This window comes from Legionella fairfieldensis ATCC 49588, assembly GCF_000621525.1.
In the GTDB taxonomy this organism is placed as follows: domain Bacteria; phylum Pseudomonadota; class Gammaproteobacteria; order Legionellales; family Legionellaceae; genus Tatlockia; species Tatlockia fairfieldensis.
This window is the reverse complement of the sequence record NZ_JHYC01000015.1, coordinates 1-57,671: the sequence shown is the minus strand read 5'-3', so window position 1 is coordinate 57,671 and position 57,671 is coordinate 1. Positions and strand designations below refer to the sequence as shown.

Below are 57,671 nucleotides of genomic sequence, written 5' to 3'. Positions count from 1 at the left end.
GAATTGGGCGCCGCAAGGCCAGACGATGAAATTGATCCTAACTGGATTATGTCTTTAAAAGAAGAAATCATGGATGTGGAACTCACGGTGAGTTCGGCAATGGCCAAAACGAACAGCTCTTTGAGAAAGGTAATGGATTGGCAGGTGGATGAGTTTATCCCCGTAGAAATGAATGAAGTCGTGACGCTGGATATTGAAGGAACGCCAGGTTTTACAGCAACTATCGGCAGCGCGAATGACAAAAGGGCAGTAAAAATAATAAAAAGGATCAGTTACAGGGGGGGAAATGACTAATCAGGCAGAACCAGAAAAAACAACAGCGGCACCACAAAATGCGGTAGCACAGAGTGGTGCACCACAGAATGCTGCACCACAGGAAACTGAAACAGAAAAAATGGAATTAATCCTGGACATTCCAGTAGAAGTAACTGTGGAGATTGGGCGTACAAAAATGACAATTCGTAATCTCTTGCAACTTAATCAAGGGGGTATTATTGCTCTGGATCGTTTAGCTGGTGAACCGTTGGATATCCTGGTCAATGGTACTTTAGTGGCTCATGGGGAAGTGGTCGTGGTCAATGATAAATTTGGTATACGTTTGACTGATATTGTAAGCAAGGCTGAACGGATCAGACGCTTACGATGAAATTTCAACGGGTTGTTTCTATAGTCTGTAGTTTGTTTTCTTTAACTGCAAGTGCAACACCACTTACGACAACGACACATGAGACGGCGGCTTCGTTAGGCAGCGGGGAATTAATACGTGTACTTACTGGCTTGCTGGCTGTTGTGGCAGTGATTGTTTTTTTATCCTGGCTATTGCGTCGTTTGAATGGCGCAAAATTGGCAAATTCCACAGCCTTGCAGGTTATTGCCTGCATGAATTTAGGTGCGCGGGAAAAAATCATGCTGGTTAACGTGGGCAAGCGGGTTTTACTAGTAGGTGTTACTACAGGCAGCATCAATACCTTGCATGATTTTGGTGAGGAGTTACCCGTTGGTTTTTCTTTAGACTCTAAAAGGTCTTTTGCGGAATTTTTAAAAACAGCCCTTGGAAAGTCTTAATTATGAAAAGAGCGATGTTGATAGGCTGTTCAATAGCCTTGTTTTTTTTGCCTTTGATGGGAGACGCCGCAACTGCATCATTACCTGCGGTAACCGTTTCACAAGCCCCTGGTGGCGGGCAAACGTATAGTGTCAATTTACAGATATTGCTTTTTATGACGCTGTTGAGCGTATTGCCGGGTTTATTAATGGCAATGACAGCTTTTCTTCGTATTATTATTGTACTGTCAATTTTACGGCAGGCTATTGGTATGGCGCAGACGCCGACTAACCAGATTTTAATTGGCATCGCGCTGTTTATGACTTTTTTTGTCATGGCGCCTGTCTTTAATCAAATGAATGAACAGGCCCTTCGGCCTTATTTGGCCGATCAATTAGAGTTTTCGCAGGCTTTAACGAAAGCACAGGAACCGTTGCGTGCTTTTATGCTTAATCAGACTCGTAAAAACGATCTGTCGCTCTTTGAGAAATTTGGTAATAAATCTCATACCACACTGGCCGATGTGCCTATGAGTATTTTGATTCCGGCTTTTGTGACGAGTGAATTAAAAACGGCATTTCAAATAGGGTTTATTTTATTCTTACCGTTTTTGATTATTGATTTGGTAGTGGCTAGTGTATTGATGGCCATGGGAATGATGATGTTATCTCCTTTGATTATTTCCTTGCCATTTAAAATCATGTTGTTTGTGATGGTAGATGGCTGGACTTTAGTCCTGGGTTCACTGGCGTCCAGTTTTGCATAGGTTGAGAGAATAGATGACTCCTGAAACGGTTGTGTCGCTATTTAGTGAGAGTGTCTCTGTGATGATTATGATGTTGTCTGTCTTGATCATTCCCGGATTGATTGTGGGTTTGTTAATTTCAATGTTCCAGGCTGCAACCCAAATTAACGAAACGAGTTTAAGTTTTATTCCAAAGCTTTTTATTACGTTTCTGGTGTTTGTTTTTGCTGGCCCGTGGTTATTAAAAACGATGATCAATTACACCGATACTCTAATTACTAATATTCCCTATTTGATAGGTTGATTATGCATTTAAATTATCAGGCTATGATTAATCAATTCAGTCAAATCATTTGGCCGCTGCCTCGAATCAGCGGGGTATTTCTCAGTATGCCACTTATTTCTTCGCCCATGGTTCCTGTTAGAGTGCGTCTGGTTTTTGCGCTTGCTCTGGCTTTTTTATGCGCTTCTTTTATTCCAGATAACCTGTCTCTGCTTTATTTCGAAGGTCGTTACCTGTTAATAGTTTGTTATGAGCTGCTGATAGGTCTTTTAATGGGATTTGTTTTACAACTGGTTTTTCAGGTATTTGTGATTGGCGGCCAGGTGATTGCCATGCAGGCGGGGCTTGGTTTTGCTACCATGATGGACCCGGGTTCCAAAGCTTCGGTACCTTTGGTTAGCCAACTTTATTTGATGATGATAAGTCTTCTGTTTCTTGTGCTCAATGGTCATCTTGCCCTGTTGGAAACGTTACTTGCCAGTTTTCAACAAATGCCGGTAGGAACTCAACCCAAGCTGTCGGCTATTGGTTCGGTCATTGCTTTCTCAGGGTGGATGTTTAAAGAAGCAGTCCTGGTTGCATTGCCTGCTATTTTGGCCTTGTTAATCGTGAATCTGGCTTTCGGTGTTATGACTCGTGTAGCACCGCAGTTAAATATTTTTTCTATGGGATTTCCCCTGACGTTATTGATGGGAATGGTGATTATACGTATCAGTTTACCCGGCGTGGCTTCACAAATTACAGATAGTCTGGAACAGGGAATGCGACTTATTACAGGAATTTTACATTAATGGCTGAAGAACTGTCAGAGGAAAAAACAGAAGCCCCCTCGCTTAAACGACTTAAAGAAGCGAAGGAAAAAGGGCAGGTGGCTCGTTCAAAAGACTTTAATGCTACATTAATTTTACTGTCCTCATGCTCTGTGTTTTTTGTTTTCGGTCATTATTTGTCTACTCAGTTTATGCAAATGATGCGCCAGGCTTTTGACTTTGATAGTTCTGTTTTAAGACTGCCTGTCTTTGCTCTTCATCGATTTTATGGTCTCATGAATTTTGTTTTTACAGCGATACTCCCTCTTTTATTAATGATTTTAGTTCTTTCTTTTGTTGCTTCCTTACTCATGGGAGGATGGATTTTTAGCCTGGAATTGTTACAGCCCAGGTTTTCGCGTCTGAATTTCTTTAAAGGTTTGAAACGGATGGTTTCATTAAAGGGTTTGGTAGAAATGATTAAATCCTTGCTGAAGTTTTTGTTAGTGGCCTTTGTCTCTTTAATGGTGTTGAAAATCGAAATCCCTTCTTTACTCGCTCTGGCTGATTTTCCTCTGGCAAGTGCTTTAAGTGAAGGGTTAACGTTGGTTGTAAAAGCATTTTTTCTTATCAGTGGCAGCTTGATTTTAATTGCAGTGATAGACGTACCTTTTCAAATTTATGAACGTAACAAGCAATTAAAAATGACTAAACAGGAACTTAAGGATGAGTATAAGGAAACGGAAGGTAAACCGGAGGTTAAAAGCCATATTCGACGTACTCAGCAGGAAATAGCAAGAAGGCGGATGATGGCTGAAGTACCCAAAGCAGATGTAGTACTCACTAATCCGACACACTATGCCGTAGCGCTGCGTTATCAGCAAAAAGGAAATCAGGCGCCTGTTGTAGTTGCCAAGGGAAAAGATCTGATTGCTTTGCATATTAATCAAATTGCCCAGGCTCACAGGGTTCCTCTGTTATCTGTGCCATCTCTGGCTCGTGCGCTTTATTTTTCAACTGAATTAGAGGAAGAAATTCCGCGGGGTTTATATGTCGCTGTAGCTCAGGTACTGGCTTATATTTTTCAGCTTAAAGACAAAGAAAATTACAATAAGAACCCTGATTTCCTACAAGATTTACCCATACCAGACGAATTAAAGCGGGATACCGAGGAGAATCTTTAATGAATGTTACTGCCTTGTTTCATACGTTTCGCCAATGGACGCAAAAAGGATTAGGTACACCCTTAATATTAATCATGATGTTAAGTATGATGATACTGCCTGTACCTCCCTTTTTTCTCGATGTTTTTTTTACCTTTAATATTGCCTTATCGCTGGTAGTATTGCTGGCTGTAATTTACAGCAACAGACCGCTTGATTTTGCTGTGTTTCCTACAGTTATTTTAATTGCAACGTTATTACGTCTGGCATTAAACGTGGCTTCAACACGAGTTGTTCTGCTGAATGGTCATTTAGGTACTGATGCCGCAGGCCAGGTAATCCAGTCTTTTGGCGAGGTGGTAATAAGAGGTAACTACACAGTAGGTCTGGTTGTATTTATCATTCTGGTTGTTATTAATTTTGTAGTGGTAACAAAAGGTGCCGGACGGGTCTCAGAAGTCAGTGCACGTTTTACCCTGGATTCTTTGCCCGGCAAACAGATGGCAATTGATGCAGACCTGAATGCAGGTTTGATTAATCAGGAGCAGGCAATCCGGCGCAGAGCCGAGGTCTCACAGGAGGCGGATTTTTATGGCGCCATGGATGGTTCCAGCAAATTCGTGCGTGGTGATGCAATTGCTGGAATTCTGATTTTATTAATCAACATGATTGGTGGGTTGGTAATTGGTGTTATTCAATATGATATGAGGTTGGCTCAGGCTTTACATAATTATATTTTATTGACTATTGGGGATGGATTGGTAGCTCAGGTGCCTTCACTGGTCCTATCTACCGCGGCAGCTATTATGGTTACGCGTGTATCCAGTTCTCAAAATATGGGTAATGCGGTAGTAACCCAGGTATTTGGTAACCCCCGTTCTTTAATTATTTCCGGGGCGATTATAGGGATAATAGGCTTAATTCCCGGGATGCCTCATATTTCTTTTTTAATCTTAGCGTGTGGTTTGGGTGGAGTCGCTTATTTGTTAATCAAACAAAATACCCAGAAATCAAAAGCAGATAAAACATCGGAGGCACCTGCAGGCTCTCTCAATGAATCCTTATCGACCGAATTGTCCTGGGATGATGTTAATCCGGTGGATGTAATAGGTCTTGAAGTGGGCTATCGCCTGATTCCTTTAGTGGACAGTTCACAAGGTGGCGTGCTACTCGCGCGTATTAAAGGTGTGCGCAAAAAAATATCTCAAGAACTGGGTTTTCTTATCCCTACTGTTCATATACGGGATAATCTTGATCTTAAACCTAATTATTATCGCATAAGCCTCGCGGGAGTTGTCATGGGAGAAGCCCCTATTTTTAATGAAAAGTGGCTGGCCATTAATCCAGGACAGGTTTTTGGTGTGCTGGAAGGGCAGGAAACCAGAGACCCTGCTTTTGGCCTCGATGCTGTATGGATTAATGACAGTCAAAAAGAGCGGGCCCATACTTTTGGCTATACGGTTGTTGATGCGTCTACTGTGGTTGCTACTCATTTGAGTCAAATTCTTGAACAGCATAGCCATCAATTACTAGGTTATGAAGAAACCCAGCAACTGTTGGATAAACTGGCCAGCTCTTCACCCAAATTGGTTAAAGAGCTGGTACCCGATACCCTTTCCTTAGGGGCAATAAGTAAAGTATTGCAAGGTTTATTAATTGAACATATTCCTTTGACAGATATTCGTACCATTGTCGAAACTTTGGCAGAAGCTGCATTGAAGTCAAAAGATACGGATTACTTAATCAGTCAGGTCAGAGTTGCTTTATCGCGTTTAATTACTCAAAAAATTAGTGGTCTTAATGAAGAGTTACCTATTATTACGTTAAAACCGGAGCTGGAACAACTTTTACAAAATACGGTGCAAAACAGTAGTGGCCAGGGAGTAAGTTTTGAACCAGGAATGGCTGATAAAATTCAGCACTCCCTGACGCAGCTTGCAGCCCAACAACAGGCAAAACAAGAATTGGCTGTGCTGGTTGTACAGCCCAGCATAAGATCTGTTTTGGCACGTTTTGTGCGTAATATTTCTAACAACTTACATGTGTTGTCTTATCAGGAAATACCTGATAATAAACAGATACGCATTATTGGTACAGTAGGGTAGGTGGATTCTTATGAAATTAAAACGTTTCGTCGCTTCAGATACGCGCAGTGCTATGCAACAGATTAAAGCGGCTTTCGGTCCTGACGCTGTTATTTTATCAAGTAGCCGTGTTGAAGGAGGCGTTGAAATAGTTGCGGCAGTTGATTTTGATGAGATGGTGCTTTCTACCTCCACTGCAATTGCCACCGCTGAGCCACCCAGCCAGTCAGTAGAAAATGCAGTGACGCAGTCTCCTTTGGACGATATGCGTCAGGAAATTCAAACATTGCGAGGCATGTTGGAAGCCCAGCTCCGCGGTTATGCGGGTTATCAGGGCGAGCCTTTGCATGCGGTATTAATGCAGAAATTATTATATCTTGGTGCAAGCCAGGCTACAGCGGCTTCATTGGTAACCCGGATAAACCCGGCTCTCAATCAGGATCGTGCATGGCAACAAGTGCTGACCATGCTTTCAGAGGCCCTGCCTGTTCGACAATCACGACGAATAGAAGAAGGTGGTATTTATGCATTTGTTGGTCCCACGGGGGTTGGCAAAACAACCACTATTGCCAAGCTTGCTGCTCGTTTTGCGCTTCGTTTTGGCGCTGAAAATCTGGGTTTGGTGACGATGGACCGTTATCGAATTGCGGCTCATGAGCAACTAATGCTTTACGGTAAAATTTTAGGCGTTCCAGTCTGTATTGCTCAAGATGATGTCTCGCTTGTTCGTGTGATAAGGCAGCTGAATGATAAAAAATTAATACTGATTGATACAGCAGGAATGAACCCTGCGGATGAAAGAGTCGCAGCACAGATGGATTTATTAAGCGATTATTTACGCTCTGTTTCCATTGTTTTGGTTTTACAGGCGACCAGTCATTATCAGGTTCTCATTGAAGCTATCAAACGCTATCAGGTTGAGCGTATAGAACAATGTATTATTACTAAACTGGATGAGTCTCTTGCTGTGGGAGGCATTTTAAGCGCGGTAGCAGAGACAGGTCTTGAGTTGAGTTATTTTACTCATGGTCAGCGAGTACCTGAAGATGTTAAGATAGCAACGCGTCATCAGTTGATTGAGCAATTTAGCAATCAGGACTTACTATTAAACCCGGTAAATAACAATAAAGGTAATGCACCACCATTAGACAATGCAAGGAGGCTATATGTCGGAGAAAATTAATCAGAGGATGCCAGATCAGGCAGCGGGATTGCGGAATTTAAACTATGCTAAACCTGTTAAGGTCATTGCGGTTACCGCCGGAAAAGGTGGTGTTGGAAAAAGCAATGTTTCTGTAAACCTGGCGGTTGCCTTGGCTCAACGACATAAACAGGTCCTATTACTTGATGCGGATTTAGGTCTGGCAAACATTGATATTATGTTGGGTTTACATACCAAATATAATCTTTCTCATGTGGTGCAGGGTTTATGTCATTTAAATGACATCCTGTTGGAAGGGCCGAGTGGAGTTAAAGTGATACCTGCTTCATCCGGCCTTGAATTTATGACTCAATTAAGTCCTTCGGAACATGCAGGGATCATTGATGCATTTAATGAACTTACTGATGATGTTGATTATATGATTATTGACACGGCAGCGGGCATTTCTGACACCGTATTAAGTTTTGCGCGTTCATCGCAGGAATTAATAGTCGTTGTCTGTGATGAGCCTACTTCACTAACCGATGCCTATGCATTAATTAAAGTGATGTCAAAGCGTTGTGACTGGAGTCATTTCCATGTACTTGCCAATATGGTTCGTACTATACGGGAAGGGCGGGATCTTTATAACAAATTATATCGTGTTGCTGAACAGTTTTTAGATGTACACCTGAACTATTTAGGGGCTATTCCTTTTGATGAACGGATTCATGAGTCTGTAAAAAAACAAAAGCCTGTGCTGACTGCTTACCCTGATTCTAACGCAGCAAAGGTACTGGAGCAGCTGGCTCATACAATTGATAATTGGCCCGTCAGGCCATTGTTAAGTGGTAATACAAGTTTTTTTCTGGAGCGTCTGGTAGCAGGAGAGTGTTGAAAAATATATCCTGAAATTTACCAGGCTTAACCCAAGCGACCTGTACGTTTCAGGCGAGCGAAACCAAGGAGAGAGTCGTGGATGCCCTGGCTGCCTACGGCAAAGTGAATCAACAAACGCAAGAAACGCTGGTTAAAACCCATGCGCTTATGGTGAAACGTATTGCCCATCATCTGCTGGGACGCTTGCCCCATTCTGTACAGTTTGATGACTTAATCCAGGCAGGCATGCTGGGATTGCTTGAAGCGGTCAGACATTATGATTCAACAAAGGGCGCTTCTTTTGAAACCTATGCAGGAATCCGTATTCGTGGCCATATGTTAGATGAAGTTCGCCGAAATGATTGGGTACCGCGCTCAGTGTATCGAAATTCGCGTATGATTTCCGAAGCGGTTAAACGGGTAGAAAACCGTTTGGGCCGGGATGCTAAAGATAGTGAGGTTGCTGCCGAACTTAATTTAAGTCTGGATGACTATTATGACATGCTGCAAGATTCTGCGGGAAGCCAGCTCTATGGTTTTGATGATCTGGGTGTCACTGATGATATTCTGAAAGGGGATGGAGGTGAATTTAGTGAGCCTCATATCAATGCATTACGGGATGATATGATTAACCAGCTTTCGCAAATCATTGCGGGTTTACCTAAAAATGAGCGCCTTGTTTTATCGCTTTATTATGAGCAGGATTTGAACTTGAAAGAAATTGGCGAGGTATTGGGGGTAAGTGAGTCACGAGTTTCTCAAATTCACAGCCAGGCAACGCTTCGTATAAGGTCTCGTTTACCAGAGTGATGGAAGGAATTATGGATGGTTTAAGCGTATTAGGTCTTTTAACTGCTTTTTTAGCAATTATTATTGGACAAATGTTTGAGGGGGGGGATCTTCATTCTTTAATGAACCTGCCCGCTTTATTTATTGTACTGGGTGGAACGCTGGGTGCTGTAATGATTCAAACTCCTTTTAGTACCTTCAGGCGAGCCTTCAGACTTCTGCCTTGGGTTTTTATTCCTCCCGAGCAACATTTTGCCCGAAGTCGGGAGCAATTGATCGAGTTATCGCGCAAGTCACGCCAATTCGGTTTACTGTCATTGGAAGAGCATTTGGAGCGAGAAAAAAATCCCATGATGCGTCAAGGGCTTGAGTTGTTGGTAATCGGGGTAGATAAACAAAATATACGACAGGTGTTAGAATCTGAAATTAATCGGTGTGAAGACAGAGATATGCGAGCCGCTCATGTTTTTGAAAGTATGGGAGGATACAGCCCAACGATAGGTATTCTTGGTGCGGTTCTTGGTCTTATTCAAGTAATGCGTAATCTGGCTGAGCCAAGCCAATTGGGAGCTGGTATTGCTGTTGCTTTCGTTGCTACTATTTATGGGGTTGGTCTTGCGAATCTGGTGTTTTTACCCGTTGCCAATAAAATAAAAAGTTGTATTGCTAATCAAATACACCATGATGAAATGATTGTAGAGGGGATGGTTTCAATGGCAAGTGGTGAAAGCCCGAATATGCTAAACCTGAAGTTAAATAATTATGGACAACACCAGCAAAATGCGCGGACGAAAAAACAAATCAATTGAACGTGAAGATACTCACCGCTGGGTGGTTTCTTATGCCGATTTCATCACTTTACTGTTTGCTTTTTTTGTGGTGATGTATGCTATTTCTTCGGTTAACGTATCAAAATACAAATCCATGGCAGAAGGCATGCACACCGCGTTTACTACTAAAAATAATAAAAAGGCTATAGCAGAATTAGCTCAACAAAAAGATTTGAATGCGGCAGTGCAGAGTTCTATTAATGAGAAAAATAAATTTGATCAATTGATTCAGGCATTATCGGCCTTACAGGATTCTGATTATCATATGAATCCACAGGATGGCTGGGTTGAACTGGATATTAAAGCGGGTGCTTTATTTGATAGCGGAAGTGCCAATTTAAGACCTGTTGCGGTATTAAAATTAATGAAATTAGGGTCAATCATTAAAGAGTTCCCTTACCCTATAGCGATTGAAGGATATACGGATAACGTACCTATTAGTACGGCGCAATACCCTTCAAATTGGGAATTGTCTTCAGCCAGAGCAGCCGCAGTGGCTCGTTGTCTGGCATCGTTTGGAGTAGAGCAGAATCAAATGTCGGTCACGGGTTACGGCGAGCGATACCCTGTTGCTGATAATTCTACGGAAGAAGGACGAGCAAGAAACAGGCGAGTGAATGTCATTATCGCTAAGGATAAGTTGGTACCACGATTGTTAAATCCGGCGATGAGTGTCAATCAAAAATCACAAAATGAGTCATCAGGGACAGGAAATACGACTGAGGGTAATCCTGTGAATTCCACTACGGTTAACTCCGATCCTCTTCAATCAACTAATGTGAACAATAAGGATACCACCCGATGAGTATTGTTGGATTAAGTGCCGGATTGTTATCATCTGCCATTATTTTAAAAATGGTTTTTTATTATCGAAAAACCTTTTCCATGTTGACGCGGCAGGTCAACGGATTAAAAACAGAATTGGAGCAACAGCAGATTAATCATCGCCTTTTAATAAATGCTGATTTGAGTTTTGCAAGACAAATTAAAGAAATAACCAACCAACTGGTTAGTATGGATAATCAATTACAAGCGTTAGAAAATAAACGTGATAATGATGGCAGTTATCAACATGCGTTTCGTATTCTTGAGATGGGTGGGGATAAAGAGGAAATAATCAATAGCTGTCATCTTTCCTCTGCTGAAGCAGAGTTATTAATGAATTTAAATGCTTATCGAGCCGTTATAAAAACGCATTCTAAAATGGCGTCAGATTAATCATGAGCAGCGAGTTATTTTGACAATGCCTCATGAGGATTACCCTGATATGGAAATACACAATGACGATGCGTTGACTTAAGGCTTCTATCCAAAATTGATATGAATCGAGCCATAATTATGATCAGATAACTCTATTTGAGCTATTATTTAAACTAACAAGGAGATTTGAACTATACCAAGGATATTTATGCGCACTTTTTTTACCACACCACCTGCTTCCCCTATTGAAAACCATCTGGAGTGGAAATTTATACGGCCAATTCTTGGCAAATTAAGAGCCAAAGAGAAAGAATTAAAAAGAGCGGCGGAAAAAGAAGGAGTACTTTCATTAGCGTATAATAAAAGTTTATTAGTTTCGAGACTATTACAGACTATCGATGAGCAAATTACTATCTACAATCATAGGTTACCTAATAGCAACAAGCAGCAGGAAAAACAGGAATTTTTATGTTTTATTAAAAAGCTTGAAGAAATAGTCAGTGAAATGCAAAACAGGTATTTATTTATATTTAAACAACAGCGAAATAATGATAAAGCCCATGTCAGTAATATGATTGACTATGGGAGTACTTTTGTAACCCTTTTCTCTTTATCTTTACCGTCCTGGTGGCTTACTGGCGCTTTATTTTTAAGTACTCCTGTCATGAATGCCAAATTAAAGTCTCTGGCTGATTTGGATAACCCTGTTCCGGCGACTTTACTTATTCTTCAGGAGCTTGGTCAGACACTTCATCATATAAGTAATACCAATGAGTTTCTTGAAGGAAGGCAGCCTATTCCATCAGCGCCAATGTAAACTTTCTGGCAATTGCTCATGCTGTTCAAAGAGCAGATTCGCGAAAATACTGCTTGGAAAATCTCATGGGCTAATATATGCTACGTTCAATAAAGCAATTGCGGGTAATATGCTTTGATTTCTTTGTAGTAATATAGGTACTCGGTTTTTCAAATCCGAAAGATGTAATTTTAATTAGAGTTAAACTATAATTTTTAGGAATTTATTTTAACAAACCATCACACTCCACTTTTTTAAAGTGATTAATATGTTCACAATGTTAGATAGCGTTCATCAATTTTTTAAACCTGGTAACAAAAAAAAACCAGCATTTCCTGTAGAGATACTTAGACATGTAGCAATACTGTCAGAAGACTTAAAAACTATATCGAATATATCTCGACTTAATAAGCAAATACATTATTTGCTCTCTAATATGTCGTTTAAGACAAAAATGTTACTCGAGTCAATCCCTGTAGATTGTGAAAAGAAATTTTATGAGATTAATCCCATACTAAACGAGCAGTTTAAGTTAAAAAAAGAATTAGAAAAACTTGAATACTATCATGTTAAATTAAAAAGCATGGATAGTCAGCCACTTAACTATTTGGTAACGTGGTCTATAGCAGGTTTAATATGCTTAGGGCTTTATGCAACGTATAATGTACATGTGACTTCCAATGCCAGTTTGGTTATGCGTATTTTTACTGGTGTTTGGTTAGTAATAGGTAGTGTAGTAACCCCCATTTCTATTTTGCCTCTTATGGGTTCTCTTAATAGTTTACGCGAAAAAAATGCTTGAAATTAAGAAACAAAAAAAGCTACTACCTGAAATTCAATCGATAACCTATGAAGGAATAAGCATTTTTTACTAGAAAAATAGATCGTAGATGTTCCCGGCATAGGTAATTAAGAAGCATATAACGTCAATGTCTTTCCCGCGCAGACGGGAAACTATCTGCGAATTAGACATGGTGCTAATTTTATGGATGGATTCCGCCTGTGCACGGAAAGACAAGTCTGGAAGATAAAATTTGCATATCCCGTGAACGCTTTCAAAATAGTTTATTACAAGCCACTTGTTAATACAAATCGATAAAATTAACCCTATGGTCTGGTTTTGTCTTTAGTTGTACAATAGAACTTTTTACCATAAAGATAGTAGGCATGCATGTTAGAAGTTAATCAAATCAATCTGGCCTTGGCAGATTTGGCGGAGCGAATTATTGCACTTCGGGGGTATCTTTGACTTCGATGGCAAACGTGAACGCCTGGAAGAAGTCATTCGTGAATTAGAGCTTCCTGAAATTTGGAATAATCCTGAGCAAGCCCAAGCGTTAGGTCGTGAACGTTCTCAATTAGAAGCTATTGTTAATCAATTAGAACAATTAGATCAGAATGTTACCGATTTAACGGAGCTTTTTGAGTTAGCACGGTCAGAGGAGGATGAAGCGGCAATTCATGATGTGGCTTCGGAGTTAGCCAGTGTGGAGGAACAGGTCGCCGCTCTTGAATTCAGGCGTATGTTTTCGGGCAAAATGGATAACTCCAATGCTTATTTGGATATTCAGGCTGGTTCAGGGGGTACAGAGGCCCAGGATTGGGCAGAAATGCTGCTGCGTATGTACTTACGCTGGGGGGAACATCATGGATTTACTACTGAACTGGTGGAATGTTCAGCAGGAGACGTGGCCGGTATCAAGAGTGCGACTATCCACTTTATTGGTGAGTATGCCTACGGCTGGTTGCGTACGGAGACAGGGGTACATCGGTTGGTCCGTAAATCGCCTTTTGATTCGGGTAACAGACGCCATACGTCTTTTGCAGCGGTATTTATTTCTCCTGAAATTGATGATGACATTGAAATCGAAATTAACCCGGCTGATTTGCGTATAGATACTTATCGTGCTTCGGGCGCTGGAGGGCAGCATGTGAACCGTACTGATTCAGCCGTACGAATTACCCATGTGCCGAGTGGTATTGTTGTACAGTGTCAGACGGATAGAAGTCAGCATAAAAATAAAGATCAGGCGATGAAGCAGTTGCGAGCCAAACTGTATGAAATGGAAATGCAAAAGAAAAATGCCGCACAACAGGCTCTTGAAGCAACCAAGTCTGATATTGGCTGGGGGTCGCAGATCCGTTCTTACGTATTGGATCAGTCGCGAATTAAAGATTTAAGAACAGGGGTTGAAACCTCTAATACACAAGCAGTTTTAGATGGTGCGTTAGATCCATTTATAGTGGCAAGCTTAAAAGAAGGCGTAGGGGCAGTAGAATGACAGAAGAACAACATTTAGATGAAAGCGAAGTTTATCAGATCCGCAAGCAAAAACTGGCCGACTTACGTGCTTCAGGTTTCCGGTTTCCCAATGCATTCCGTCGCCAATACCTGGCAGAAAATTTGTTACAACAGTATGCCGGCGTTGAGAAAGAGGATCTGGCAGAAAAACAGGTAAAAGTTGCTATAGCAGGACGTATTGTATTACGTCGAATTATGGGAAAAGCCAGTTTTTTTCATATTCAGGATGTATCCGGGCGAATTCAGGTTTACGTGCGCCAAAATGAGTTGCCAGAAATTTATGAGCAATTTAAACACTGGGATCTTGGTGATATTGTTGGAATTAAAGGGGAACTGTTCAAGACGAACACCGGGGAGTTAACTGTTAATGCAGCACATCTTGAGTTACTCACCAAATCATTACGTCCTTTACCTGATAAATTTCATGGTTTGGCTGATCAAGAAATGCGTTATCGCAAGCGTTATGTCGATCTGATTGCCAATGATGAGAGTCGTTATACCTTTTTGATACGCTCGAAATTAATCAGAGCCTTTCGACAATTTATGGATAATCATCAGTTTTTAGAAGTGGAAACACCAATGATGCATCCTATTCCGGGTGGTGCGGTAGCTCGGCCTTTTGTCACTTATCATAATACGTTGGATATGGAGATGTTTCTGCGTATAGCCCCAGAACTTTACTTGAAACGTCTTGTTGTCGGTGGTTTTGAGCGAGTGTATGAAATTAACCGTAATTTTCGTAATGAAGGATTATCCACACGTCATAATCCTGAATTTACAATGGTAGAATTTTACCAGGCTTACGCTGATTATAAGGATCTAATGCATTTTACGGAGCAATTGCTTCATCATCTTTGTGATGTAGTTTCAGGTACCCGTCAAATAGAATATCAGGGACAACTCATTGATTTTTCAAAACCGTTTGTCTGTATGACTGTTAAAGAGGCTATTTTGCATTACAATCCTCACCTAAAGACTCAGCAATTGGAAAATGTTGCCGATTGTAGAGACCTGATTAATAGCTTAAACCTGACTTATAATGAGAGTGACGGTTTAGGTAAACTCCACATGATTATATTTGATGAGACGGTGGAACACCAATTAATTCAGCCAACGTTTATTACCGCTTATCCAACAGAAGTATCTCCTTTAGCAAGACGTAATGATGAGGATCCGGATGTTACTGACCGATTTGAGTTTTTTATAGCCGGGCGGGAGATTGCCAACGGTTTTTCAGAACTCAATGATGCTGAGGATCAGGCGGAACGCTTTCAAAAGCAGGTTGAAGAGAAGAATGCTGGCGATCTGGAGGCCATGCATTTTGATAATGACTACATTGAAGCGCTGGAATATGGTATGCCACCTACGGCCGGGGAAGGTATTGGTATTGACAGATTGGTTATGTTATTTACTAATTCGCCATCAATCAGAGATGTGATTTTATTTCCTCATATGCGCCAGCAATAATAATGAATTATTGATAACCATTTACAGGTAGATAAAACTCCGTCTTTGCAAGCGTTGGTGAAGCAATCCAGATCTTCTCGCAAGCAAAGTGATGAGGCAAGTTGAGAATAGATTCCCGTTTGCACGAGAATGACTAAAAATAATAAATAATGGTGTTTAACAAATCATATTTCAATGTAATTTGATGCCAAGATCAAACTACTGAGGAGATTTGGCTCAATCAGGTTTATTTTTCATTGTTGGTACTATTTTTGACGCGTTTTCCTTCGTGCCGGACAAAAAATTCAAAGTCGACATCCAGGGAGCTTTCATAAGACATTGAATGCCGACTTTCGTCGGCATTCACGTTAATGGCTGTTTTTATCAGGTACAAAAGACAAGCCGTGGAGTATAGGTCTCTCATGAAGTAAATTAAAGCTATTGCGGAGCAAGGTTAATTTAAGCTTTATTACTCATGGAGTTTTTTATAAGACCTACAATGGCAGTTAAAACAGCACCACTTACCGCACTGGAGCCTACATTGCCGAGCAGAGAACTGACGCTCATATTACCTAGTCCGAGGCTATTTAAAACACCAACGGCTTGCATGATATAAGTACCTGCCACGCCACCGACTAATCCGGCGATTGTATTACCAATAGCTCCGAGGCTTTTCTCTTTCCAGGCTGCGCCTAGAATATTACCACCAACACCACCACTCACTAAATTAACCAGCATACCCACTATATCCATAGCTAACTCCTTTTAGTATGAAAATTAAAAACTAGCATGTAAGATTTAAGGCGTCAAGTAGACAAAAAATTTTTTAAGCTATTTTATTTTTAATTCTGTTAAAAATTTCCCCTCCTTGCTGCCTAGAATTAACCAGTGTACTATGATTGAATTGCTTTTTTTCCTCGTAAATTTTATTTTTTTTGATCGGAGTTGCGTGAGCGAGGTGAGTATATAATTAAATTATAATCTGTTTTTAAGGATAGGCGATGAATCATCAATATACTGCTTGCGTGTACTGTAATGAGGAAAAAATAGCCACCAAAATGGGTGATGATGTAGATAAGTTGTATGTTTGGATGCTGTTGCAGGTTAATGGCAATTTCGGAGATGTTCATGGAGAAATTATTAATAATGATACTGAAGAAATTGTAAGAACGTTTCGCAAGTCAAATATAGAATAACTATTTATATACAAATGATGTAGATTGGAGCGGCCTGCCTTCAATCGATGAGGTGTTTTTAGACTTATCCGTTTTGCTGTGATCAGTGTGATGACTAATTTCTTTATTATAGAGTAATCATTAGCCCAAATAATTATTATGTCGTGATATTTGATTTACTGATAGAGCAAGGCGTTCATGGAAAGAAATCATGGAGAAAACGTCATCTTTGGTTAAGCCGGATTCTTGCTTGAGTATACTAAAAAACTCTCTATTGAACTCTTTTCTCTTTATAATGCGACGTGTATTATCTTAGCCAAGCACTTGCTATTGCAATTCTCTATTGAAAAATGAATCCAATAAGAAAAATTATCCATATTGATATGGATTGTTTTTATGCTGCAATTGAAATGCGTGATTTTCCTGAACTCGCGAATAAGCCTATTGCTGTAGGGGGGGATGCCAAACGCCGCGGGGTGATAGCCACGTGTAATTATATGGCTCGTAAATTCGGTGTGCACTCTGCAATGCCAACAGCACAAGCGCTTCGATTATGTCGCGAATTAATCTTAAGACCGTGTCGTATGGAAATATATCAAAAGGAAAGTCAGTTTATTAGAGCTATCTTTGCAGACTATACGGACCTCCTTGAACCTTTATCATTAGATGAAGCTTATCTTGATGTCACTGAATCCACGCAATGCCAAGGAAGTGCCACCTGGATTGCACAAGAAATACGTAGCCGAATTTATCAAACAAGACGGCTTACGGCGAGCGCAGGCATTGCCCCCAATAAAAGTCTTGCCAAGATTGCTAGTGACTGGCATAAACCTAATGGCCAAATGGTTATCAAACCAGAGGATGTTGCAGCGTTTGTTCTTGATTTACCAGTACGTAAGCTATTTGGGGTAGGGCCAAAAATGGAAGAAAAACTAGCATCACTTCATATTAAAACTTGTGCTGATTTGCAGCAATATTCGGTGGAATTTCTATTAAGCAGATTTGGCACCATCGGTCAAAAACTTTATGAGTTAGCGCGCGGGATTGATAATCGCCTGGTCAATCCCAAGCGTATTCGAAAATCCATTAGCGTTGAAGAAACTTATTCTATAGACCTACCCGATAGTGATGCTTGCCTGGCTGTTTTGCCAGAGTTGATCGCACGCCTTGAAGCGCGTATACAGCGCGTAGGTGAACTTTCCGGGATCCATACCTTATTTGTAAAATTGAAGTTTAATAATTTTCAGCAAACAACGGTTGAGCGGGTGAATCATAAAATTGATTTTTTAATTTTACATCAACTGATACAGGAAGGCTTTGTCAGAAAGTGCATGCCGGTACGATTGTTAGGCATAGGAATTAAATTGAAACAAGAAAGTACACCGGAGAATATCCAACTGCCATTGTTTGGTTTATAACGATATTGTTAATATTCTCTGCAGAACTGGCAGGTATTGATATGGATACAATTAAATCATGGCTTGTAACTACTACATATAAAGCAACTGTTTTTCAAGAGGGTATTGTGCCTTGGCACAATACCCGGAAGTTCCACTCAATATACACTTAGTCCTCATCCTCCCAACTTAAAGTGCCTCCTGCCTGATATTCAATGACCCTTGTCTCAAAGAAATTTTTCTCTTTTTTCAAATCCATCATTTCACTCATCCAGGGGAAAGGATTTTCAGCGCCAGGATATTGTTCTGGTAAACCAATCTGATTAAGACGGCGATTGGCAATGAAATGCAAGTATTCTTCAAACATTTCAGCATTCATGCCTAAAATACCATGCGGCATGGTATCTTTCGCGTATTGGTATTCCAGAGCCACCCCTTCTTTAATTAATTGAATAATTTCCTCTTTGAACGCAGGAGTCCATAAATGAGGATTTTCGATTTTAATCTGATTGATAACATCAATACCAAAATTCATATGCATGGATTCATCACGCAAAATATATTGAAACTGTTCGGAGGTTCCTACCATTTTGTTACGTCTTCCCATAGAAAGAATTTGTGTGAAGCCAACATAGAAGAAAATACCTTCAAAGACTACATAGAACGCAATCAAATCGCGTAATAAGCGTTGGTCGTCTTCTGGTGTACCGGTATGGAAATTGGGATCGCCCAGACTTTGGGTAAAAGGTAATGCCCAAGAGGCTTTCGTCGCTACGGAAGGAATTTCGCGATACATATTAAACACAGCCGCTTCATCAAGCCCCAGGCTTTCAATGATGTATTGATAGGCATGGGTGTGTAAAGCCTCTTCGAAAGCCTGACGCAGTAAGTACTGGCGACATTCAGGATTAGTAATATGGCGATAAACTGCAAGCACCAGATTATTGGCTACCAGAGAATCTGCCGTGGAAAAAAAGCCCAGATTACGTTGAATGATCAGGCGCTCATCAGCTGTTAGCCCATCAGGATCTTTCCATAGAGCGACATCAGCGCTCATATTGATTTCATTAGGCATCCAATGATTGGCGCAACCTGTTAAATATTTCTCCCAGGCCCATATGTATTTAAAAGGAACCAGTTGATTTACATCAGCACGGCACTTGATGATTTGCTTATCATCCACATGAATACGACTTGCCCCCATTTCTAAAATTTCTAACCCGGCCACCCCTATTGGTTTTGGAATACCTGTCAGGTCTGTAATTTCTATCGATTGATTCAGTTGATTTGACATTAAGTTTCTCCTTTTATTGGCAGGCTTCACAATCAGGATCAAGAATGGAACAGACCTTGGGTGGTTCTGCCTCTGATTTGACTGCATTTAGCGCGCCGTCATTAATCGTTGATTTTTCAGCATTACTTGCTCCTGAGCTGCGTAAGTAGTAAGTGGTTTTTAAACCTCGTACCCAGGCATGCTTATACAGTTGATCCAATTTTTTTCCGGAGGGTTTAGCCATGTAAACATTCAGTGATTGAGCTTGATCGAGCCATTTTTGCCGGCGAGACGCAGCTTCAATTAACCAGACAGGATCAATTTCAAATGCAGTCGCATAACGCATTTTTAATTCAGCGGGAATGCGGCTAATGGAGTGTACGCTGCCATTGAAATATTTCAGATCATTCACCATGACCTCATCCCAGAGATTAAGCGCTTTTAAGTCGTTGACCAGATAAGGATTCACTACGGTGAACTCGCCCGATAAGTTTGATTTCACGTATAAATTCTGATAGGTGGGTTCAATGGATTGGGAGACGCCGCAAATGTTGGAAATTGTTGCTGTGGGGGCAATAGCCATGACATTCGAATTACGCATGCCTTGAGTTCGCACTTTAACGCGCAGATTTTCCCAATTCAGACGTTGTGAACGATCCTGCTCAAGGTATTTATTACGAGCCTGTTGTAATAAATTAATGGAATCAATGGGGAGAATACCTTTGCTCCATAAGGACCCTTCATAGCTTGAATAACTGCCACGCTCTTTTGCCAATTCACAAGACGCTTCAATTGCATAATAGCTTATCAGTTCCATGGATTCATCAGCGAATTCAATGGCTTGCGTTGATGCATAATCAATTTTCAAGGCATAAAGCGCATCCTGAAAACCCATCAAACCCAGACCAATTGGCCGATGCTGGAGATTTGAATGACGTGCTTGTGGTACAGAGTAATAGTTAATATCAATAACATTATCAAGCATACGAATTGCAGTAGTAATGGTACGTTTTAATTTATCCCGATCCAGTTTGCCTTCCTGAATATGAGCGGGTAAGTTCACACTGCCGAGATTACAGACCGCTATTTCATCCTGGGAGGTATTCAATGTAATTTCGGTACACAGGTTGGAACTGTGAATAACACCCGTATGTTGTTGAGGCGAACGCAAATTGCAGGGATCCTTAAAGGTTAGCCAGGGATGACCTGTTTCAAACAACATGGACAACATCCGCCGCCATAATTTAACAGCAGGTAATGTTTTTACATTCCGGATGTGGCCAAGACGAGCTTTTTCTTCATATTTATTATACAAAACCTCAAAGGCTTTACCGTATTCATCATGAAGATCAGGTACTTCATCAGGAGAAAACAACGTCCATTCTCCTTCTTCATGAACACGTTTCATGAATAAATCAGGTATCCATAATGCGGTATTCATATCATGGGTACGGCGTCTATCGTCACCTGTATTTTTACGCAGTTCAAGAAACTCTTCAACATCACGATGCCAGCACTCAAGGTAGGCACATACAGCGCCTTTACGTTTCCCGCCTTGATTAACAGCTACAGCAGTCGCATCGGCAACATTTAAAAACGGTACTACGCCTTGTGATTTGCCATTGGTTCCTTTAATGTGAGCACCCATCGCTCTTACAGAAGTCCAATCATTACCCAGGCCACCGGCAAATTTTGATAGTAAGGCATTGTCTTTGATTGCGCTGTATATGCCATCGAGATGATCAGGAACCATAGTCAGATAACAGCTTGATAATTGAGGTCTGACAGTACCCGAGTTAAAGAGGGTTGGGGTAGATGACATATAATCAAAAGAGGATAAAAGCCGATAAAATTCAATTGCTTTTGCATCGCGATTTTTTTCTCGTATAGCGAGTCCCATAGCGACACGCATAAAAAAAGCCTGAGGTAATTCGTAACGTACCCCCTTTTCATGAATAAAATAGCGATCATAAAGAGTCTGAAGGCTCAAATAGGTAAATTGCATGTCCCGTTGGGGTAATAAGGCTTTGCCAAGTTTGTCCAAATCGAACTCACTTAGTTTATGATCAAGTATTCCCTGAGCAATTCCTTGGGCAATGTAGGTTTTAAAATAAGCAGGATAAAGAGCTGCCATTTCATCAAAAGTCGCTTCTGTCCGGAGTTGTAATTTCCCCAGTGCCTCGCTGCGCAGACTATCTAACAACAAGCGTGCGCTGACATACGTATAATTAGGTTCTTTTTCCACCAGAGTACGGGCAGACATAATTAAAACTTTATGAACATCTTCCAGTTTGGCCTGATTATAGAGATTGCGTAGAGCGTCTTTAATAACAGGCTCAATTTTAACATGAGTTAATTCACGACAAGCTTCTGTAACAATAGTGTTGACCCGTTTCATATCCAGCGGTTGTAATTCACCGTTTGGCATGGTAATTAGAGGTACTTTACTGTCACTGGCCTGTTGTTTTAAATCAGCTTGCCGTGCTTTGCGATGTTCTTCACGATAAAGGACATAAGCTCGGGCTATTTTATATTCACCACTTCGCATCAGGGCAAGCTCTACCTGATCCTGAATGTCTTCAATGTGAATAGTGCCACCGCTGGGTAAACGGCGTTTAAACGCCTGGGTAATCTGGTGGGTTATTTCATTAATCTGCTGGTGAATGCGGTTAGATGCTGCGGCATTCCCTCCCTCTACTGCAATAAAGGCTTTGGTAATAGCAACTTTAATTTTACTTTCATCATAACGAACGACTTTTCCGTTACGTTTGATTGTTTTCAACAAACCTGGGGCGTTTGTGGTCAATTCCAGTTGACTTGTTTGCGGTATATCATTTACCGGCTCAAGAATCTCAGACATGTTTTCTCCACGGAAGGTGTTGTTTTGATACCCCTAATCTTGTTCCTTAAGATGAGTTGGGTTCCTCTTAGAATATAGAATAATTTATCGGAGATCTCAATCAAAAAACACAATATCTGGTTGTTTATTTAATTTAAAAATCTATATATAGTGTTTTTTGTGAAGATCAAGAGAATAATATGGGAATAAGTTGTGGATAAGTTGTCAGGTTTTCCCTTTTTTGTAAAAATCCAACGAAATAGAATTTTTAGAATAATGTTTAGAGAGGGACGTGAAAGTTACCAGACGTCATTGACTAATTTTTTGATCTGACTATAACAGCATCGCTGACATTGGAGAAACCGTGCACATCCAGCTGAAATGAACCTATCTGGGCGCGTAGTTGACTTGAGCTGCCACCATCCAGATTGAGCGCATTTTCACAACCAAGAGGACTAGCCTTCATGAGCTGTGCAAGTTCAGTAGTTGACATGGGCATATTGTCCGTAACGAGGATAATGACTCGTCCATCGCGCGTAATTCCCAAGGCGGAACGTTCTGCTCTGCCTGGTTTAAGGGGTGGAATACGATTGTTAATTAAAAGCCTCGGCCCACTTTGAATTGCAAAGTCAATTTGCTTTTCATAATTGTACTGATTAACGTTGGTTAAGTAGGCTTTATTATTTTTAATGTAAAAAATACCCCACCAACTAATATTTTTGGATGGGTTGTGTTGGCGTTTGTTGTAAATGCGCAAACCAAGCGGTTTATAATTATTGTCAAAGAATCCGCCATTGATGGCTATTAAAGCCTTACTGTATTGGGCATATTCATCGACTGAAGCGTGATCGCGCGCTAATTCTTTTGCTGTAACAAGGGAGAAATTGTTTTTTTTAAGATCGATGCGAAAAGCATGGACATGAGACCAGGGCGTTAAAAAACTTCCTTCCAGATCCTGATACTCAATACCCGGTGCTACCTGGCGCCAGTCGTTTGCAGCAATGGTAAGATTTGTAAAAAACAACAGCAAAAAGGAAACGATAAAAATCTTAAAGACTCCGGTAAGCCATTTTGTAGGGACAATGGTTTGCCTCGGCATATTAATCTTGTATCCTTATGAACAAACTTGATAGCGGCGGAATCACCATGAGAACATTATCGAAAAATAGCAATAGAAAGGCAGTGAAGTCAACCAGCAATTTATCTGAATTGATGGAGGATGTATTAGCACGTGCGCGAGAGCGGGGTGCCACCGATGCGATGGTTTCGGTTAATCACGATAGTGGTTTTTCAGTAGATGTACGAATGGGGGAAGTTGAAACAGTTGCTTTCAGCGAAGACAAGGGAGTAAGTCTCATTGTATACATGGGACATCGGAAAGGGGGAGCCAGTAGTACTGACACGTCATCTGCTGCGTTAGATACCCTGGTGAATGCCGCTTGTGATATTGCGCGAGTCAGTGCCGAAGATCCCTGTTTTGGTCTTGCTGATCCGGAGTTAATGAGTAATCAACATCCTGACCTGGATTTATATCATCCCTGGTCTATTACCCCGCCCGAAGCGATAGAAAGAGCGCTTGCTTGTGAGGGGCATGCTTTAGCTATGGATAAACGCATTGCGAATTCAGATGGTGTTAATCTTTCTACTTACGCTTTTTGTCAGGGATATGCCAATACACAGGGTGGGGCGGGAATTCTCCAAAGTACACGGCATAGTATCAGTTGTTCTCTGATTGCTAAAGAAGGCGACAGTATGCAGCGTGATTATGATTACACGACCGCAAGGTCGGCAGACAGTTTGAATTCGTGGGAGAATCTGGCAAAGTTGGCTGTCGAGCGTGCGACAAGTCGTCTGGGCGCACGCGCCATTAAAACGCAAAAAGTGCCTGTATTGTTTTCTTCACGAATTTCCAGCGGCCTTGTGTCGTCTTTTATTAATGCAATTAGTGGATCTAATTTGTATCGCAAAAATTCCTTTCTGTTGGATTCAATAGGACAGCAAATTTTTCCATCAGGATTTAAAATTTATGAACAACCTTACCTTCTAAGAGGATTAAGAAGCTCTCCGGTTGATGGTGAAGGGGTTACTACCCGAAATAATGTTTTCGTAGACGACGGTATAGTACAGCAATATGTATTAAACAGTTATTCAGCTCGGCGTTTAGGATTAAAAACCACTGCAAATAGCGGCGGAGTCCATAACTTGACTATTGATCCAACGGCAGGGGATCTACAAGACTTATTGCAAAAAATGGATACAGGTTTACTGGTTACTGAATTAATGGGACAAGGAGTTAATGGTCTGACGGGAGATTATTCCAGAGGCGCTTCCGGTTTCTGGGTGGAAAAAGGCAAAATTCAGTTTCCAGTTGAAGAAATAACTATTGCAGGTAATTTGAAAGAAATGTTTAAAGCCATTGTGGCTGTGGGCAATGATATCAACCCTAATATTTCTGCGCGTTGTGGTTCTATTTTAATAGAAGAGATGATGGTGGCGGGACAGTAGGTCATGAGGTTCAACTAATTTTGTCAGGGGTTGATAAACTGCAAGGTAACATTCACGGTAAGCGTTCACGGGATATGCAAATTTTCTCTTATTTTTAGGTCATTCCCGTGAAAACGGGAATCTATTTCTCAAATTACACGGTTGTTCTGATTGAAAGACAGATCCCCGCCTTCGCGGGGGATGACAAAAATAAAATCATAGGGGTTAAAATAATTTCAAATAAATTAAACAAAAAAAATGAGAGGATTACTCAACGCCTGCGCGGGAAAGACATCAGAGTTGAATACTTATGTTACAGTCCACTCTCACCGTATGACAAAATTAGTTGGGCGATTAGAATTTTCATTGATCACTGATAAATGACGTAATTAATTTTTATCACGGAAAATAATACGTCCTTTACTTAAATCATAAGGTGTTAATTCTACTTTTACTTTATCGCCTGTTAATATACGAATGTAGTTTTTCCGCATGCGGCCAGAAATATGTGCTGTCACTACGTGACCATTTTCCAATTCAACGCGAAACATTGTATTGGGCAGAGTGTCTATTACTGTACCGAGCATCTCAATGTGATCTTCTTTTGCCATAAATTTCTCATAAACAAATCAGAATAAAGCGCAGATAGTGCACTAAAATGAAAAAAATGGCAACAGACCTTAAAGGACAAACCTGTCTTTAAAGGGGTAAAAAGTTAAGATTTATCAGGAAAGTCAGTTGTCCATAAACCCTGACAAGTTGGATGTTGTAAAGTTTCCTGTAAAGAATGGAGAAACTCGCGTCGGCTTATTATAACTGCGCCCAAGCGCTGTAAATGAGCGGTAGGTAATTGACAATCTATAAAATCAAAATGCCAGGACTTCAGTGTTTGACAAAGATAATATAATGCCAGTTTGGATGCGTCTCTTGCCCGATGAAACATGGATTCACCAAAAAAAGCACGCCCTAAACCAAGGCCATATAAGCCGCCAATCAATTTTTTTTCCGACCATATCTCAAATGAATGAGCATAACCCATTTGATGTAATTGAGTATAAGCCTCGCGCATTTCTCCGCTGAGCCAGGTATTATCAGAACGCTCTGCAACAGTAGCACATGCGTTAATTACCTCGGAGAATGCGGTATCCATAGTAAAAGTATGAGGTTTTTTAAGTGTTTGTTTGAGACTGCGTGAGACTTTAAATGCGACAGGGTTAAGAATTAGCCTGGGGTCGGGAGACCACCAAAGTATAGGACAGCCTGGTTCATACCAGGGAAAAATTCCTTTAGCGTAAGCTGCCAATAAACGCTCTGGCGATAAGTCTCCTCCTATCGCCAATAGCCCTTGTTTATCGCTATTTTCGGGACTTGGAAAGTTAAAATCGTCCTTTGTTGATAAAAAAGTAAGGGGGAGAATAAGGACCTCCTGGTCGTCTAGTTACTATTCATGCTATCCAGATATTTTTCTGCGTCTAAAGCCGCCATACAACCAAAGCCTGCTGAGGTAATGGCTTGTCTATAAACATGATCGGCCACATCACCACAAGCAAAGACCCCAGGAATCGTTGTTGCAGTAGCCATGCCTTCAAGGCCAGAGCGAATCGTTAGATAGCCTTCTTTCATAGCTAATTGTCCTTTAAATAATTCAGTGTTAGGCGTGTGACCGATTGCAATAAAAACACCATCGAGTTTTAATTCCCTGACTTCTTCATCAAGAACATTACGAACTCTTATCCCGGTTACTTTCATCCCATCGCCCAACACTTCTTCGAGCGTGTGATGCCAGAGTAAATTGATATTGCCGTGTTTTGCTTTTTCAAATAGCTTATCTTGTAATATTTTTTCTGAACGTAAGCTATTACGACGATGAATAAGCGTGACTGAAGCCGCTAAATTGGATAAATAGAGTGCTTCCTCAACGGCTGTATTTCCTCCTCCAATAACACAGACTGCTTTATTGCGATAAAAAAAACCATCACAGGTTGCACAAGCAGAAACGCCACGGCCTTGATAGGCTTTTTCTGATTCCAGTCCCAGATAACGGGCGGAAGCGCCTGTGGCAACAATTAAAGCGTCACAAGTATAGGTTTCGCTGTCTCCTTGTAAAATAAAAGGGTGTTGTTGCAGATCAGCGCGGATAATGTGATCAAAAATAATTTTAGTTTCAAAACGTTCGGCATGCTGTTGCATCCGTTCCATTAAAGCAGGTCCTAACAACCCTTCAACATCTCCCGGCCAGTTGTCCACTTCAGTGGTTGTGGTCAATTGACCACCTGGCTGCATTCCCGTAATAAGTACGGGATGTAAATTGGCACGAGCAGCATACACTGCGGCAGTATATCCAGCAGGGCCTGAACCTAAAATTATCAGGCGATGGTGATTGCTTTTGCTCATCTCTCTGCCTCTCTTATAAGTATGTTAAGATGGCAAATAGTATGACAAAATAACCTGCATTTAAAGATCTATAGGAAACAACAAGTGGGTAAACACGCTGGCGCTCCTAAAAAAACCTTGCCAAATTTTTTAACCAGACGTATTAGCGAAGGCTGTTTTATTCTGATTTTAACCTGCGCTTTTTTCGTATTACTTTCTTTAAGTACTTATGAATTAACGGATTCAAGCTGGTTCCAGGTGAAGAAAGTAAACTCGGATATCACTAATGCCTGCGGGCAGGTAGGTGTCTATGTCGCGGATGCCCTTTATTTTTTATTCGGTTATTTTGCCTTCTCTTTGCCACTTTGTACCACGTATGTGGCCTGGCTGGTTTTGAAAGATCATCGTGCATTGCGTGTTATTAATCGACCCGCTTTATTTTTGCGCGGTAGTGGTTTTGTTTTCTTAATGATGGGGGGCTGTGGTTTACTGAGTCTGGAGCCACAAATCGCAGCATTGGATGCCTATCACAGTGCGGGCGGACTATTAGGAGAGGTGATTTCAACAGGCTTTGAGTATGCTTTAAGTTTGAGAGGAGCGACGTTACTACTGGCTGCAATTTTCCTGGTGGGTATTACTTTACTGACAGGATTGTCGTGGATTTATGTTACTGAATTAATCGGATTTTTTACCTTAAATTCATTGAACTGGTTATTGCACACTTTAATTGTAGGCTCACGCCTTGTCAGAGCTGAAATAAAACGTTTTCGCGGCCGAGGGAAAAACAGAATTATTTCCGGGTCAGAGCCTAAATCACCCATGGTCAAAAAAGAAAAAGCTCTGCCTATGCTAATGGGCCCGGAGACAAATGTATTAAAAACTAATAGTAACACACCACAAAGCGTTACTTCTGTGGTAGTGTCCTCTTTAAAACCCGCCAGAGAAAATACCCATCGATATTCGAGTAAAACCCGGCATTCGAATTCCATGAGCGGCTTACCAGCACTTGACCTTTTGGATAAAGGGGAGGCAGGGAAGCCAATGGGAGGTTATACCCATCAGGAACTGGAAAACCTCTCACGTGAAGTAGAACAGCATTTATTAGATTTTGGCATCCAGGCTGATGTAGTTGCGGTGCATCCGGGGCCTGTTATTACTCGTTTTGAATTGCAATTGGCCGCAGGTATTAAAGTCAGCAAACTGTCTTCGCTTGCTAAAGATTTGGCTCGTTCTTTATCCGTTATCAGTGTTCGAGTAGTAGAAGTAATTCCGGGTAAAACCGTTGTTGGACTTGAATTGCCTAATCAATATCGAGAAACAGTTCGTTTATCTGAAGTGCTTTCAGCGGATGTTTATCAACAGGCCCATTCACCTTTAACGCTGGCATTAGGTGTAGATATTGCCGGGCATCCTATGGTAGTTGATCTGGCTAAAATGCCGCATTTACTGGTAGCAGGAACAACAGGTTCAGGTAAGTCGGTTGGGATTAATGCCATGATCTTGAGTTTCCTGTTTAAATCAACGCCGGAAGAGGTACGGTTAATTATGGTTGATCCCAAAATGCTGGAATTATCCGTTTATGATGGTATTCCGCATTTATTGACTCCTGTTGTAACGGATATGAAAGAAGCTGCTTCTGCGTTGCGCTGGTGTGTCGGCGAAATGGAAAGACGTTATCGTTTAATGGCTGCCATGGGAGTACGTAATCTGGCTGGTTTTAATGCCAAAGTAACGGAAGCGGCGGCAAAAGGAGAGCCGTTAACCGATCCCTTATGGAAACCAGCCGATGGGATGGATGAAAGTGCGCCCCTATTACAAACGTTACCTTATATTGTCGTCATTATTGATGAGTTAGCTGATATGATGATGGTAGTAGGTAAAAAAGTAGAGCAATTAATTGCCCGTATTGCTCAAAAAGCACGGGCAGCGGGTATTCATCTGATTTTAGCCACGCAACGACCTTCTGTTGATGTATTAACTGGTTTGATTAAATCCAATATTCCGACCCGAATGTCGTTTCAGGTGTCTTCAAAGATTGATTCTCGTACTATCCTTGATCAACAGGGTGCTGAACAATTATTAGGTCATGGAGACATGCTTTATTTAGCGCCGGGAAGTGGCGCCCCTTTACGCGTGCATGGTGCCTTTGTTGATGATAAAGAGGTGCATCGTGTTGCTGATGACTGGCGAGCGCGGGGAGAACCTGAATACATCGATGAAATTACCCAGACTTTCGATAGTTCGGAGAGTGGGATGGGGGATGATGGACAGGAAACGGAAGAGGCTGATCCGCTTTATGATCAGGCTGTTGAATTCGTGATTCAAACAAGAAAAGCGAGTATTTCAGCGGTACAGCGTCGTTTAAAGATAGGTTACAATCGTGCCGCCCGTTTGGTAGAAGAGATGGAGCGCACGGGTATTGTGGGGCCTTTGGAAGGCAGTTATAGAGATGTATTGGTGTCCACGGTCAGCGAGGAATAAATGATGAAAAAAACAATTTTAGCCCTGTCGATGCTATTCACAGCAAGTGCTTTTTGTGAGTCTGCTGGTGATGTATTACAAGATAAACTGAATAAAATGCGAAGTATGACAGCTCATTTTAAACAGATTGTTAAAGAAAAACGGCGTGAAATTTCTCATTCTTCCGGTACAATGGCGCTTGAACGTCCGGGACGTTTTCGCTGGCAAACTCAAACACCCATGGAGCAACTTGTCGTTGCCGATGGTAATAAATTATGGGTTTATGACGTCGATTTAGAGCAGGTTACCGTTAAAAAACAGGAAAAAGGGTTAGGAGGGACGGCAGCTTTGTTTTTAAGCGGCTATGATAATACGGTAACCCGCGATTTTGATGTTGACGTGGTGACATCAGGTACAAGCCAGACTTATGATTTACACTCCAAATCCAGTAGAGCGAACTTCCAGCGACTGAAACTGATATTTACCAACGATGTGTTAAATAAGATTGAAATGTTTGATCAACTGGGCCAGCATACTATAGTGAATTTAAGCAAAGTGAAGTTAAATCCTAACGTTGCAACGACATTATTTCAGTTTAAACCGCCAAAAGGGGCGGACGTAGTGCAACAATGACAAGAATTGCCAGACAACCTGAAATACCGCTTGCTGAATTATTAAGACCGACCCATTGGGATGAGGTTATTGGGCAAGATCATTTGCTAGCGCCTGGCAAACCATTAAGGCTCGCCTTCGAATCAGCCAAGCCGCATTCCATGATTTTATGGGGACCGCCAGGTGTTGGTAAAACAACTCTGGCGCGTTTATCCGCTAAAGCATTTGATTGTGAATGGATAGCCTTATCGGCTGTTTTCTCCGGTGTAAAAGAAATAAGAGCTGCAGTTGAGCAAGCAAAACAGTATTTAAGCCAGCATCGTCATACTGTACTTTTTATCGACGAAATTCATCGGTTTAATAAATCGCAGCAGGATGCCCTGTTGCCGTTTACTGAATCAGGTTTGATAACATTTATTGGTGCTACCACAGAAAACCCTTCTTTCGAAGTTAATTCCGCGTTGTTATCGCGAGCACAAGTTTATGTGCTAAAGCCTTTAACCGATAATGAACTTAAACAATTAGTGGCAAGAGCCTGTGAAAAAGTACTCACTCATTTGCAATTCGATGAGGAAGCAATTAATAATCTCGTCCTTTATGCAGATGGTGACGCACGCCGCTTATTCAATATGCTGGAGCAAATTGATACAGCCGCGAAAGCACAGAGAGTGACAGAGATTAATGTAGAGTTAATAAAGAATACACTTACTTCGAGTAATCGCCGTTTTGATAAGGGCGGTGAAAATTTCTATGACCAGATTTCTGCTTTACACAAATCGGTGCGTGGATCTAATCCTGATGCTGCGCTTTATTGGTTATGTCGCATGCTTGATGGCGGCGTTGATCCAATTTACCTGGCACGGCGCATCGTGCGAATGGCTTGGGAAGACATTGGGTTGGCTGATCCGCGCGCTATCCAGATTGCTAACGATGCAGCGACCACTTATGAGCGGTTGGGTTCACCGGAAGGTGAACTTGCTTTGGGGCAAGCAGTCATTTATTTAGCCCTTGCTCCTAAAAGTAATGCGGGTTATGTTGCCTTTAATAAAGCAAAAGCTTTTGTTAAACAGGATAAATCACGCGAAGTGCCTGTTCATTTACGTAATGCGCCTACTCAATTAATGAAAGATTTGGGTTATGGTCATGCTTACCGTTATGCCCATGATGAACCCAATGCGTATGCCGCTGGGGAAAATTATTTACCAGAAGGGGTAAAAGCTCCTCATTGGTATAAACCTTCACCACGTGGTTTAGAAATAAAGCTTGGCGAGAAAATAGCTTTTCTACGTCAATTGGATGAAAATGCCGGAAAAAAATGTTAATTGATTTTCTATAGGGTATCAAGATCTGCAAGTGATCAGGGATTTAATTGGTTAGTAACACGTAGGTAGGGTGATTTTGATTGTTTTTGATGATGAGCTGGCTTTCAAATTCGATGTATTGTATTTCGATGTTAAGTCTCAATCTATTTAAAAATATCCAGCTAACAATCGTCATACTTAAAACGAACACTTTTTGAGTTCATAGCGCTAATTTGAACAGGCAATTGATTATGCTTGAATTTTAATCAGTTTGGTTTTATATTGAATTTTAGTATTAAATCTAATATAATAAGCCTCAATTTGAGCTTTATAATTTAGTTTCTTAGTCGGCTCATTTTTTACTGAAGTATCTCATCAGAATTACCTTATGCAATTTGAGAGATGTAATAAGCCAATCGTTGGTTGAAAAGTTACATGTTGCAAATCTGATTGCCTTATAAATTTTTATGGCTAATACAATGTCCTCAGTATGCTAATTCTCTAAATTTACTTGAGGTTTTTTGAGGTTTATCATCTGTTGTTCAATTTTTAATTAAGACTATTGCCTTGTTGCAGTATAAGAATATTTACAAGGTTAAAAGTCAGGAGTTTTACATGAAAAAAGCTGCAAAATCAAAAAATAAGAATACTCAGGAAAATCAACCAGAGATTGTGCTTCCTCAAAGTAACTTGAACGTGTCTTTAAGTACGGAAAAAGCCAAACGAACCTCTTCTGAAAAAAATGATGCCAAGCCAAATAAGAAACAAAAAAAAGAAGTTAAATTATCGTTGTCTGAAATTAAAAATAAGCTAAAAGTTTTTTTTCTTGGCTATTGCCAGGGAGGCATTGTTGAACTTGAACAGTTAATAGCCCACATTAATAGTTTTAGAGAGCAAGTTTCTCCCTCTGAATTTATGTCTCTTCTTATTCCTAACCATTTTGATTTAAAAAAACTGTTTTATTCTGAAGATGGTTATTTTAAATGGCTACTTAATGAACTGGATCAGTATCTTCGTCAATTTCCCATAACGTGTGATGAAGACTCTAATACTTTCGGTATTTTAATAGACAAAATAGTCTATGACGAAGCCCATTTAAATGAAGCTTTAAAAGTAGACAGCCTTAAAGAAGCAATTAATCAATATTATATTCATAAGTTAGTTATCTCTTTTCTTATTTGGAGGAAAATTAAAGATAACCCATTGGTTTTACTCCAAAAATATTTTTCTGACGAACAGATTGAAACTCTAAAAAATACTCCTTTTGGTAATTCAGATTCGTATTTCTTGGATTATGTATCTTCCTACTTAATAGAATATGTACCTGAAATGTGGGATAAAGGTTTTAGGCCTGCATCTATAGATGAGTTCCAAAAAAACCTTTTTACTTTCTCTTCTAAAGATGGTGTAAAAAGGGACATTGCAGTTTTAGCTGCAACTTACCAAAAGATTTTAGCAAATGAAAATATGACAAAGCTTCTTATTTTTTCTAATCCTATTCAATGGGTTATTCTAGGCCTTAATAACCCTGCCATCGATAAAGATATTTTCAAAGTGATTTTGGAAAAAAATGGGACAGTTCCTAACCTACAACAATTAATGGATGTGATAAGCAAATTAGGAAAACACAATCGATCCGAGAGTCTTCACTTAATAGAAAAAATAATTTACTTGTTATCACTTCTCTCAGAACCACTAGATGCACCTTCTCAAAGTACTATAATGTCTCTCACGATGCAGAGGATGAATTTAGGGACGCATAGCATTTTATTGAATAATAAATTAAAAATAGTTGGTGATAAAGCTCTTGATTCATCACCGGTATTCGCTTATGAAATTTTATTTTTCGGCATTCAACATTTTTTTACGTGTTATCCAGGTAAATTTAAAAGAAAAGAAATTGCGCAAATACAAGATTTGTTTCGAGCATTACAGTATAAAGGAATTAACCAATCCAGTCTCCTTAAAATGTTTCTTTTTATATATTCAACTCATTTAAATGATTTTCCTTTTTTTAATAGGAAAAAGGAAGAAAGTTTTATCCAACAAAGGCGCGTTTTAAAAGAGTTAATTGATGAATTTAAAAAAGATATATCCGCTGACGAATTAAAGGAGATAGTCAGTAACTTTATAATGCTAGCAACACATTTTCTAGAAAGAGAAAGACATCAAAAAGGTAAAATTAAAGCTGAAAATTATACCATTTTTGTTTCAGATTTGTTGACTATTCAGGATGAAAAAAAGGCGATGTCTTGGCAAATAGCCTATCTGTTAGTAGATAAATTAGACCAACTTGATCTAAAAAAACTTGAAAAGCAAGAGTTAAAAGAAGCTGTAGAACAATTTGCTTGGTTTTTTGATATTCCAGAAGAGGAGAAAAATACTTTTTTGGCAAGAATATTGGGTTGGGCAGTCTACGCCACGGCTACTCAAGGAAGACCTTATTCTCCCAACTTTGTCGACACTCTCTCAGAGATCACACCTGGTTGGATCAATCATGTTCTAGAGGGAGCCGAGAATAGTAATCTCTTAACGACCTGCATAAAAGACATAGCATCCTCCAATTCTGCGTCCACAAAAAGCTTAAACTTTATTCAATACTTAATGAATTTAGTTATGGGAAAAGACAATATTCTTTTACCAATAGATTTTTTGAAAGAGGTAGCTGAATGGCAAATAAATTTACAAAAAAGGGCTGGTTTAAGCGAAGAGACAAAGAAAAATTTAGAGCTTATTTATAATCAATGCATGCATAAGGTTCAAAGAACAACTCAAGAAAAACTTTTTGAAGAAATACGCACACAACTTTTAATAAAATTTGATAGTGATCCATCAAAGGATCCTCAAGCAATTCATAGGCAGGAAAATCATGTGTTTGCAGATCAAGTATATGATACTTGGTACCAAGCCCTAGCTGAAACAGAGGCTGAGAAAAAGGAGAAAATTACTGCTGGAAGAAAAAATTTTATTGATTACATTATAAAAAATAAAAACCAAGTGACGGAAACTTCAATCTCATTTAAAAATGATGCCAATAAATTACTTAATTATATTTATTTTATTCATGGGAATTATTCTGTATCTGATAGTCAGGAATTTAAAGCAATCCATGATAAAATCACCAAGTATAACAAAATCGCAATATTTATAAACGATACATTAAAAAAAGCATCAGTCCCAGTTAATGATCAAATGCCAGAAGCAATGAAACGTACTATTCTTGATGCCAAAAAATTAACTAATTTGATTGCAATGGTTGGTTATTATGTCGATCATCCAGCTCCTGTAGAGTTTAGAATAAAGGATGGCGCTGAAGCATTTCATATTCTTCTTTTAGAGCTTCTGGATCAAGTAGAGAATCCCTCCTGTGATCAAGGACCCTTTATGAGACTTTTGATTGCGTTAGAAGTTGTCTCAGAGTTCAAATTCCCTCTTCTAACACGCCAATCAATCCATTTTTATGTGAAGGAATACATTAATTCCTTTTACCAAAATTTATTACCAGATAATCAGAAAAACTTTATCAGACAAGTTTACGTAGCTATTGAAGACAAGAATACTGCCTATACTTTCGACTCAATTCCTGCCGGCTCGCTATCTTTTCTGGCGGAAGAATTCTTCAAAGTTTATTCAGGTCGTTTAGGAGTTATTACTTCTAAAGAAATTAAAGATCTATTTTCCTTCGATCGTCCTGCTGAATACCATCCAGAAATTATAGCTTCGCTAAATCAATATCATCAAGAACAACGGGCTTTAGCCAACAATGTTAGGGCCGCACAAAATGTAAATGGATTTTTTAGCACTCCTCATCTTTTGCCACAATCCAGTACACCTCACAACATTAACCCAAACCCGGAAATTTAACGGGTTGGCGCCTTGCCAGGCAGGCGCCATGGAAGTAATAGTATGGACACACGGCTCTTTAACAAGGCTTCATAATTGAAAACTTAATCAAAAACCCATGGGGCTTTGTTTCTTAATCTCATGGTTGGATTCAGGTAGATAAGCTTGAGGACATGCCCAAAGAAGTCATTTTATTAAGTACACCGCAACCAATCATGGCCTCTTATTTTTGTCTTACAAACTTTCTTGGTATGCTGCATCATATTACCGGGTATCTTTTTGTTAACGCTACATGGAATGATTGCCAAACTTAGCTTGATAGTCTAATTTGTTTTCATTATTCATAAAGCCGTGGATTTTTTAATTTGCGATAAAAAAAAGCCATTGCTGGTGGCATAAGCGAAATAATAATAATGCTATAAATAACAATTGAGAAATTTTCTTTGATTATAGGAATTGAACCGAAAAAGTAACCACAGCCAAGCAGGAGACTAATCCACAGAAAGGCACTAATTATATTATAAAGCGAAAAATGACTGCTTTTCATCTCACCAATTCCGGCTACGAAAGGAGCAAAAGTACGAATGATGGGGATAAACCGAGCCAGGATAATCGTTTTTCCACCATGTTTTTCATAAAACCGATGCGTTTTTTCCAGATGTTTTTTATTAAATAACCATGAGTTCCTTGCTGAAAATACACGCGTCCCCAATGTTCTGCCAATCAGATAGTTAAGCTGGTTGCCTATTATCGAGGCAAAAATGAGCAAGAAAAAGAGAAGCAGGGCTGATAAAGGGGATTCGGGTTGTGCTGCGATACTCCCTGCTACAAAAAGTAACGAGTCGCCGGGCAGAAAAGGAGTAATTACAAGCCCTGTTTCACAAAAAATAATCATAAACAGCGCCACATAAGTCCATGTCCCATAAACAGAAACGAACGCTAAAAGGTAGCTGTCGATGTGAAGAAGGTAATTTAAAAGGGAATGCATGCCTTGCATGATATGTCCGGATCTATAAATTTAAATACCTGTCCCTTAAATAATATCACATACGGCGGTTGAAAACTGTAAGGATTCTACTCAAGACCAAAACAGGCTCTTATCTGTACTCCGATATTCACATATTCTGACGAAATGTCAACCGCGCTCAGAGTAAACTATAAATAGTTTTTTATAGATTAATTCACTGATTTTATTTATATTTTAATTTAAGTAATAATTTTGTTAAAGTCATAAAGAGTGGAGCAGGATGTGTTATGCTGATTGTGGTGTGATAAAGAATCTGCTATCGGGTGAATAGATAGCAGATTCTGGATTCTTTAACTATCGGGCAGAGGGAGATGTATAACAATTAATCTACCATAACGCTTAAATGAATGATTGTCGTATCATAAATTATTAAATTTGAGATAATGGTATTTTGAACAAAGGATTGCTCATGAGCGACATATTAATTGTTGAAGATGATCCGGTTTTACGTGAAGCACTCGCAGAGACTATGCATCAGGCTGGACATTCTTATCTGGCTGCCAAGGATGGCAAAGAAGCGCTCGCAATGCTTGAGCGTCATAGCCCTGCTATTGTTTTAAGTAACATCCATATGGATAAAATGGATGGCCAGAAATTGCTTGCCGAGATCCAACGGCTTAATCCTGGTGTTCCTGTAATATTGATGACCGGGCAGGGATCGGTGGAAGATGCTGCGGACGCTATGCGATATGGCGCGGTAGATTATTTACAAAAACCTTTTAGTGCGCATGCTTTAACGGAAAAAATTAATCGCTATATCAAACCGATTGTTACAGACGATGACAGTCAACCGGTAGCCCATGATCCTAAAAGCCAGGCTTTATTATCAATGGCTTTACGTGTTGCCCAATCGGATGTAGGCGTGATGATCAGTGGGGAAAGCGGTACTGGTAAAGAAGTTCTGGCCCATTTTATTCATGACCACTCGCCTCGACGACAGCATCCTTTTATTGCCATTAATTGTGCAGCAATTCCTGAGCAGATGTTGGAGGCTACTTTGTTTGGCTATGAAAAAGGGGCCTTCACCGGAGCTTATAAAGCCACTGCAGGTAAATTTGAACAGGCGCAGGGAGGTACTTTATTGCTTGATGAAGTGAGCGAGATGAGTTTGGGTCTACAGGCAAAATTACTTCGCGTGTTACAGGAAAAAGAAGTTGAGCGTATTGGGGCAAATAAGCTGATTAATCTGGATGTAAGGGTATTAGCTACCAGTAACCGGAAATTGCTTGATGAAGTAAAGGCTGGCCGTTTTCGTGAGGATTTATATTATCGTCTTAATGTTTTTCCCCTCCACTGGTTGCCTTTACGGGAGAGAGTATGTGACATTATTCCTTTAGCAAATTATTTAATACGTCGTCATTGCCAGAACCATTATCCGCTGATTCCTGCTTTAAGCGATAAAGCCAGGCAGGCTTTGCTTGAATACAGTTGGCCAGGCAATGCTCGCGAATTGGATAATGTGATACAACGAGCGTTGGTTTTACAGACGCAAGGTATTATTGAGGTCCCTCATTTACAACTTCCTCAATATCCTGAAGTAGAAGAGGAGTCCGCTGTTGTCAATAAAAGTAATAAAAATGATCCCAAGAGTTTGCAGAATTATGAGTTTGATTTGATTGAGCAAACGTTGAAAGAAAATAAGGGTAATCGCCAGCAGGTTGCTGTGTTGTTAGGTATAAGTGAGCGTACTTTGCGATATAAACTGGCCAAGATGCGTGAAGAAGGTTATGTTGTGTAAGATTAATAGTTAAAGAGGAATGGTATGATTGAGATGAATGGTGTATCTCTGTTGAATCAAATGCGTCTGATGACAGCTCAGGCCACAGGCTCCAGTGTGGAGATTAATCCAACGCAGGCACCGTTTGGCGATATCCTTCAAAAAGCAATAGGTGATGTTAACCAGTTACAACAATCTGCAGACGCATTAAAAGCCCATTTTGAAATGGGTGATGCTAATACCAAGGTCAGTGAAGTAATGATAGCGGGTCAGAAAGCGGATCTGGCTTTCGAAGCGCTTTTAAGGGTCAGAAATAAAATAGTCCAGGCTTATCAGGATATTATGAGTATGCCTGTTTAATCAGGCTTCCTTATCCTGTGATTCAGGGGTTACGTTTGTGTATAGTTTAGGAGTTAATTATGGCATTGGTTGACAATGCTTCTACTGCTGCTGCAAAGTTCGCAAGTTTACCTATTCCAAGGCAATTAGGACTATTATTGGGGCTTGCAGCCTGTGTAGCTATTGGTGTCGGCGTGGTTTTATGGTCACGTACCCCGGATTATATGCCTTTGTATAGTGAAATGAGTCCTCGTGATGCATCAGAAGTCGTTGATCTTTTGCAACGCAGTAATATTCCTTTCAAAATTGATAGCGCCCGAGGCACGGTATTGGTGGCAGCGAACGATGTGCAGGATGCACGTATGAAATTGGCTGTCGAAGGTTTACCCCGTGGAAATGGTTACGATTTATTTGCCGGATCGAATACCAATACATTCAATACAAGCCAATTTATGGAAAATGCGCGTTATAAACAGGCGTTAGAAACGGAATTGGCGCGTACTATCAGTCAATTTCATGATGTCAAGTCAGCGCGTGTTCATTTGGCAATCCCACGTGAATCAGCATTTGTACGCGATAACAGAGAACCAAGTGCTTCTGTTTTTATCGATGTTTATTCAGGGCTTGACATAAAAAAACAGACTATAGCTTCTATTATTAATCTGGTAGCCTCCAGCATTCCTAATCTTTCCGCTAATCGAGTTACTGTGGTGGATCAGGATGGCCAGTTATTGAATGAAGGAAGTGGACAAACTTTATTTACTGATACAGAACGTTTCCTTAATTATCGTCAAACACTGGAAAAGCAATATGTACAGAAAATCCAGGATATCCTGACTCCATTTTTAGGTTATGGGCGAGTAAGAGCCAAAGTTTCGGCAGATGTTGATTTTACGTCCTATGAGCAAACGCAAGAGATGTATAATCCGGAATTACCTTCCCTGCGCAGCGAACAGAGTATAAAGGAAAAACATAATTCCGGAGCCAAGCCAACAGGTGTGCCTGGCGCTTTAACAAATACGCCTCCTGCTAATCCGGCCTTGCAGCAGAAAAATCCTAATAATAACGATAACAACAATAATAATGCTAACAATCAAAATAAAGCCCCCAATCCTAATACAAATACTAATACAGAATCCAGTGACGTTCGGACTCAAAGTACCAAGAATTTTGAATTGGATAAGACAATAAGCCATACAAAAAATCAGCCTGGTGCTATTAAACGATTGACGGTTGCTGTATTGGTGGATGACAGACCCATTTGGGACCCTAAAACGAAAAAAATGGAAGTTAAGCCGTTGACTCCTGCTGAAATTGAGCAAGTCAAGGTGTTGGTTGCTGATGCAATTGGTATCAATGCGAGCCGAGGCGACAGTCTCAATGTGGTGAATAGCCACTTTGTTAAACCCGATCCTATCCCGCCTCTTCCCGAATTACGTTTTTGGCAACACCCTCTTTTTTGGTCAATCATGAAACAAGTTGCCGCTGCATTATTTATTTTAGGGATAGTGTTTGGTCTGATTAAACCTTTATTTAAAACCTTGGCAGGGGAAAAAGAGGAAAAAGAAGAAGAGAAATTAAAAGAGTTGACTTATAAGGCTCAGGATATGTTGCCACATGCAAGCGATTACGAATCGCAGTTGGCCTTATTACGTCAGGTAGTTGATAAAGAACCAAAACGAGTGGCGCAAGTGGTTAAAACCTGGGTTGAGAGAGGGTAGTCATATGGATGGTATTGAACGGGCTGCAATTTTACTGCTCGGCATGGGTGAGAAAAATGCTGCTGAGGTACTGAAGCACCTGGAACCCAGACAGGTGCAAAAAGTGGGGATGGCTATTTCAACGATGAGTAGTGTGAGTAAGGCTAAAATGCAAGGAGTGCTGGGTGAATTTCTAAATGCCATTGAAGATCAGACCAGTCTTACGGTGGATGCGGAGAATTATTTACGGACCATTCTTATTAACGCGCTCGGCGAAGAAAACGCGATCCCTTTTATTGACAGAATTCTGGTTTCAGACAAAGACAGTGGTCTTAATCGTCTAAAATGGCTGGATGCCCGGCTGATTGCCGATGTTATTCGTAACGAACACCCGCAAATTATTGCTACTATTCTTATTCATCTGGATAGCGAACAGGCCGCTGAAGTGGTAAGTTATTTTTTACCCGAGAGACGTGCCGAAGTCTTACTGCGTATGTGTACTATAGATACGGTTAAACCAGAAGCTATTTCTGAATTGGGACATGTTATTGAAAAACAGTTGAGCGGGCAGAAAGTGGGAAAAATAGCTTCTGCCGGGGGAATTAAAAGCGTCGCTGATGTGATTAATTTTTTGGAAGGATCGGTTGAGTCTGATGTACTCAATAAAATTAATCAGTGGGATGAAGATCTTTGCAATAAGATTAAAGATAAAATGTTTGTTTTTGAAAATCTGGTCGATATGGATAATCGCAGTATTCAGATTTTACTGCGTGATGTATCGACAGACTCACTTTTGCTGGCCTTAAAAGGAACTACAGAACCTGTAAAAGAAAAGATTTTTGGCAATATGTCTAAAAGGGCTTCAGATTTGTTACGGGATGATTTGGAAATGCAGGGTCCGGTAAAAGTGAGTGAAGTAGAACGCGCGCAAAGAGATATTCTCGCAATAGCCAGAAGTCTCGCAGAGGAAGGTAAAATAGCCTTGGGTACTAAAGGTGGTGAGGAAATGATTTAAAATAAAATGTTATTCCACGACTGAAAATTTTCTGTTATTCAGAAGCCTTGTTGCGTGGGGACACAGGAACACGGTTGTTGTAAAAAGAACATATTTTAATCGCATTTGAGCTATCGGGTAAGCTAATAATAAGCTTTGCAAGTAAAAGGATTTTATGTGGATAATGATTTTCAACCCTTGTATGAAGAAAAAGATAAAGACGCTTTTGATGTTTGGGATATTAAAATACCGGAGCCAGAGCCTGTTTCTGAAATTGATGAAAAGGAGGAGTTAGCCAAAGAATGTGAACGATTACGTGAACAGGCAAAACAGGAAGGTTATCAGGAAGGTTTACGGCAAGCTGAAATTCATGTTCAGCAAAAGCAGCAGGAATTAGGTGAGTGGATTCATTTTTTTCAACACCCTCTTGCTATCGTGGATAGCGAATTAAACAAAGAAATTGTCCAAACGATAATCTGGATATGTGAAGCGTGTATTGGTATCGAATTATCTGTCCATCCGGAAAAATTGGCAGTGTTAATCGATGCGATTAAACAGGAACTTCCTGGCTTACAAGGGAATAAACAATTAGCGATGCATCCTCTGGATGTGGAATATTTACTCGATAATTTTAAAAACTCCCAACCTGATTTAACACGGGTTTTAATTGCTGATCCCGCCTTATCCAGAGGGGATTTTTATATAAAAGATGAATATAGCGAACTGGATGGCCGTTTAAAAACAAGACTCCAGACGTTGTTCAAGTCTTATCTACAGGATAACAATGACAGTACGGATGAACCTGCCCCTGATGAAATATCATGATAACTTACCAGTCTCAGTTAGTTAAAATTTTACAGATGATGCGTACCAAACCCGCTTCGGGCCTGGTACGCTGCGGCCGTGTTAGCCGAGCCATTGGATTAACCCTGGAGGCCCGGGGTTTTCAACAGCCTGTGGGTGCACGTTGTTGGGTTAAAATTGATAGTAAAAAGCAAGTTGAGGCAGAGGTTGTCGGTTTTGATAACAAAAATGCTTATTTGATGTCGATAGGACATACCCAAGGTATTGCGCCTGGTATGCCTATTATACCCAGTGGACAAGTTGCCCAGGTGGGTGTGGGATTTAATCTATTGGGCAGAATATTAAACGGGGGCGGTGCCCCGATAGACGAAGGTTGCCCTCTGGAAATTAACGAGAGTTATCCCTTAATCAGTTCCTTGTTTAATCCTTTAAAGCGCGCGACGATTGACACGCCTCTGGATGTGGGTATTAAGGCTATTAATGGCTTACTGACGGTCGGACGTGGGCAGCGTATCGGTCTTTTTGCAGGCTCGGGTGTAGGAAAGTCAGTATTGCTTGCAATGATGACTCGATTTACTGCGGCAGATATGGTTGTAGTTGGATTGATTGGCGAGCGGGGTCGGGAGGTCAAGGAATTTATTGAGAGTAACTTAGGTGAAGAGGGTCTGAAAAGATCGGTTGTAATAGCGGCTCCTGCTGATGAAAGCCCTCTTATGCGTTTGCACGGCGCAATGGTAGCAACCAGCATTGCAGAGTATTTTCGTGATAAAGGCAAACATGTGCTTTTATTAATGGATTCTCTAACCCGTTTTGCGCAGGCGCAACGAGAAATTGCTTTATCAATAGGAGAACCACCAGCCACCAAAGGTTATCCGCCTTCTGTTTTTGCCAAATTACCCCAATTAGTGGAACGAGCAGGAAATGGGATGCCTGGATCAGGTTCGATTACAGCTTTTTATACCGTATTAACTGAGGGAGATGATCAGCAGGACCCCATTGCTGATGCAGCACGAGCAATTCTTGACGGTCATATTGTGCTAAACAGAGAGTTGGCCGAATCAGGACAGTTTCCGGCTATTGATCTTGAAGCATCTATTAGCCGGGTTATGCCTGCTATTGTGTCGGATGCCCAAATGAAACAAATGTTATTATTAAAAAAATACCTGTCCCTTTATGAGAAAAACAAAGATCTTATTTTATTAGGTGCTTATACGAAAGGTCATGATCAGCAAGTCGATAAAGCGATCGCTTGCCGTGAAAAAATCAGAGATTATATTATCCAGGGAATGGAAGAAAAAGTGGACTTCGAAACCAGCTTGACTATGCTGACTCAATTGGCTGATTCACTGGAGGAATAAAGAATAACGATGAGTCAACGTCTTGAGCGCTTATTGCATTTATTCGCGATAAAAGAACAGGCGACACGACGCGCTGCCGAGGTTTTGGCGCAGGCACGAGAGCAGTTTATTACAGGAAAAGCGCGCCATGAACAATTAGTTGGTTATCGCAATGACTACATGCAGCAATTGACAGATATTGGTGATGCGGGGTGTACGGTAGGGCATATACGCAATCGTATTGATTTTATTGCACAACTTGATAGTGCACTTACTCAATTAAATCAGCAACTGGCTCAGTTTGCAAAAATACGTTCACGTAGTGAAGCCAGTTATTTGCGAGCAAAATCCGAGCAGGATGCAGTAAAACGGTTAATAGAACGCGTTGAACAGCAAGAAAAAGCAAAAAAAGAACGCGCAGAACAAAAGGAAAGTGATGAGTATGCGCAAAAGCAATGGTATAGTAAAAACTCTGACCATTTTTCGACAAAACGTAGTGACTAAATTTTTAAAACGATGCTGGATAGTTTTGGCTGTAGGCATTATTACAGCCGCTGTTATTTCCAGCCTTTTTCGCGCCCTCACTCCGTGGGCAAAACAGTATAAAACAGAAGTTGAACAACATTTATCAGTTTTGTTAGGTGGACAGGTAACGGTTAGCGCCATGGAAACAGGGTGGTATTGGTTTGAGCCGGTGATTAAACTCAATCAGGTTAGTGTGGCGAATGGCGAAAAAGAAGTTGCCAGATTGAATAAATTATTCGTGGGAATTAATCTGCTTAGTTCAATTTTACATTGGCAAATTCAACCAGGAATTCTTTTTCTTGATGATCTTCATTTAAGTTTACATCAAAAAAATAATCAATGGCGAATAGACGGCTATGATAAGCAGAAAATGATTTTTGATACGACTTCTTATCAGCCTGTATTGGCCTGGGTTTTAGCACAGCAAAAAATCATTATTAAAAATCTGTCGGCTACTGTTTACCTCCAGGATGGAACCCTTATTCCCCTGGAAAAACTTAATCTTACTGCGATTAACCGAAGAGGGCATTATCTTATCAAAGGAAAGGGTTCGCTTGCACAAGCGATTGGTACACATTTTCAGCTCCTTGCTGATCTGCATTTGGATCCTGACACGGTTCAAAAGATCAATGGACATCTTTTTTTCTCTGTCCAAAACTTATTACCAGCCCAATGGCAGGAGTTTGCCACATTATCACGTCTGCAATTATTGGATGGTCAGGGAAATATTCGGCTTTGGGCTGATTTGGCAAAAGGGCAATGGAAAAATGTGCAGACCAGGCTGGATTTCCATCGTCTTGCCTTAATTGACAAGCAAGAGAAAAAAAAGCATTTAATCCAGACCATAAAAGCAAATTTAGCCTGGAAGCAGACTAAAGAGGGTTGGCTGTTAACGGGTGATCGTTTGCAACTTGAAGCAAATAATATCCGTTGGCCGGAAAACACGTTGGCGCTTCGTTATCAGAAGAATAAGGATACTTATTTTCTGTTTATAAAAAATCTCTTGATTGAGCCTCTTCGCTCTACTGCCTATTTATGGCCTTCTTCTATAAAAAATGTGATGGCAAGAAAGCCCCAGGGACATTTTCATGATACGCAGGTTCAATTTACAAAACACAATGTTGATACTATTTTAACTCGTTTCTCTGGATTGGGATGGCAGGCTTATGATAATCAACCTGGTATTAATAATCTTTCCGGTGTTCTTTATTGGCAACCCAATGAGGGACGTTTGCTGTTCGAGGGTAAGCATGTAAAACTTACTTCGCGAAAACAGCCCTCCCTTACGTTTGCAAGGCTTAACGCCGCTTTAAACTGGCAGGAATTGAGTGAAGGCCGACGTATTCACATAGAACAATTGAGTCTGGATCATCCTAATCTTTTGTTTAATGCAAGAGGCCAGATTGATAAAATTTCGGCGACTTCGCCCGGAGAGATGAATATCACTGCACAATTTTCAGCAAAAGAAGCCCAATATTGGTTACCTTATCTTCCATCCAAACACTTAAAACCTAAACTGGAGGCTTGGTTTAAACAAAACATTAAACGCATTAAAAATGCAAATGGAATGGTAGTAATTAATGGTCCTCTTGCTGATTTTCCCTTTGATAAAAATCCAGGTAATTTCACCATCACGAGCCATTTAAGTGGTGTTGATTTACTATTTACCTCTCAGTGGCCTCTTACTAAAAATATAGAAAGTTATTTACGAATAAATAAACGTACCCTTGAAGCGGATATTATTCAGGCTAATCTTAAAAAGATAGTCGTGAAACAGGGGAATTTGCGAATTGATGATATTGGATTGGATAGAGAAACACTTCTCATCCATAGTAGGGTAAATACCAAATCTGATAAAGCGTTGGCTTACGTTTTTTCTTCGCCTTTGAGAAAAAATTTATCTGCTTTAAAGAGGTTAAAAATGCAAGGTTTATTAGATCTTGATTTACAATTAGAGATTCCACTTTACCCTGAGAATGATTCGGTACTTGCACTGGGTACTATTAATTTTCAAGCGAATAATCTTACAGTACATCACAGCATGGATGATGTGGAATTAAAAGATTTAAATGGTTCTTTACAGTTTAATCAGGATGGTGTTTTAAACAGTAATTTGAAAGCGCTTGTGTTTGATATGCCGACCACCCTGTCTATTCAATCAGTGCATGCCCCTAAACCTTATACGCAAGTAAAAATGGAAGGGGAACTACCCATAGAAATTTTGGCTAAAAAATTTAATCTGCCTTTGTTTGCCATATTACATGGGACAATGGAATTAAAAAGCAAACTCCTCTTAACTGATAACCCCCAGGAACAATCTCATTTACAAATACAAACTTCAATGGAAGGACTCGGTGTTGACTTGCCTCCCCCATTAGGAAAACCGGCTGAATTAAGCACCCCTTTGACCCTGAATATTGATTTTGGTAACAAAAAGACAACCAGATTGCGTTTTAATTATGATAATCGTTTAAGTAGTGATTTATGGTTTTCCAGTCTAAATGATAAGTTTGAATTAAAAAGAGGGCAGCTATTTTTAGGTCAAGGCGATGCTTTGGCGCATAATCGGGAAGGTTTGGAGATCACTGGTTCTTTAGTTTCGTTTGATCTTCAACAGTGGCTTGCTACTAAAAGAAAGCTGATGCAGTCCGCAGGGGAGTCTTCCTTATTTGATGTAATACATCGAATTGATATTCAATTAAAGGAAGCCATAATAGGGAAAGAATACTATAAAGATCTGGTTGTTAAAGTAGCGAGTTTAGCTAAAGAAGAATGGTCTATTTATTTACAACAGCCCAAGCTTGTGGCTAATTTACATTATCAGAAGAAAACCAATAGCCTAACAGGACGATTTAACAAATTACGTGTTGAAAAGGTTGCTTTAAAAAATAACGTGTCTAATTCGGGTCTTAAACCTGCGGATTTACCTAATCTTGATTTACAGATTGATTCTTTTCAATGGGGGGAACTGGATCTGGGCGAAGTAAGTTTAAAAGCAAAATCCTTACCTCATAGCTGGCGGCTTGACTTCTGCAAAATAAAATCGCCTTCTTATTTCCTGACTGCAAAAGGAGAATGGAAGCAGCATGAAAAAATAAATACCACCACATTGCAGGGGGATTTACATATTAATGATTTGGCGAAAAGTTTACAACGTTGGAAAATTAGTCCAGCGGCGCTTGAGGCCAGGCAAGGTGAATTACGTTTTCAAGGCAGTTGGCCTGATGGTTTGTTCAATTTTGCGCTGGAAAAAGTAAAGGGTCAAATTGCCATTGGCCTTAAAGACGGTCGTATTACCCATTTAAGTCCTGACACAGAAGAAAAATTAGGTTTAGGAAAACTTTTAAGTATTCTTAGCCTACAAACTATCCCACGCCGACTTAAATTGGATTTTAGTGATTTAGCCAAAGACGGTTACAGTTTTGATCAATTTCGAGGGAATTTTAGTCTTGCAAACGGGATCATGAGAACGCAAAATAGTTATATCGATGGTCCGGTAGCCTATGCCAGCATGAAAGGCGATTTAAATATTGCAAAACAGCTTTATGACGTGGATTTAAAAATCTCCCCTCATATTACGGCAAGTTTACCCGTCGTTGCTACCATTGCGGGCGGTCCTATAGCAGGATTTGCAACATGGGTTGCCAGTCGGTTAATTAATCAGGGGATGCAGACAATAAGTGGTTATACCTATAAAATTTCGGGGCCGTGGCAAAAACCGATAGTGCAACAGGTTAGTATTATCAAAAAAGTTAAAACTCAACCAAGTTGACGTTAGCTGTTATTTCGGCATGAGTTTTGATTGTTTTTTTTCAGCAGGGAAAATTTTAGGTTTCACTCACGTTAATATAGGCAGTTTTTTGAATAGGCATGAACACTTAAAAATGATTATAAAATAGGATGCTCATATGTGGGAAACGCTTTTTAAGCGTTATTGGCAAGTTGCGATTTTAAAAGAAAGTCCGGGAAATACACCGTCTTCTTCTTTTTTATTATTTATTGTCTCGTTTTTATTCGTGTCGTTAATTGTCCTGCAATCAGTGATTTCTGAACCAGAAAGGCAAGATTTGAATTTTTTGCGAGCAATTTTAGCCGTTTTAACGTTGCTGTGTTCTTATTTTGTTTATACTTATATTTTACTTAAAATTTATCATAAGGCTGGCAGAACCTTACAAGCGCTAACGACATTAATATTTAGCCACTTGCTTATTCATTTTTTTGCTTTTCCTTTATTGCTGGTTACCCCCATGCTTATTAATAACCAGTTAAATCAGGGCCTTGCCTTGGTAACAGCGATTATTTACTTGATTTTTACTTTGTTATTAATAGCCTGGCAGTTTCTGGTTACGGTACATATCTACAAACATACTCTGGAATCCGATTCATTAACTGCTGTATTGGCAAGTTTTGGTTTACTGGCCTGTAATATTTTAACTGTTTCCTTATGGCAATGAGGGCAATGATGCATTTACACATTTTAGGTATTGGTGGCACTTTTATGAGCGCTTTGGCTTTACTGGCTAAAGAGGCGGGTTTCAAAGTAACAGGTTGTGATGAAAATTGTTATCCACCCGTTAGTGACTTATTACATGACAAAGGTATTAACTGGACTGAAGGTTATGAGGATACTGGACAGGCTTTACAAGCCGATTGTGTCATTGTGGGAAATGCGATTAAACGCGGAATGCCTGTTCTTGAAGCGGTTCTTAATGCCGGTAAAAATTATACATCAGGCCCACAATGGCTGGCTGAAAATATATTATCCCGTTATCGTGTAATGGCTGTTGCCGGAACTCATGGCAAAACTACCACGACGTCCATGCTTGCTTTTATTCTTCATCAAACAGGAAAACATCCTGGTTTTCTCATTGGAGGAGTGGCACCCAATTTTGATACCAGCGCGCAGCCAGGTCATGGAGAATGGTTTATTATTGAAGCGGACGAATACGATTCAGCATTTTTTGATAAACGTCCAAAATTTATGCACTATCGTCCTGAAATTACTATTTTAAATAATCTCGAATTTGATCATGCTGATATTTACCCGAATCTTGCAGCAATTCAGCAACAATTTCATTACTATTTAAAAACCATTCCGGGTAAAGGAATCGTGATCAAACCGCGGGATGATAGCGCTTTGAACGAGGTCATTAATCGCGGTGTTTTTTCTCCTGTAGATAACTTGGCTTTGCATGGTAATGCAACCTGGCGTGCTGAATTGCTCGAAGAAAGTGGACAAGCATTTCGTGTCTGGTATAAAGGTCAGGCTGTTACGGAAGTAAGATGGCCTTTAATTGGACAATTTAATGTTGAGAACGGCCTTGCGGCACTGGCTGCCAGTTTTCATGCTGGAGTAAATATAGAAGAAGCGGCAAATGCGCTGGCAGAATTTAAACCCGTCAAACGCCGTCTGGAAGTGAAAGCCAATCGACATGGTATTACTATTTATGATGATTTTGCTCATCATCCCACGGCAATTAGTAAAACAATCCACGCATTAAAACAAAGCCATCGGCATCAGCGTATTTTTGCTGTTTTAGAGTTTGCTTCTTACACAATGAAAACAGGAGTCCATGCCCATGCCATGGCAAGCGCATTAGCTGATGTCGATGGTGCTTATATATTAAGTCCTGAACAATTTAATCTGGATGACCTTGCCAAGGAGTGGACTTGTCCTTATGTACTATTACCTACTACAAGCGCAATGATTGAGGCTTTAGTCGAGAGCGTACGCTCCGGTGATGCTGTATTGATAATGAGCAATCGGGGATTTGATAATATCCATCAGCAACTGATTTCGCGGATTGATTCACGTTTTAATGTCAAGTCAGGATAGAGTTATCCTCATGGATTGGATGAGATCTCAAAGGATTTTTTTACTAATCCCGCCTGGATAGGAATTCTTCTCTTTTAAACGTATGTGTCAATGAAAATAACAGGAATATTATCACGCCATTGAACGAGTAATAATTAATAATCCATTGATTCAATAGGCTATTTTATGGTTAAGTAAAGAAATGTAGCAAAGAGCAGAGGCTGTGAATAGGGATATGAATAGTCAGAATACCATACATGCATTATTTGAGGAATGGGTTGAGCGGACACCGTATCATACTGCTCTTTTGTTTAATGGCCAGTCAATGACTTATTGGGAGCTTAATAAGAGAGCGAATCAATTTGCGCATTATTTACGGGCGTTGGGTGTGAATCCTGATACTCAAATTGCTCTGTGTATGGAACGTTCCATTGATCTTTTTATTGTTATTTTCGGTATTTTAAAGGCTGGAGCAGCTTATTTGCCACTTGACTCTTCTCATCCTGAAGAGCGATTATTGTTTATATTGAAAGATAGCCAGACTTCTTTCATAGTGACTCATTCTGAGCTCAAGGAAAAATTTGTTTCTTATCAGGGAAAATTAATAGCATTTGAAGCGTTTGCAAGAGAAACAGGAGGATATGACGAAGCGAATCCTTCTCCTATCGCAGAGTCACATCATCTTGCCTATATTATTTACACCTCAGGTTCGACAGGAAACCCCAAAGGCGTTTTAATCGAGCATAAAAGTGTGATTAATTACTGCCGATGGTTTACTGCTTATACGGAATATCAATCCTGTCAACGGGTTGATTTTTCACTTAATTATATTTTTGATATGGCGATATCAGTCACCCTGGTACCGCTTATGTCAGGAATGACCGTTGTGATTGGTAGTGATCAGATAAAGAAAAATATCAGTGTTTACCTGGATTATCTTAAAGATAATAAAATAAATAGTATTAAAATAACGCCCACTTATTTAAAAGTGATGTTACGTGAGCTTAAATTCAGACAGGTTTCTTTACCAGACTTACGGATTCTTATTCTAGGCGGAGAAAATTTATCCAGTAGCGATTGTTTAGCCTGGCTTGATCTTTATCCTGAACATACCCTATTCAACGAATATGGTCCTACAGAAGCGACCGTCGGTATTTCCTTATACAAAGTTAATCGTGCTAATTGTTCTCTTTTACCAACTCATGTGCCAATTGGCAGGCCCGGTTCTAATGTGTATTGTCACATTCTTGACTCTAATCTTTCTCCCGTTTCACCGGGTGAGCAGGGAGAGTTGTATATTGGAGGGATTTGTTTGGCACGAGGTTATTTAAATCGGCCTGATTTAACTCAGCGCCAGTTTATCAGCGATCCTTTTAGTGAAAATAACATGGCTCGCCTCTACAAAACAGGTGATTTATGCCGTGAGTTACCTGATGGTTCCATGGAATGTATTGGCAGAATTGATCATCAGGTGAAGGTACGAGGTTTTCGAGTCGAGCCGGGAGAAATTGAAAAGAGATTATTGTCTCACCAGGCTATTGCAGACGTTATCGTCATAGCTCAGGAAGATTCGTTAAAAGAAAAGTTGCTGGTTGCTTATTATATTTTAAAAGATGACAAGGCAGAGCAGCCCATTAACAGTCAATTAAGACATTATTTGCAGATCTTGTTACCTGATTATATGATTCCGTCTTTTTTCATTAAAGTCGAAGCGTTTCCTCTAACGCCCAATGGCAAGTTAGATAGAAATGCTCTACCTGTGCCGGAGTTAACTCTGACACGGGATTATCTGAAGCCCCGTACGGCCCTGGAAAAAAAGCTTGCCAGAATCTGGTCCGAGGAACTGGATATAAAACGCATTGGACTTAACGATAATTTCTTTGAGTTAGGCGGGCACTCTTTATGCGCAGCCCGAATTATTTCAAAAATAAATAATAATTTGGGAAAGGTCATTACTTTAGATGAATTTTATCATGCCCTTACTATCCGAGAGTTAACTGGCGTGGTTAGCAGAGCAAGGAAAAAAAATGCTTTACATAAAGTAGAATATGAAGCCTCTTCTTCATGGTTACCATTAAGCGATTTTCAGCTTCTGCTTTGGTTATCCAGCACGTTTGAACCCAAAGCAAAAAAATTAAATGTTGTTGCAAGAAAACGTTTGCAAGGGCAGCTTGATCTTGAAACATTAAAGCGAGCTTTAGACGCCGTATTCAAACAACACCCCATTTTATTCTGCAAAGTATTAACATGTCAGCCTGCCCAGGTTTTACAAACTAATTTGCCATTTAAAATAATAACCAAAAATCTTGAAACATTATCTGATTCAGAATGTAGTCAAGTGCTGGAAACCTCCGTAAAAGAATTAAGAGCACATACAGCCTGGGCCAGGGGGAAGCCAAAATTAATTATTCGTTTATTCTATATGAAAGAGGATAGTATTGAATTACAAGCCTGTATGCCACATATTATTGCTGATGATGTGTCTCCTGACATTTTATTCTCACATCTTTCTGACTATTATCTTCTTGATACCCGGCTAACACTTGATGAAGTAAATCCTGATCAGCATTATAGAGAATACCTATTAAATGAACAGCGTTATAGTCAAATGTATTTGGACAGAGATTTTGATTTTTGGAGTAAGTATTTAAAAGATGCTCATCTCTTTACATTTCCTGGATCTGCTATTGTAAAAAAGACGACCTCTCCTCACTTTGCTTATTCAACCTACATGGAGATACCCGAAAACACCTTGATTAATTTACAACAGTTTTGTGTAAGAAATAATGTGAGTCTGAATGATGGTTTATGTGCCAGTGTCGCCCTGGCTTTAGGTGATTATTCTGGTTCCAAAGAACATGTTTTTATAACCCTCGTAAAATCCACGCGGGATAGTCAGACTTATGATAATACAATTGGTTGTTTTCTTCGCTTGGAACCGATCAAAATCACATTAAATAAATACTCGACATTAACAGACCTGGCTCAGCAAATCCATCAAGCTGTTATTGAAACCAACTTCTATCAACGATGTTCCAATGTGGTAAAACTTGCCTGTATTAATGTATTTAGTCAAAAGAAGCGGATTAAAAGCTGTTTAATCAGTCTGTTGGTTTATCTTTATACGGTCATTTTCCCCGGGCTTAAGTTAAACCGCAAGATATTTAATCTATGTGGGCGATTGAGATCCTTCGAGGGCACGGATAAATTTCCAGTTTTCATCAATGTGCAAAGTAATTTTCTTACCTCTAAAAAACAGAATAGAGATTTATTTGGTTTAAAAAGCAAAAAAATAGAATTTTATCAGTATGACCTATTGAAAATTAATAACTTTCTGGATGTAAGTTTTTTGCGCGACGACAACCATCATACTCCTTATTTAGTGCTCTCCGCTAATTTAGGACCTGATTTTCGTGAATTAATTGCTAAAAAAGTCTTTTATATACTTAATTCTTTAACTGTAAATCAAAAGAAGGAGGAAAGAAAATCAGATTTTATAATTTAGTGTTTTTCTATATACGACTTTCTGATACAGTACCTCTGTATTTTAATTTTAAGTAAGGGTCAAGGAATGATGAGAATAATTATTGCTGTTTTTACGTGTTTCTTCTATGTGTCAGGTTATGCAGTATGCCCTAATGCATTACCTACAAATGATGTTAACTTTTGCGCTTCTTTTAAAGATACCGCAGGGTGTCACTGCCGTGAATTGCTCCCCAAGGGAGGCGCTTTATGCAATAACCCACACCTGATTTATGAAACAATGCTAATTCGTTATAAATCCTTGCAAAACGCTTGTGCAACTCAAACCTACACAAGCGCTCAAGATTGTATGGACAACTGGAGTTGTTACCTGAATGGCGGCGTCGATTCACACGGCAGAATATGTAGTTCAACGCGGCTTGCTTGTCGATAAATAATTACATCATTGTAATAAAGAGAGTATGTGCAGGGTAAACGCATCTAATCGAACATTATAAAAACCAAAATGCCTGCGTCCTGTATAAAGTACAGCACGCAGGCAAAAAGAATCGTTTAGTGTCAAAAATTAGATGTGTTTACCTCGGGTATGTGTAAGCTCGGATTAAATTAACCTGACAAAACTGAGTATAAAGGTATCCGGAGGTGTTAACATTTCATCAATTTACATTGAACGAGGTTTAAGCGTTGCGGTTGTTATTGAGAAGTAGCAAAAGCATTAGAAAAATCAAGTTTTGAAATGATAGCACTCACGTTAGATTGTTTTGATCTTGAGGCGTTGTAAAGCGTCAAATTTAAATAGACAAAGAGAAATATATTGTGATTAATAAAAAGTTAGCGCTAATTTTACAATTATCATTTTTTTCATTTTTCTGCCATGCAGGTACGACGGGCGATAATTTATTTCAACGTTCTTTTTACCTGGGAGCAATGGGAGGCTATGGTTCTACGACCTGGAACGGTTTGGTTCCTACTGAAGAAAATCAGAATCTGGCTATTAACATATCTACTCCCGTCAAAGTTGAAGAGGGAGGGGGTGTTTGGGGATTTTTTGTTGGTTATGAATTTGCTCCTGTGTTTGCGTTGGAGGCAAATTACATGCGTTATCCGGATGCCAATGTTGTCTTTGATCCGATAAGTATATTTAGTTTTGACAATGATGATCTGACAAAATTTATTACCCGAACGGAAACAGCCAGTTTAGTGGGCAAGATAATGCTTCTTGTTCCTAACACCAAAGCAAGAATTTATTCCAGTATAGGAGCCGCTGGCGTACACCGGCAAGACATGTTGATTGATCATTGGCGCTTGAGTCCAACATTCGGTGCGGGTTTAAACTATCATTTTACTGATCACTTAATGGGAGAATTAGGAGGGAACTACACAGCGGGTTATGGAGAATCTCAGCTAAGTCCCGCCGATGTTTATTTTCCTTTTCTTTATTCAGTTTCTTTGCGGCTAGCTTATTTCTTCTAGCGATGGGTCACAAGTTAATAAATCAGCGTGAAATTGAATACTTGAAAATGTATATGCAATTTGGATATGCAACTTTTCTTTTTGTAGATTGTATTACATAAATTGTCATTACAATGTTCATGTCATCCCCGCGAAAGGCGGGGGATCTTCTTTCAAGCAAAGTGATGAGGCAAGTTGAGAATAGATTCCCGTTTTCACGGGAATGACTCAAAACAATACAGATGGCTGCTTTAGGTAAAGCTGGCTATTTTGATTAAATTGTAAGCAATAAAACTTATTGTAAGTGTTCACGGTATATGCAAATTTTCTCTTCCAGACTTTGTTCCATGACTTGTCTTTCCCGCGCAGGCGGGAAACTATCCATAAAATTATCACCATGTCTAATTTGTAGATAGTTTTCCGCCTGCGCAGGAAAGACCTTAGCATTACTCCCTAATGACTTAAATGGAATAATATCACAAGAGTCATAATTTCACACGTTGACATCTTGCAGGAGCGGTGGCGTTTTCTATTTGAGCAAGGAAGCAAACAGGGTGAACCATTCCTTGCAAGAACTCTTAATGGTTTCAGAGTTTTTCATTATTAATTAGAACGCTATTTTGCTTTTCTTGGGTTTTGATTGCGCTTCAGTGGAATGGTCCAGGTCAGGATGACAAGGAGCAAATACATTAACCTGAGAAAAGAGTCTATAGGGGTTCCCGGTTTCATTGGTCGATTTGACAGGGATTTCGTTAGTTTGACGCTTAAGACCTCTTGTTTCCAAGAGTACAGACTTATTAGCTTCATTTAAAAATATTGTTAGAGGAGTCTTTGAAGTAAGTGGATTTTTTATTTCCTGAAATTGATAAGTAGAGCGAGTCGCTTCAAAAGTCTCTGGAGAATAATTAAAAAGAAGTTCTTTTATTGGTGGCAAAAAAGAAGGTTTTGTTGACTCGGGTTTTATGGGTGGCAAAGATAAATTGTCAGTCGTTTTTAATGGAGGGTAGGGGTAGTTTGGTGAATCGCCATTGTCATTTATTTCATTTGAAAATAGAATAATAAATGATTTTTGCTTTGGTGTGTACTTTATAAAAGTAACCTTCAATCCTTCTTTAAAAGCATCTAAAAAATCAGGATGATGTAATATTTGGCTTTCACTGCTGTTTTTAATGAATATTAACTCGTTCAAATCTTTTTTTCCAAGACGTTGGGCAAGCACTCCTAATTTCAAGCCGACCATAGATAAATCTTGTGGAGAGTTAAGTAGAGCAGTCGTATAACCTTCTTCATATCCATTGATGTAACCGAGAGTATGTTCGGCAACAGTTACAGGAGGAAACCTATCGTTTTTAGAACAACTTTTACCTTGTTGTTTCCCCATTTTGCTCTATTTAACGAATCCATTGAAATTTGAGCAAATTAAGATCCATTTGTAGCTCAATCAACAGATTGAGACAGCAAAGCTGTCTCAAAAAAAAAGATAAATAGTTTAAGGGGTAAAAGCCCGGATGCACCGAACAGGTGGCACGAAGACCTTAAGGTTGCCGCCGTCGCTACCTGATGGGAAGGAAGCGGCCCACGCGTTAGAGTCATCGAACTGCGATGAACTCCAGTAGATGAGGGCCAAAAACCCGCCAAAGTTACAGGGAATTGCCGCGTTGGAACACAGTGCACTACGAACTGTAGATAGCTCATTTATTGCGGGAAGATACCAGTCTATACCGATGTTTCGACAACGTTGGGCTGCACACTCACCCGGATCTGTTGAACAAGCTAAATCAGCGACAATAGCATTGGTATTGCTAACCCCGTCATCCAGACTTGTTGCGCTAGCTATATCAGAGAAATTACTCGTCCATTGATTACTAAACTCTTGTGCCATATCAATGACCACTTTGCCGCTGCCTCCGCTTTCCTCAAATACCAACCCTCCTAAATGAGAAAAAGCAATCAAGGCAGTGGGACTATTGGCGGTATTGCTGCCGCTGACGGTAATGGTGCACGGCGCGTAAGGGGAGTTGGAAGTTAGCTCCAGCGTGCAACTGGCTCCAGGTGCCACACTGGTGCAATTGCTGTTGTTAACGGACAAATCAGGGCAGGCAGCCTGATTACTGACTGTAATGGCATTGGCATTCACCGCACTGCCGGCATCATTGGTAATTTCCAAAGACAACGAGGCGCCCGCTACCGTAACGACCCGGCTTTGCTGGACAGGATTTGTGATGCTTATCTGTGGCTGACTGGTTACGGTCACCGCCACATTTACTGTGTTGGTATTGTCTCCTGCGATGGGAATAGTGGTTGGTCCTTCCTGCGTACTTGATGCCAACGTAATCGTACAGCTTGCGCCAATCGCAAGACTCGCGCCACAGGTTGTACTCTGTACGCTGATGTTGCTGCCTCCTGGAATGGTCGCAATCACATTCTCTGCCGCAACCGGAGAGCCTGCATTATTAGTCACGGTGATATTGCCTGTTGAATTTTCAGCAAATAGTAATGTGGTTGGATTGACGCTGAGAGTGGCCAGGGGTATGGCGGTGACGGTTACTGCAACATTCGCGGTATTGGTGTTACTGCCGCTAATGCCAATAATGGTGGGTCCTTCTGCCGTTGGAGCAGTAAAAGTAATCGTACAGCTTGCGCCAATCGCAAGACTTGCCCCGCAGGTCGTGTTTTGCACACTGATAGGACTGCCGAAGGGAATGGTGGCAACCACATTATTCGCAGGCTCTGGCGAGGTCAGGCTATTGGTTACAGTGACCAATCCATTTGTTCCCGCAACAAAATTTAAAGCAGAGGGGTTCACCGTAATCGTAGCCCCTGTGGCAGGGCCGCGGGTAATATGTAAACTAGTGGCGGCACCTGGCTGATAACACTGGTTTGGATTCGGGCTGCCATCCAGATTGGCCTGACACAGCACGGGGCCGTAATGAACACCTCCCTGAGGTAACGCATTGCCGATAATAACAAGATTCAAGACACAACTGCTGCCGGCCTGTCCTCTGGGCATCAGTTGACAGGGAGCAGTTTGGCTAATGCCCGGTGTGGACTGAATGACCAGTGTTTTAGGCTTACCTGACTGATTTTGGACCACATACTGTACTGTAGCTGTCCCGTTCGCCGGCACAGTCTGGACGGGATTACTTCCCGGAGCAGGAACAAGCGTCCACAGTGGCTCGGCTGCCTGTGCGGTCATTACTATCGACCCGCAGCATAGCAACATCAGTATTCTGCGTATAAAAAAGTGGTTGTTGGTTCTTTGCATGGTT

48 protein-coding genes and 1 pseudogene (1 of these 49 running past the window's edge) are annotated in these 57,671 nt (G+C 40.2%); 38 read left to right on the top strand and 11 right to left on the bottom strand.

What is annotated here, in order from left to right; all coding sequences use genetic code 11:
- The 18 genes from fliM to lysS all read left to right on the top strand — a co-directional run.
- Positions 1-294, top strand: the 3' end of a protein-coding gene (gene fliM / locus T345_RS0105265) for a flagellar motor switch protein FliM (RefSeq protein ID WP_028388420.1). It extends 729 nt beyond the left edge of the window; 294 of the gene's 1,023 nt are visible here — the last part of the coding sequence; its start codon lies beyond the left edge, outside the window; it ends in the stop codon at positions 292-294.
- Entirely contained in the window at positions 287-646 is a 360-nt protein-coding gene (gene fliN, locus T345_RS13640; RefSeq protein WP_084273743.1) for a flagellar motor switch protein FliN, read from the top strand. The genes fliM and fliN overlap by 8 nt, the downstream gene beginning before the upstream one ends.
- Complete coding sequence (fliO, locus tag T345_RS13635) at positions 643-1,065, top strand: flagellar biosynthetic protein FliO (protein WP_028388419.1); 423 nt, start codon at positions 643-645, stop codon at positions 1,063-1,065. Before fliN ends, fliO begins: the two co-directional genes overlap by 4 nt.
- A 2-nt stretch (positions 1,066-1,067) precedes the next feature.
- Positions 1,068-1,811, top strand: a complete 744-nt coding sequence (gene fliP / locus T345_RS0105250; protein WP_028388418.1) for a flagellar type III secretion system pore protein FliP — start codon at positions 1,068-1,070, stop codon at positions 1,809-1,811.
- Between the two features lie 13 nt (positions 1,812-1,824).
- A complete protein-coding gene (gene fliQ / locus T345_RS0105245) occupies positions 1,825-2,094 on the top strand; it encodes a flagellar biosynthesis protein FliQ (protein WP_028388417.1) in 270 nt (89 codons plus the stop codon).
- A 2-nt stretch (positions 2,095-2,096) separates the two neighbouring features.
- A complete protein-coding gene (gene fliR, locus T345_RS0105240) occupies positions 2,097-2,864 on the top strand; it encodes a flagellar biosynthetic protein FliR (protein WP_028388416.1) in 768 nt (255 codons plus the stop codon).
- Positions 2,864-4,006 (top strand): flagellar biosynthesis protein FlhB, encoded by a 1,143-nt coding sequence (flhB, locus tag T345_RS0105235; protein WP_028388415.1) that lies wholly within the window; start codon positions 2,864-2,866, stop codon positions 4,004-4,006. Before fliR ends, flhB begins: the two co-directional genes overlap by 1 nt.
- Entirely contained in the window at positions 4,006-6,090 is a 2,085-nt protein-coding gene (flhA, locus tag T345_RS0105230) for a flagellar biosynthesis protein FlhA (RefSeq protein ID WP_035918192.1), read from the top strand. Before flhB ends, flhA begins: the two co-directional genes overlap by 1 nt.
- Before the next feature lie 10 nt (positions 6,091-6,100).
- On the top strand, positions 6,101-7,252 hold the full coding sequence (gene flhF / locus T345_RS13630; protein WP_084273742.1) for a flagellar biosynthesis GTPase FlhF: 1,152 nt from the start codon (positions 6,101-6,103) through the stop codon (positions 7,250-7,252).
- On the top strand, positions 7,236-8,108 hold the full coding sequence (locus T345_RS0105220; protein ID WP_028388413.1) for a MinD/ParA family protein: 873 nt from the start codon (positions 7,236-7,238) through the stop codon (positions 8,106-8,108). The genes flhF and T345_RS0105220 overlap by 17 nt, the downstream gene beginning before the upstream one ends.
- A 77-nt stretch (positions 8,109-8,185) precedes the next feature.
- Entirely contained in the window at positions 8,186-8,899 is a 714-nt protein-coding gene (locus tag T345_RS0105215; protein WP_028388412.1) for an RNA polymerase sigma factor FliA, read from the top strand.
- A gap of 11 nt (positions 8,900-8,910) precedes the next feature.
- Positions 8,911-9,687, top strand: coding sequence for a flagellar motor protein (locus T345_RS0105210; protein ID WP_028388411.1), 777 nt, complete (start codon positions 8,911-8,913; stop codon positions 9,685-9,687).
- Positions 9,641-10,513 carry an OmpA family protein gene (locus T345_RS13625; protein WP_242604537.1) on the top strand — a complete coding sequence of 291 codons (873 nt, stop codon included), beginning with the start codon at positions 9,641-9,643 and terminating at the stop codon, positions 10,511-10,513. Before T345_RS0105210 ends, T345_RS13625 begins: the two co-directional genes overlap by 47 nt.
- A gap of 2 nt (positions 10,514-10,515) precedes the next feature.
- The gene (locus T345_RS0105200; protein ID WP_423202080.1) at positions 10,516-10,926 is read left to right on the top strand and encodes a DUF2802 domain-containing protein; all 411 of its coding nucleotides are present in this window, start codon (positions 10,516-10,518) and stop codon (positions 10,924-10,926) included.
- Between the two features lie 190 nt (positions 10,927-11,116).
- A complete protein-coding gene (locus T345_RS0105195; RefSeq protein WP_028388409.1) occupies positions 11,117-11,725 on the top strand; it encodes a hypothetical protein in 609 nt (202 codons plus the stop codon).
- A gap of 433 nt (positions 11,726-12,158) precedes the next feature.
- Entirely contained in the window at positions 12,159-12,506 is a 348-nt protein-coding gene (locus tag T345_RS0105190; RefSeq protein WP_131777683.1) for a hypothetical protein, read from the top strand.
- 369 nt (positions 12,507-12,875) lie between these two features.
- Positions 12,876-13,986 (top strand): peptide chain release factor 2 gene (gene prfB, locus T345_RS0105185; protein WP_131777684.1). Its coding sequence is split into 2 segments (ribosomal slippage): positions 12,876-12,950 and positions 12,952-13,986, totalling 1,110 coding nucleotides; the frame shifts between segments, so codons are not numbered across the junction.
- Positions 13,983-15,473, top strand: coding sequence for a lysine--tRNA ligase (lysS, locus tag T345_RS0105180; RefSeq protein ID WP_028388406.1), 1,491 nt, complete (start codon positions 13,983-13,985; stop codon positions 15,471-15,473). Before prfB ends, lysS begins: the two co-directional genes overlap by 4 nt.
- Positions 15,474-15,911: 438 nt before the next feature.
- Here the strand turns inward: lysS and T345_RS0105175 are convergent, their stop codons facing one another.
- The gene (locus tag T345_RS0105175) at positions 15,912-16,205 is read right to left on the bottom strand and encodes a hypothetical protein (protein WP_028388405.1); all 294 of its coding nucleotides are present in this window, start codon (positions 16,203-16,205) and stop codon (positions 15,912-15,914) included.
- A 248-nt stretch (positions 16,206-16,453) separates the two neighbouring features.
- Between T345_RS0105175 and T345_RS0105170 the strand changes: the two genes are divergently transcribed.
- Positions 16,454-16,648: a hypothetical protein gene (locus T345_RS0105170; protein ID WP_028388404.1), complete on the top strand. Its 195-nt coding sequence runs from the start codon at positions 16,454-16,456 to the stop codon at positions 16,646-16,648.
- Between the two features lie 329 nt (positions 16,649-16,977).
- Positions 16,978-18,045 carry a DNA polymerase IV gene (dinB, locus tag T345_RS0105165; protein WP_028388403.1) on the top strand — a complete coding sequence of 356 codons (1,068 nt, stop codon included), beginning with the start codon at positions 16,978-16,980 and terminating at the stop codon, positions 18,043-18,045.
- A gap of 148 nt (positions 18,046-18,193) precedes the next feature.
- On the opposite strand, the gene T345_RS0105160 is transcribed toward dinB, so the two are convergent.
- The 3 genes from T345_RS0105160 to T345_RS0105150 all read right to left on the bottom strand — a co-directional run bounded on the left by T345_RS0105160 (position 18,194) and on the right by T345_RS0105150 (position 23,235).
- A complete protein-coding gene (locus tag T345_RS0105160; RefSeq protein WP_028388402.1) occupies positions 18,194-19,318 on the bottom strand; it encodes a ribonucleotide-diphosphate reductase subunit beta in 1,125 nt (374 codons plus the stop codon).
- A 13-nt stretch (positions 19,319-19,331) separates the two neighbouring features.
- Positions 19,332-22,157 carry a ribonucleoside-diphosphate reductase subunit alpha gene (locus T345_RS0105155; protein WP_028388401.1) on the bottom strand — a complete coding sequence of 942 codons (2,826 nt, stop codon included), beginning with the start codon at positions 22,155-22,157 and terminating at the stop codon, positions 19,332-19,334.
- Positions 22,158-22,452: 295 nt separating this feature from the next.
- The gene (locus tag T345_RS0105150) at positions 22,453-23,235 is read right to left on the bottom strand and encodes a phosphodiester glycosidase family protein (RefSeq protein WP_028388400.1); all 783 of its coding nucleotides are present in this window, start codon (positions 23,233-23,235) and stop codon (positions 22,453-22,455) included.
- Positions 23,236-23,282: 47 nt separating this feature from the next.
- Between T345_RS0105150 and pmbA the strand changes: the two genes are divergently transcribed.
- On the top strand, positions 23,283-24,641 hold the full coding sequence (pmbA, locus tag T345_RS0105145) for a metalloprotease PmbA (protein ID WP_028388399.1): 1,359 nt from the start codon (positions 23,283-23,285) through the stop codon (positions 24,639-24,641).
- A 368-nt stretch (positions 24,642-25,009) separates the two neighbouring features.
- Here pmbA and infA read toward each other — a convergent pair whose 3' ends face one another.
- From infA to trxB, 3 genes are all read right to left on the bottom strand, one after another.
- Positions 25,010-25,231 carry a translation initiation factor IF-1 gene (gene infA, locus T345_RS0105135; protein WP_028388397.1) on the bottom strand — a complete coding sequence of 74 codons (222 nt, stop codon included), beginning with the start codon at positions 25,229-25,231 and terminating at the stop codon, positions 25,010-25,012.
- A gap of 104 nt (positions 25,232-25,335) precedes the next feature.
- Positions 25,336-26,037, bottom strand: coding sequence for a leucyl/phenylalanyl-tRNA--protein transferase (gene aat / locus T345_RS0105130; RefSeq protein WP_028388396.1), 702 nt, complete (start codon positions 26,035-26,037; stop codon positions 25,336-25,338).
- Positions 26,038-26,054: 17 nt separating this feature from the next.
- Positions 26,055-27,014 carry a thioredoxin-disulfide reductase gene (gene trxB / locus T345_RS0105125; protein WP_028388395.1) on the bottom strand — a complete coding sequence of 320 codons (960 nt, stop codon included), beginning with the start codon at positions 27,012-27,014 and terminating at the stop codon, positions 26,055-26,057.
- Positions 27,015-27,098: 84 nt separating this feature from the next.
- On the opposite strand from trxB, the gene T345_RS0105120 reads away from it, so the two are divergent.
- The 4 genes from T345_RS0105120 to T345_RS13620 all read left to right on the top strand — a co-directional run bounded on the left by T345_RS0105120 (position 27,099) and on the right by T345_RS13620 (position 35,230).
- Positions 27,099-29,474, top strand: a complete 2,376-nt coding sequence (locus tag T345_RS0105120) for a DNA translocase FtsK (RefSeq protein ID WP_278044082.1) — start codon at positions 27,099-27,101, stop codon at positions 29,472-29,474.
- A 3-nt stretch (positions 29,475-29,477) separates the two neighbouring features.
- A complete protein-coding gene (lolA, locus tag T345_RS0105115) occupies positions 29,478-30,086 on the top strand; it encodes an outer membrane lipoprotein periplasmic chaperone LolA (protein ID WP_028388393.1) in 609 nt (202 codons plus the stop codon).
- Positions 30,083-31,387, top strand: a complete 1,305-nt coding sequence (locus tag T345_RS0105110; RefSeq protein WP_028388392.1) for a replication-associated recombination protein A — start codon at positions 30,083-30,085, stop codon at positions 31,385-31,387. The genes lolA and T345_RS0105110 overlap by 4 nt, the downstream gene beginning before the upstream one ends.
- 594 nt (positions 31,388-31,981) lie before the next feature.
- Entirely contained in the window at positions 31,982-35,230 is a 3,249-nt protein-coding gene (locus T345_RS13620) for a hypothetical protein (RefSeq protein ID WP_035918186.1), read from the top strand.
- A 316-nt stretch (positions 35,231-35,546) separates the two neighbouring features.
- On the opposite strand, the gene T345_RS0105100 is transcribed toward T345_RS13620, so the two are convergent.
- A complete protein-coding gene (locus tag T345_RS0105100; RefSeq protein WP_028388391.1) occupies positions 35,547-36,206 on the bottom strand; it encodes a DedA family protein in 660 nt (219 codons plus the stop codon).
- 439 nt (positions 36,207-36,645) lie between these two features.
- Between T345_RS0105100 and T345_RS0105095 the strand changes: the two genes are divergently transcribed.
- The 13 genes from T345_RS0105095 (at position 36,646) to T345_RS0105040 (ending at position 54,423) form a co-directional block, all read left to right on the top strand.
- Positions 36,646-37,974, top strand: coding sequence for a sigma-54-dependent transcriptional regulator (locus T345_RS0105095; protein ID WP_028388390.1), 1,329 nt, complete (start codon positions 36,646-36,648; stop codon positions 37,972-37,974).
- A 24-nt stretch (positions 37,975-37,998) separates the two neighbouring features.
- The gene (gene fliE, locus T345_RS0105090) at positions 37,999-38,313 is read left to right on the top strand and encodes a flagellar hook-basal body complex protein FliE (protein ID WP_028388389.1); all 315 of its coding nucleotides are present in this window, start codon (positions 37,999-38,001) and stop codon (positions 38,311-38,313) included.
- 59 nt (positions 38,314-38,372) lie between these two features.
- Positions 38,373-40,013 (top strand): flagellar basal-body MS-ring/collar protein FliF, encoded by a 1,641-nt coding sequence (gene fliF, locus T345_RS0105085; RefSeq protein WP_028388388.1) that lies wholly within the window; start codon positions 38,373-38,375, stop codon positions 40,011-40,013.
- Between the two features lie 4 nt (positions 40,014-40,017).
- Positions 40,018-41,007, top strand: a complete 990-nt coding sequence (gene fliG / locus T345_RS0105080) for a flagellar motor switch protein FliG (protein WP_028388387.1) — start codon at positions 40,018-40,020, stop codon at positions 41,005-41,007.
- Positions 41,008-41,163: 156 nt separating this feature from the next.
- Positions 41,164-41,811: a flagellar assembly protein FliH gene (locus T345_RS0105075; protein ID WP_028388386.1), complete on the top strand. Its 648-nt coding sequence runs from the start codon at positions 41,164-41,166 to the stop codon at positions 41,809-41,811.
- A complete protein-coding gene (fliI, locus tag T345_RS0105070; protein WP_028388385.1) occupies positions 41,808-43,148 on the top strand; it encodes a flagellar protein export ATPase FliI in 1,341 nt (446 codons plus the stop codon). Before T345_RS0105075 ends, fliI begins: the two co-directional genes overlap by 4 nt.
- A 9-nt stretch (positions 43,149-43,157) precedes the next feature.
- Complete coding sequence (gene fliJ / locus T345_RS0105065) at positions 43,158-43,631, top strand: flagellar export protein FliJ (protein WP_028388384.1); 474 nt, start codon at positions 43,158-43,160, stop codon at positions 43,629-43,631.
- On the top strand, positions 43,564-47,424 hold the full coding sequence (locus T345_RS0105060) for a YhdP family protein (RefSeq protein WP_084273738.1): 3,861 nt from the start codon (positions 43,564-43,566) through the stop codon (positions 47,422-47,424). The genes fliJ and T345_RS0105060 overlap by 68 nt, the downstream gene beginning before the upstream one ends.
- Before the next feature lie 136 nt (positions 47,425-47,560).
- Positions 47,561-48,106, top strand: coding sequence for a hypothetical protein (locus T345_RS0105055; protein ID WP_028388382.1), 546 nt, complete (start codon positions 47,561-47,563; stop codon positions 48,104-48,106).
- An 8-nt stretch (positions 48,107-48,114) separates the two neighbouring features.
- The gene (mpl, locus tag T345_RS0105050) at positions 48,115-49,488 is read left to right on the top strand and encodes a UDP-N-acetylmuramate:L-alanyl-gamma-D-glutamyl-meso-diaminopimelate ligase (protein ID WP_028388381.1); all 1,374 of its coding nucleotides are present in this window, start codon (positions 48,115-48,117) and stop codon (positions 49,486-49,488) included.
- Between the two features lie 202 nt (positions 49,489-49,690).
- The gene (locus T345_RS13615) at positions 49,691-52,972 is read left to right on the top strand and encodes an amino acid adenylation domain-containing protein (protein ID WP_242604538.1); all 3,282 of its coding nucleotides are present in this window, start codon (positions 49,691-49,693) and stop codon (positions 52,970-52,972) included.
- A gap of 66 nt (positions 52,973-53,038) precedes the next feature.
- Positions 53,039-53,383, top strand: a complete 345-nt coding sequence (locus T345_RS14755) for a hypothetical protein (RefSeq protein WP_084273736.1) — start codon at positions 53,039-53,041, stop codon at positions 53,381-53,383.
- A gap of 383 nt (positions 53,384-53,766) precedes the next feature.
- The gene (locus T345_RS0105040) at positions 53,767-54,423 is read left to right on the top strand and encodes an outer membrane beta-barrel protein (protein ID WP_028388380.1); all 657 of its coding nucleotides are present in this window, start codon (positions 53,767-53,769) and stop codon (positions 54,421-54,423) included.
- Positions 54,424-54,858: 435 nt separating this feature from the next.
- Here T345_RS0105040 and T345_RS15585 read toward each other — a convergent pair.
- The 3 genes and pseudogenes from T345_RS15585 to T345_RS15325 form a co-directional block, all read right to left on the bottom strand.
- Positions 54,859-54,951 (bottom strand): annotated as a pseudogene (locus T345_RS15585) (IS982 family transposase); the annotation flags it as partial.
- Between the two features lie 58 nt (positions 54,952-55,009).
- A complete protein-coding gene (locus T345_RS0105035; protein WP_028388379.1) occupies positions 55,010-55,783 on the bottom strand; it encodes a hypothetical protein in 774 nt (257 codons plus the stop codon).
- Positions 55,784-55,891: 108 nt separating this feature from the next.
- The coding region (locus T345_RS15325; protein ID WP_211249730.1) for a hypothetical protein at positions 55,892-57,671 on the bottom strand (1,780 nt) is incomplete at its 5' end.

Excerpts from the sequence above, each read along its gene's own strand:
- T345_RS0105190 (WP_131777683.1), top strand. The coding sequence starts at position 12,159 with ATGTTACTCGAGTCAATCCCTGTAGATTGTGAAAAGAAATTTTATGAG.
- mpl (WP_028388381.1), top strand. The coding sequence starts at position 48,115 with ATGCATTTACACATTTTAGGTATTGGTGGCACTTTTATGAGCGCTTTG.
- fliP (WP_028388418.1), top strand. The coding sequence starts at position 1,068 with ATGAAAAGAGCGATGTTGATAGGCTGTTCAATAGCCTTGTTTTTTTTG.
- fliG (WP_028388387.1), top strand. The coding sequence starts at position 40,018 with ATGGATGGTATTGAACGGGCTGCAATTTTACTGCTCGGCATGGGTGAG.
- lysS (WP_028388406.1), top strand. The coding sequence starts at position 13,983 with ATGACAGAAGAACAACATTTAGATGAAAGCGAAGTTTATCAGATCCGC.
- T345_RS0105100 (WP_028388391.1), bottom strand. The coding sequence starts at position 36,206 with ATGCAAGGCATGCATTCCCTTTTAAATTACCTTCTTCACATCGACAGC.
- fliI (WP_028388385.1), top strand. The coding sequence starts at position 41,808 with ATGATAACTTACCAGTCTCAGTTAGTTAAAATTTTACAGATGATGCGT.
- T345_RS0105170 (WP_028388404.1), top strand. The coding sequence starts at position 16,454 with ATGAATCATCAATATACTGCTTGCGTGTACTGTAATGAGGAAAAAATA.
- T345_RS13620 (WP_035918186.1), top strand. The coding sequence starts at position 31,982 with ATGAAAAAAGCTGCAAAATCAAAAAATAAGAATACTCAGGAAAATCAA.
- fliE (WP_028388389.1), top strand. The coding sequence starts at position 37,999 with ATGATTGAGATGAATGGTGTATCTCTGTTGAATCAAATGCGTCTGATG.
- T345_RS0105035 (WP_028388379.1), bottom strand. The coding sequence starts at position 55,783 with ATGGGGAAACAACAAGGTAAAAGTTGTTCTAAAAACGATAGGTTTCCT.
- T345_RS13625 (WP_242604537.1), top strand. The coding sequence starts at position 9,641 with ATGGACAACACCAGCAAAATGCGCGGACGAAAAAACAAATCAATTGAA.
- fliO (WP_028388419.1), top strand. The coding sequence starts at position 643 with ATGAAATTTCAACGGGTTGTTTCTATAGTCTGTAGTTTGTTTTCTTTA.
- fliQ (WP_028388417.1), top strand. The coding sequence starts at position 1,825 with ATGACTCCTGAAACGGTTGTGTCGCTATTTAGTGAGAGTGTCTCTGTG.
- infA (WP_028388397.1), bottom strand. The coding sequence starts at position 25,231 with ATGGCAAAAGAAGATCACATTGAGATGCTCGGTACAGTAATAGACACT.
- lolA (WP_028388393.1), top strand. The coding sequence starts at position 29,478 with ATGAAAAAAACAATTTTAGCCCTGTCGATGCTATTCACAGCAAGTGCT.
- T345_RS14755 (WP_084273736.1), top strand. The coding sequence starts at position 53,039 with ATGATGAGAATAATTATTGCTGTTTTTACGTGTTTCTTCTATGTGTCA.
- flhB (WP_028388415.1), top strand. The coding sequence starts at position 2,864 with ATGGCTGAAGAACTGTCAGAGGAAAAAACAGAAGCCCCCTCGCTTAAA.
- T345_RS0105220 (WP_028388413.1), top strand. The coding sequence starts at position 7,236 with ATGTCGGAGAAAATTAATCAGAGGATGCCAGATCAGGCAGCGGGATTG.
- T345_RS0105195 (WP_028388409.1), top strand. The coding sequence starts at position 11,117 with ATGCGCACTTTTTTTACCACACCACCTGCTTCCCCTATTGAAAACCAT.
- flhF (WP_084273742.1), top strand. The coding sequence starts at position 6,101 with ATGAAATTAAAACGTTTCGTCGCTTCAGATACGCGCAGTGCTATGCAA.
- T345_RS0105055 (WP_028388382.1), top strand. The coding sequence starts at position 47,561 with ATGTGGGAAACGCTTTTTAAGCGTTATTGGCAAGTTGCGATTTTAAAA.
- T345_RS0105095 (WP_028388390.1), top strand. The coding sequence starts at position 36,646 with ATGAGCGACATATTAATTGTTGAAGATGATCCGGTTTTACGTGAAGCA.
- trxB (WP_028388395.1), bottom strand. The coding sequence starts at position 27,014 with ATGAGCAAAAGCAATCACCATCGCCTGATAATTTTAGGTTCAGGCCCT.
- pmbA (WP_028388399.1), top strand. The coding sequence starts at position 23,283 with ATGAGAACATTATCGAAAAATAGCAATAGAAAGGCAGTGAAGTCAACC.
- T345_RS0105155 (WP_028388401.1), bottom strand. The coding sequence starts at position 22,157 with ATGTCTGAGATTCTTGAGCCGGTAAATGATATACCGCAAACAAGTCAA.
- fliF (WP_028388388.1), top strand. The coding sequence starts at position 38,373 with ATGGCATTGGTTGACAATGCTTCTACTGCTGCTGCAAAGTTCGCAAGT.
- flhA (WP_035918192.1), top strand. The coding sequence starts at position 4,006 with ATGAATGTTACTGCCTTGTTTCATACGTTTCGCCAATGGACGCAAAAA.
- fliN (WP_084273743.1), top strand. The coding sequence starts at position 287 with ATGACTAATCAGGCAGAACCAGAAAAAACAACAGCGGCACCACAAAAT.
- T345_RS0105060 (WP_084273738.1), top strand. The coding sequence starts at position 43,564 with ATGAGTATGCGCAAAAGCAATGGTATAGTAAAAACTCTGACCATTTTT.
- T345_RS0105110 (WP_028388392.1), top strand. The coding sequence starts at position 30,083 with ATGACAAGAATTGCCAGACAACCTGAAATACCGCTTGCTGAATTATTA.
- T345_RS0105160 (WP_028388402.1), bottom strand. The coding sequence starts at position 19,318 with ATGTCAAATCAACTGAATCAATCGATAGAAATTACAGACCTGACAGGT.
- T345_RS0105150 (WP_028388400.1), bottom strand. The coding sequence starts at position 23,235 with ATGCCGAGGCAAACCATTGTCCCTACAAAATGGCTTACCGGAGTCTTT.
- fliR (WP_028388416.1), top strand. The coding sequence starts at position 2,097 with ATGCATTTAAATTATCAGGCTATGATTAATCAATTCAGTCAAATCATT.
- fliJ (WP_028388384.1), top strand. The coding sequence starts at position 43,158 with ATGAGTCAACGTCTTGAGCGCTTATTGCATTTATTCGCGATAAAAGAA.
- T345_RS0105210 (WP_028388411.1), top strand. The coding sequence starts at position 8,911 with ATGGATGGTTTAAGCGTATTAGGTCTTTTAACTGCTTTTTTAGCAATT.
- dinB (WP_028388403.1), top strand. The coding sequence starts at position 16,978 with ATGAATCCAATAAGAAAAATTATCCATATTGATATGGATTGTTTTTAT.
- T345_RS0105175 (WP_028388405.1), bottom strand. The coding sequence starts at position 16,205 with ATGGATATAGTGGGTATGCTGGTTAATTTAGTGAGTGGTGGTGTTGGT.